A 57671-nucleotide genomic window follows, 5' to 3' on the forward strand; every position below is an offset into this window, starting at 1 on the left:
CACTTTTTGATTGGTGTATTCTGCTACTTAGGTCGGGAGTGGGAACTTTCTTACCGCTTAGGAATGCGTCCTTGGATTTGCCTAGCATTCTCCGCACCAGTAGCAGCAGCTACAGCAGTATTCTTGATTTACCCCATCGGACAAGGTTCATTCTCTGACGGTATGCCTTTAGGTATTTCCGGAACCTTCAACTTCATGATTGTCTTCCAAGCGGAACACAACATTTTGATGCACCCGTTCCACATGTTAGGTGTGGCTGGTGTATTCGGCGGAAGCTTGTTCTCTGCAATGCACGGTTCTTTGGTAACCTCTTCTTTAGTTCGTGAAACCAGCGAAAACGAATCTCAAAACTACGGTTACAAGTTCGGTCAAGAAGAAGAAACCTACAACATCGTTGCTGCACACGGTTACTTCGGCAGATTGATTTTCCAATATGCTAGCTTCAACAACAGCCGTTCATTGCACTTCTTCCTCGCTGCCTGGCCTGTGATTGGTATCTGGTTTACGGCATTGGGTGTAAGCACAATGGCGTTCAACTTGAACGGTTTCAACTTCAACCAATCAATCATTGATTCTCAAGGTCGCGTAGTCAACACCTGGGCTGATATCATCAACCGCGCTAACCTAGGTATGGAAGTAATGCACGAGCGCAATGCTCACAACTTCCCTCTGGACTTGGCTGCTGGTGAGGTCGCTCCTGTCGCAATCACTGCTCCTGCTATCAATGGTTAATCATCAAGCTTAGTTCAATTAAAAACGCTCTCTGCTAACAGGGGGCGTTTTTGTTTTTATGGATTTTGGTTATTCAAAAAGTTTCTTTTGGAAAAACTCTCGTTAAAATACATAAGCCTCACCTTTTTCCTGACTATTATGGGCAACACTTTTGGTCATTTATTTCGGATCGCTACTTTTGGCGAGTCTCACGGCGGTGGCGTGGGAGTTGTAATTGATGGTTGTCCTCCACAACTAGAAATTTCGGCACAAGAAATTCAAGTAGAACTAGATAGAAGGCGTCCAGGACAAAGTAAAATTACGACTCCCCGGAAAGAAGCAGATATCTGCGAGATTTTATCAGGAGTATTTGAGGGCAAAACTCTGGGAACACCTATATCAATTTTGGTGCGAAACAAAGACACTCGTCCCCAAGACTACGACGAGATGTCCGAAAAGTATCGTCCTTCCCACGCAGATGCAACTTATGATGCAAAATATGGCATTCGCAATTGGCAAGGTGGCGGTAGGTCGTCAGCGCGTGAGACAATTGGAAGAGTAGCAGCAGGTGCGATCGCTAAAAAAATTCTCCGCCAAGTTGCCAATGTAGAAATTATCGCTTATGTCAAGCGGATTAAGGATTTGGAAGGTATAGTCGATCCAAATATTGTTACCCTAGAAGAAGTAGAAAGCAACATTGTCCGCTGTCCTGATGCTGAATGCGCGGAACGAATGATTGAATTAATCGAGCAAATTGGTAGACAAGGTGATTCTATTGGCGGTGTAGTAGAATGTGTAGCACGAAATGTGCCTAAAGGTTTAGGCGAACCAGTATTTGATAAATTGGAAGCTGACATTGCTAAGGGTGTTATGTCTTTGCCTGCTAGCAAAGGTTTTGAAATTGGTTCCGGTTTTGGCGGAACGCTGTTAACAGGAATTGAACATAATGACGAATTTTTTATTGATGAAAATGGCGAAATTCGCACTTTAACCAACCGTTCTGGTGGTATTCAAGGGGGAATTTCCAACGGAGAAAATATTATTTTACGAGTTGCTTTTAAGCCAACAGCAACAATTAGGAAAGAGCAAAAAACAGTAACTCGTGAAGGGGAAGAAACAGTTTTAGCTGCAAAAGGAAGGCACGACCCTTGTGTATTACCGCGTGCAGTTCCGATGGTAGAAGCGATGGTGGCATTAGTGTTATGCGACCATTTATTACGGTATTACGGTCAGTGTAAGGTGCTGTAAAGTTACCCAGTATAACGCATAACTTTTAAGATAGTTGCTACAATTACAGCAGATTTCAATAAGCATGAAGTACACATCTTCGTTTAATAACTATGGTACAAAACTTATTATAATTCACCAATCCTGATGCCTCGGCAAAGCTTCCTTGCTTTGCTAGTGAATTTACTAATTCTGCTGTATTTTTCTTTTCCAAAGTAATAAGAGAGTATAAAAAACAGACAAATAAAGTTGTGGGGAATACGTTACATTCCCTTTAATATCTTAAAGATGCAACTTGAAGACAAATTTATTACTTATGATAGTTACTAAGACTTATTGGAATCAGTGAAAATGGATATAAGGTATAGGCAAGAAAAATAGATTTTAGTCATTGAGGTTCAAAGCATGGAGTCGACAGGTGAAGTTCTAATTGTGAACTCGTCCTGGTATCTTCCACTGCCGTTAAAAGAGTATGCAATGAGCCGAGTAACTGTCTACTTTTATAGCAACGGCTGGGTTCCAATTAAATATTGTTCTTTGCAAAAGGCAATTTTGTTATACCACAAAGCCAAATTAGAAGCTAAGGAAATTTTATTATTTCCTGTTGATTTAGATCCGAATAAATTCTCAACCTATTTTAACTAAAATGCATTTAGGTAAATCATTTTTTCAAAAAATTTGCAATTAATAGAATCTACTATAGAGGCGTACTTGTGTACGCCTTTACTTACTAAATTCTATTATAATATTGATTTGAAGTTTAAAGCCAAAAGTTTTCTTTTAGTTTAGCGATTTATTATACTTTTTAATTGGTAATATACGTTATACTACGTCCGGTTCAATTAATTATAATTTATAACTTTCCATATCTCTACGTGTCCCGTTTTTATATCAATGTTAATATTAAGCGTTTATTTAGATAATAGTAAATGTGCAAATTAAAAAACTTTTAGCGTAGCAATGGGTTTTTGTTCTGCTCAGTTCTCTTCAATCTTGCTTACGGATGTTTAAAACTCTCAATCAGAAAAAGGATATTCTTTTAACTAAAGACCAATACGTAAATCAATTATAACATCATCCAGGCTTATATACCCTTATATCTATATCTTGAGAGATAGAATACAGCAATTTTTATTTGTAAAAATTTTCCAACTTTGAGACAGTAAATTTCTGGAAATTCCATTATCTCACGTGTATAAAATTATTAGTTGATATTATAAACCTGAAAGGTAATTTATGATTAGTCGAACTTTAGACTTGATTTTTATCGATAGCTTTGCCTTTATGATTAACAAAACKCTAGGTTTAATACTTAGTACTAAAATTTGCAACTATTCCYGGGAAGGAAAAACCAAGGAGGTATCTCAAACACAACAGCTGGATGCTGATCATCCACCTCAACTTTCAATACCACAAGACGTTAAACACGGGCATTAAAACTAAATAAATCGATGAATATTCTCATAAATCACCCCATTGATTCTAGCCAATGGGGTGAAGATATCTCAATTACGATTTTGTTAGTTAACACATAGTTTTCAGTTATTTCTAAGTAGATAGCTATGATTAAATTTTAACATGTTATCACGAGCGTTCCGCAGCGTTTAGTAGAGAAGCAATCCTAGAAAGTTTGTGATTGCTTTGCTCGCAATGACAGAGCATATTATATTTATCTGTGTCCATCAACTTAAAACTGTTTTGTCATATAAATTCTACCAATTCAATTAATGATTGCAATATATCCTTGGTTCAAGACGCGATGAACCGGGTCTCTACAGATGATCTATTTGTCAGATTCTTTTTTTAAATTAGTATTATTTATTATTTGATTTGATAGCCATATTTCTTGTACAAAGCCTCTGCTTGTCCTTTATTGTTAGTCAACAAATGAACTGTTCAAGTGGTAATCTACGACGCATAAGTTTTAGTAATCAAACTAAACCTGAACGCAATGCAACTACCGCTGCTTGTACGCGATCATCTACTGCTAATTTATTCATAATGCCCCGGACGTGAGTTTTGACAGTATTGGGACTGAGATAGAGTTTTTGGGCAATTTGTGGGTTGCTTAATCCGTCTACCATCAGTTTCAACACTTCTAATTCACGTCCAGATAAGTTGGCGGTGTTATTGGTGGGTGAGGACGGTTTAAGATTATCAATTACTCGTCGGGCAATTTGCGGATCAAGATAAGCTGCGCCATCAACTGCGGCTGCGATCGCATTTAACAATCGTTCCACACTTGCGCCTTTGATACAATATGCATCCGCACCGCTAGACAGTGCGGCGATAATTTCTGTCTCTGTTTGATGTGATGTCAGCATTACCACATGAGTTCCTGGTAAAGATGCCTTAATTTGTTGTGTTGCTGCAATTCCATCTAATCGCGGTAACCCAATATCCATAACCACAACATCTGGTTTTAGTTGCAGTGCAGCTTGCACGCCCAAATAACCATCTTCGGCTTGTCCAACAATCTCCAAATCGGGATGAGCCATTAACGATTGCTCTAATCCGAGTTGCATCATTGGATCGTCTTCAACAATTAATACTTTTAACATAAGTTTATTATTTGTCATTTGTCATTTGTCCTCTGTGAGAAACTTGAAGCAGTTCGTTGGCAGGGTTTAGCTGCTTAAAGGAACCACTGCGTTGCACGCTTCTACAGACTCCTTCAGTGGCGTCTGATCTCAGGGAGGCTCGCTGAGTTTTTTACTTTGCTGTTTGTCATTAGTCATTTATTGTTTGTGCAAAATTAATGACTGATGACCAATGACTGATGACTAATGACTAATGAGAATTTTTCTACTCTTCTACCCGATAACCTAATTCAGCTAGACTCACCCGCGATTGTCGCCATTTTGGCTCGACTTTCACAAATAGTTCTAGGTAAACTTTGCCAGCAATTAATTTTTGGATTTGTTCGCGGGCTTCGCTACCAATTGCTTTGAGCATCGACCCGCCTTTACCAATCAGTATACCTTTTTGGGAATCGCGCTCGACGTTGATGGTAGCGAGTACACGAGTAATGTTAGCAGTTTCTTCTACTTGGTCTATGGCGATCGCTACTGAATGGGGTACTTCTTCACGAGTCAAAAGTATAATTTGTTCTCGGATCAACTCTCCCATAATAAAGCGTTCTGGCTGGTCGGTTACCAAATCGGGCGGATAATATAATGGTCCTATTTCTAAATGTTGTATTAATAATTCTTGCAGTTGTGGTAATCCTGCACTCGTCTTGGCTGAAAATTTGACGATTTCCCATTCATAGGACTTGGCCATCTCTGTGTAACTATCATCTAAAAACTGGGAATCATCGCGTTGTTGGTCGATTTTGTTCACACCTATAATTACTGGTGTTTTGCTGCGACTGAGCAAATCAGCAATGTAGCGATCGCCTGCTCCACAAGCTATTGCTCCGTCTACCACAAACAGCACTACATCTACCGATTCAATGGCTATTTTTGCATTTTGCACCAATACTTCGCCTAATTGATGGTGGGGCTTATGAATTCCTGGTGTATCTACAAAAATTAACTGCGCCTCTGATGTAGTTAAAATTCCTCGCAAACGATTACGTGTGGTTTGCGCTACTGGTGATGTAATGGCGATTTTTTGTCCTACCAATTGATTCATTAAAGTAGATTTACCGACATTAGGACGACCTATAATGCCAATAAAACCCGATTTAAACTCAGGAGGAGCCTCAGGGATTGTTACTTCTCCTGAAAATGAGAAGGTGTAATCATCAATACTAGTCACCTTTTGCTCCACCTTCATATTTTAGAATTGGAATAACTTGGTTTTTTCTTAATCTGAAAACAGACATAGAATCACCCTAACATTTTCGGGGATTACTTTTGTTGAGGTTTAATCTACTACTAGCTCCACACTCATATTTTACAGCTGGGGTAACTTAGTTGTCAGAATTTAAGAGTCAGAATTTAGGAGCCTCGGTGGAGACTTTGTAAGCAACGCGACAGAATRGTAGAAAAATCAACGGTGGTACGGGTGCTTGATTTTCTCCAAATTAAGAAGTTGAAGCTTCCAAATCTAATAAAAAATTTACCTGTTTTCAATTGTGAATACTCAATTCTAAGTTATGAATTCTTAAACTTAGTTTTTTAGATACAAAACCAACATAAAATTACCTTGGCATTTATAGGGAAAGCTTTTGCTTAGGTTTAATTTATTACTAACCCAAGCTGAAGTTTAATCGACTACTAAATATATTTGGATCAAAATGTCAAGAAAAGATACGGGAGAACCCAAACGCATTGGAATTCTCACAAGTGGAGGAGATTGTTCTGGCTTAAATGCTGCAATTAGGGCTGTAGTAAATTGTGCTGTGAATACTTACGGCTGGGAGGTTTTAGGAATTCACCAAGCGACTGTTGGATTAATGGCGCGTCCGCCACAGTTCACGAACTTGGAAATTGATCGAGTTGATTCGCTGTTAACTGCGGGTGGCACAATGTTGGGGACAACTAATAAAGGCGACCCTTTTGCTTTTCCAATAGCGGATGGAAGTGTATGCGATCGCTCCGAAGAAATCATCGCAGGTTACCATGAACTAGGTTTAGACGCTTTGATTGGTATTGGCGGCGATGGTAGTTTGGCAATTCTGCGCCGACTTGCACAACAAGGTGGTATTAACTTAGTAGGAATTCCCAAAACCATTGACAATGATATTGGTATTACTGAACATGCCATTGGTTTTGATACAGCAGTAAATATTGCCACGGAAGCACTAGATCGGTTACATTTTACTGCTGCAAGTCATAGCCGAGTTATGATTTTGGAAGTGATGGGGCGTGATGCAGGACACATAGCCATAGCTGCGGGAATTGCAGGCGGAGCAAATGTAATTTTAATTCCCGAAATTCCCTACACAGTCGAACACATTTGCCACAAAATCAAAGAACGCCAAGAGAAAGGCAAAAATTACTGTTTGATTATTGTTTCGGAAGCAGTTCGTACCCAAGATGGCGAAAACGTAACGATTACGAATCGCTTAGGTCAATCTCGATACGGTGGAATTGGTGAATATTTAGCGGATCAAATTATCCAGTGCATCGGTGTAGAAACGCGAGTCACCGTTTTAGGACACATTCAACGGGGTGGGACTGCTTCACCACTTGATAGATTAGTTGCAACAGCCTTCGGCGTAGCAGCGGTTAATCTGATTGCAGAGAGTAAATACGATCGCATGGTAACCTGGCAAAATCGCCAAGTATTAAGCGTACCAATTACAGAAGCGATCGCCCAATATAGCGCCGTCGATCCCAATGGTACTTTAGTTAAAACCGCCCGGGGTATGGGTATTTATTTGGGAGATTAGATGGAGTAGGGACTGGGAAAGGTGGGGACCCCTCTGGGGATAAGGGGTAATGGGGACTGAGAGATGGGGAGATAAGGGACAAGCAGAATAACTCTTCAGTTAACAGTCAACTGTCAACTGTCAACTGTTAACACTCTCAATTGCTAAAACCAGGGATTAGACGCTTTAAAGCACGGGTGGTAACATCGCTATAGCGTACTTCTCCGCACATAACCTTACTCATGACTTGGGGGGCAGAGGGGTGCTTGACACCAACTTTGTAGCCAATGTTGGGAAATCGATAGAATGCTCCAGCTAATTTTTGCGCCCAAGCCATCTCAGTACCCCACTGTTCGCTAATGGCTTGGCTGTATTTTTCTAAAGCGTTGGCATCGCCAGCTAGTGCTTCATTTATAGTTGCAGCTGCAAGCAAACCGCTAAAAATTGAAGGGCGAATACCTTCTGCTGTCATCGGATCGACTACACAAGCAGCTTCCCCAGCTAAAAGTGCATTTTGAGCGTGCAGCTTTTGATTACCATCCCAAATACAAAGGGGATGACCATATTGCTTGCTAGTTTTGAGGTCTAAATTTAATGATTTGGCGTACTCATCTAAAATCTTTTTAAAGTCCTGGGGTTGACGGCCAATAAATGCCCCCACACCTATTGAATAACCATCAGCTTTGGGGAAGTTCCAAAGATAGCCGTTTTTGACTAGACCAAACTCAAAATGAATTGTGGGTTGGTTTTCTGCAATACCAGGAACTTCTGCTTCCAAAGCTGCTGTTAACACCCGTTTACGTTCTTTGAAACCTAGCCATTTCGCCATCGAGCCTTTAGCACCATCAGCTGCGATTAAGTAGCGACCTGTAACTGGCTCATTAGCTGTGTTAACTTGCCAATAGTCGTTTTGAAATTCGATACCAGTTACTTCAGTATTATCTTGGAGTTTAGCTCCTTGTTTCTGGGCTTGCTGGACTAAGAAATGGTCAAAAACATCTCGGCGTACCATCCAGATTGGTTCTTTTGTGTTGATTTTCGCTTCCACCGGGTCGCCTAGTTTCCAGGTAAAGCGAAGCAAGTCTGCTTTTAAAGAAATCGCTGGGCTAAAATCAAAGTCAAACCATTGAGCGATCACTGGAGATACACCACCACCACAAGGTTTATATCTTGGCAAGGATTGTTTTTCTAAAACTAATACTGAGCGACCCTGCTTAGCTAAATGATATGCTGCTGTTCCACCGGCTGGCCCAGCACCGACAATGATGCAGTCGTACATATTGTTGAATTGTTGTTCCTTAATTAGTTTAAGGTAACGCGCCTACCAATATCTTATATACAGTAATGGATTCAGTATGTACCGTCTCAAACCGAGAGTTCAACCGTTACCATTTGTCGTTTTGGTTGATAAAATTATTTAGGGACTTTTACTGTAATTCATTCGCAAAAAATCGCACTTTTGATCTCCTGGAACTAATATTAGATTGCATATTTTGGTCTTTTAGTCAATCTTTCTTAAGTTAAATACTTATTTATTTGAAGAGAAATTACTTGGTAGATTTAATTTATATAGCTCTAAACCTTCGATGTAAGCGTCATTTGCTCAAATATAATGTTAGGTAAATTGATAATTATTTTGATTTTAATGGAATTTGAAAACTTGAAATTAACAAAATTGCATGACAAATTTATATCTATAGATAGAAAATCATCAAATATAGAAATTTCAGATTGCTTAAATGATACGATAAGTTTTAATTAATTTACTAATAAAGATTAAAATTATCCTTGTATATAAAACTGATATATAAATAGCCTATTATATGTGTTGATATCTAATCTTTCTCTAGTAATTAAAAGAGAAATAATCTAATGATTGAGTGCTAATTTATAAGTTGAATCTTGCTTGCAGCTCCTACTTAACTATTTAAATATACTTACTTTAACTCAATCAAGATTAGTTAGAGGCTATAAAAGTCAGTTGTTGGAAATGTGCTGTATGTATGTAAATCTCTGGCCGGGAAACGTATATCCTTTAGGTGCTACTTGGGATGGAAAAGGTACAAATTTTGCTTTATTTTCAGAGAATGCAACAGGTGTAGAGCTCTGTTTATTTGATGATGATAGTGATGAACTCCGCTTGTCTTTAAAAGAAAAAAATAATTTTGTTTGGCACGGTTATTTACCAGGAGTGGGGCCAGGACAACGGTATGGGTTTAGAGTACATGGGCCTTGGGCACCAGAGGTAGGTCATCGCTTTAACCCCAATAAACTACTGATTGACCCTTATGCCAAGGCAATTGATAGTGAAATTTGCAATGATGCGGCGATTTTTGGTTACTCATGGGACGCTGCTGAAAAAGACTTAGCTTTTTGCGAGCTAGATGATGCCAAAATAATGCCGAAGTGTGTTGTCATTGATGAATCATTTGATTGGGGAGATGATAAACTGCTGCGTACACCTTGGCACGAAACTATTATTTATGAAACTCACGTCAAGGGCTTTACCAAGCTGCATCCAGATGTTCCAGAAGAATTGCGTGGTACTTATGCTGGGCTAGCACATCCAGCAGCAATTCAACACTTGCTGCAATTAGGAATTACAGCAGTTGAGTTAATGCCTGTACATCACTTTTTGTCGCGTCCAGGACATTTAGAGTCAAAAGGGCTAACCAATTACTGGGGCTACGATTCGATCAATTATTTTGCACCTTACTCTGGCTACAGTGCTAGTGGAACTTTAGGACAACAGGCCATCGAATTCAAGCAAATGGTCAAGGCTTTGCACTTTGCGGGAATTGAGGTGATTTTAGATGTGGTTTATAACCACACTGGTGAAGGTAATCATTTAGGCCCAACCCTATCCCTACGAGGTGTTGATAATGCGGTGTACTACCGCTTGGTTGACGATAATCCCCGCTACTATATGGACTTTACTGGTTGCGGTAACTCTCTGAATGTGCGCCATGCTCAAGTCCTCAAGTTAATTATGGATAGCCTGCGCTATTGGGTAACACAAATGCACGTCGATGGCTTCCGCTTCGATTTAGCTTCGGCGTTGGCACGGGAATTATATGAGGTAGATAACCTATCAGCCTTCTTTGACATTATTCATCAAGATCCAATTTTGGCAGATGTCAAGCTAATTGCTGAACCTTGGGATTTAGGAGAAGGAGGCTATCAAGTAGGTAATTTTCCGCTGCGTTGGTCTGAGTGGAATGGCAGATATCGGGATACTGTAAGGGATTTTTGGCGCGGTGTAGATGATAGCCTTGGGCAATTTGCTTATTGTTTTACTGGTAGCCCTGACTTATATCAAGCAAATGGGCGCAATCCAAATGCAAGTATTAATTTCATAACTGCTCACGATGGCTTCACGTTGAATGATTTAGTCAGTTATAACCAAAAGCACAACGAGGCAAACGGGGAAGAGAATCGTGACGGAGAAAGCCATAACAGATCCTGGAATTGTGATGCAGAAGGAGAAACCGATAGCCCTGAAGTATTGCGCTTGCGCGAACGTCAAAGGCGAAACTTTCTAACAACCTTAATGCTGTCTCAAGGTATACCAATGCTGTTAGAGGGAGATGAAATTGGTTGTAGTCAGAAGGGCAACAATAATGCCTACTGTCAAGATAATGAAATTTCCTGGCGGAACTGGGACTTACAAAAAGCAAATATGGAGCTATTGGACTTTACACGCGAACTGATTAATTTCCGCCATCAGCATCCAGTATTTCGACGACGTAAGTGGTTTCAAGGTCGCCCGATTCGCGGTTTTGGGATTAGTGATATTGGTTGGTTTAACGCCGATGGCAGTGAAATGACTGAAAGGCAGTGGCTAATTAGTTATGCCAAGGTAATGGAAATTTTCTTGAATGGAGAAGGGATTGTTACTCCAGGAACTCAGGGGGAGCGGATTATTGATGAGAGTTTTCTGCTATTTTTTAACGCTCACTACGAGATGATTGAGTTTGCTCTACCCTACGGTTTAAACCAAAGAGGATGGGAAATAGTGATTGACACTAATGAACCTCGTTTCCTGCATCCAGGAAAGTGGGTTTCCGGCTCTCAAACTGTACCAGTTACAGAGCGATCGCTTGTAGTGTTACGTCTTATTACTTAGAGTAATTCACGATTTTTATCAAAATGCTATTTTGCTTACGAGCAACGCAAATATCACTGTTTAGTTGTTCGTTGGAAAGGTCAWAAAGTATATTTTGATGTATTGATTAACTTTGTGCTGTATTAATAGCAATGCTAAACGCCGACTTATGTGAAGGAACTCAACTACAGATAATACTGCGATCACTCAATTAGGGTATTACTTAAAAGCAGCTAATTAGAACTGGAGTTTAGACTTGTTCCTGGCGCAAAACTCACCAGACTATCACCAAACAGTACTAAACTCCACGCATTAAGGTTTGGTGTTGACTACTACATTTTTAGTGTTATCACCCAATGCCTAATGCCCAATCTCCAGTTTATTCTCGCCGTTGTTGATAATCTTCAGAAGACATCGGATCTAATTCCCAGCGAGCATCGTCACGTTCCTCTAAAATATCGTTGGTACGTAGAAACGTGCGATCATCCATTTCTAGTCCTACTGCTGCTTCTATTTCTTCAGTTACACTTTGGTCGGGAGTGGGAGCCGTACCACCAACAGCTTCATCCCCAACTGCATCTGCATCCTGCCAATAAGCATCAACATCGCCACCAGTGAGTTCCGGGCTAGTTTCTGTGTACTGCTGTCTTTCGTCTTGTAGCGATCGCCCACCAATATTATACCCTGGCAAGTCTTTCACACCAGTACCGTAAGATTCAGTTATTTCTTGCGGCAAATCATCGGTTTTTATTTCGTCATTAGGATTTTTTTCTGCCATATTATTAGCTCTTTTCTGCAATCTTACAATAACCTTTTATTGTTGCCAAGTTGTCTTACTAAAGATGTATGGCTTTAGTCATAAAATAATCTATCCCCTTAGTACGAAGCTAAATTAGCTATTGCTGCGTAACATTGTAAACATAAATTCATGGTCAAGCGACTTGTAKTTGAAGTTGTTAGTTATGAGTTAGGAGTTACTCAAACGAAATTATTCGCTCATCAACTTCTCACTCTTAACTATTTTTTATTAGCTAAAAACTAAAATTGTAATTGATTGATTTAATATTTTATTAATGTTGTTAACTGCCTGAATGCCAAAAAAGACATTCAATAATTTTCAACAGCGGAGGTAGAAAGTGGAATTCGATGAGTTGATTACACACGTACAAAGTCTTGCTCAATCAGATTCCCGTTAAGACGCAGAACGTGCTAGCCGTGCCACGCTAGAAACACTTAAAGAGATGACGAAGCACAAGAATTGATGAAAATATTAGCTAGCTAAATACTAGAAATAAACAGGTAATACCATACTATGGCTCACAGTAACAATCATCCTGATAATAAAAAAGTAGCTATCCTCATCGAGCAAGGAGTAGAAGATGTAGAATTTACAGTTCCTTATAATGGACTAAAACAAGCAGGAATTGAGGTAGTAGTCCTTGGTTCCCGGATGAATGAAAAATATAAAGGTAAACGCGGTAAATTAAGCATACAAGCTGATGGTACTACAACGGAAGCGATCGCAGCCGAATTCGATGCGGTAGTCATTCCCGGGGGAATGGCTCCTGACAAAATGCGACGCAATCCCAATACAGTACGCTTTGTAAAAGAAGCTATACAGCAAGGAAAATTGGTAGCTGCGGTTTGCCATGGTCCACAGATTTTAATTGATGGCGATTTGCTTAAAGGTAAACAAGTTACTGGCTTTAGTGCTATTAGCAAAGACATCACTAATGCAGGTGCAAATTATTTAGATGAACCCTTGGTAGTAGATGGTAATTTGATTACATCTCGTGAACCTGGAGACTTGCCAATTTTTACCACAGCTATTTTGAGTCGCTTGGGTTATGGTGGGAAAGATGCTGCATTGCCAGATGAAAAAGATACAACTGCCCAATGGTGGAAGCTAGCCGATGCTTGGGGCGGCTCAACAAAAAGTGAAATTGGCAGAGGTTTAAATACTGCCCTTGCTGGCGAACGTTATTCGCTCGAAGCTTTAGAAAAATACCTCGAAAAAGAATCAGATGGTGAAGTAAAATCTATTTTTCAAGAAATAATTGGCAATAAACAAGCCCATATTGAAAAACTAGAAACATATCTTCAAGTATTAGGTGAAAAACCTTCTCTAGGGGCAAATATCGCCAATCAATATGCCAAGGTAAAAAGTGTTTTAATAGGAAGTGACGACATATATCAACTACGTTCTGCCTTAGGAGATGTGCAAACAGGTATTGGCGATATTGGAAATTTGTGTGCAATGCATACTGACCCAGTAGCAACTGCTATTTTCAAAGAGATTTATCAAGATTTGTTGAAATACGAACAGCAATTACTAAATTTGTATCGGGCGCGGACAGCCGCTCAAATTCAGCCTCCTAAACCGACGACAGGCGCTGCTGTATCGATGTAAATAACGGTTTGTAGAGAAGCATAGCTGCGCTTCTCTACGAGAAATAGACTTTCTTAAAATCTCGTTTCTATGAATCATCTGGAAATGCAGATATAGTGGCTCTACCTCTTGACCAAAAGAAAGAAAAACAACTTGATTAAAGTTGTTCTTGAACATTGAATGGCAAATAATTATTCAATGTTGTGGATTGTACGCTCAACATAATGCAATTAAGGACTTTATGAATCGACTGAATTCTTGGCTAAAAAATATTCGTATCCGCCAGACAATTGTGGTTTTTCTGGTAGGATTTATGTTTTTACTCGGTCAAGCTTTTAGCTACGGTAATGTAGCACAAGCTGATGTCACAACTCCAGAAGGTACTTATTATAAAGCCACACCAGACTCCCAAGGTGAAATTAGAAACGACAACCAAATCGGAAATGTTCAAAATAAATTAAAGGGCACTATTGATAATGTCCGTGAAAAGCTCAACTTGGATGAAAAACCTCCTAGAGCTACAAGAGAGTTTTTTGATTCTACAAAAAGCAGAGATGTAGACAATAATAGCGGATTTTATGAAAGTCCAGAGGGTTATTACCAAAGTCCTGCTAACTCAGCAGATAGAAACTAATACCCTGACGCGGAACTCAAAAGTCAACAGTTCGACTTCGCTCACCGTTTACACTGAGCGAAGTCCAAGTGTCAAACTTGAAAAGCAAATCTTTGTAAGTACGCTTGCATCTTTTCCATTTATTATAAAATCCATAGTTTTCCATCAGGCAGTAAGAAACTTTTACATAATGTTTTCTACTGCCTGTTTTTCTATATATCAATTACCTTTAACATTCAGTGCGTATTGTTTAAACCTTTCCAAATCAGCTTGAATTGTTGATTTTACTATCCGCCCCAAGAATAAGTTATCCATTATTTTGCCAATAACACCGGGAATGGCATAGGAAATAGTCATTTTAACTATAGTACTACCGTGGCGATCGTAAAAGCGAATCGCTCCCTGGTTTGGCAAACCATCAATCGATTCCCATTGAATAATTTGGTTAGGAATAACTTTGAGAATTCGAGATTTCCAAGTAAATTCTAGACCGTTACTACTCAATTTCCAAAGAGATATATCCGGATTATCTGGCGGAACCTTTACTGAATCAATCCACTTCATCCATCGGGGCATTTGCTCTAAATCAGACCAGAGGCTCCATACTAAATCTATGGGAGCTTCTACTTCTATTTGCACAGTATGCTCTAACCAATCTGACATTATTTTTTCTTCCTTGGTGTCCCTTTGACAGAAGTTAGTGCGCGTCTATGTCAATTTTTTAAACTCTCTAAAATCGCTTTTGCTGCACGTTGTCCAGAAATGGTCGCTCCCTCCATACTGTCAATATAGTCTTGCTGAGTATAACTTCCTGCAAGGAAGAAATTATTCACTGGTGTCTTTTGGTTGGGACGATACACATCCATTCCTGGGGCTTCTCGATAGAGAGACTGAGCAAGTTTCACTACGCTATACCAAGTCATATTTAACTCCCGCGATGAAGGAAAGAGTTCGTGGACTTGCTTGAGGACGTGCTGAGCGATCGCTTCATTACTTTGTGCAATAAAGGGATCTCCAGGCGTCAGCACTAGCTGTAACAACGATCCCTGTCCTGGGCGATAATAATCAGCAGGGCTAGTCAACGCTAAATCAGCAAAACAAGAAAAGTCAGCATCAGCTGTATACAGCAAATTATCTATTCCAGCCGCTTGATTTAGCTGTTTACGCTGTTCTCCATCGTTGAGTTCTGTCACCCAACCATCAAAGCGTAATTGCACTGTTGCTACTGGGACTGCATTCAGTTTATAAATATTGTCAAATTCTGACCACTTACGCCACTCTTGGGGTAAAATTCGCTGGATACCTGGAACATCACAAGCAAAGACATAAGCATCAGCAGTAACAGTTTCTACTGTATCACCTTGGGCTACTATTATCCCAGTGACGTGGGTTTGTTCGTCTGATGTAAACTGAATTTCACGCACTTGGCGACGAGTATAAATTTTGGTGCCTCGGACTTCCAGATATTCCAGAATCGGCTTATGCAAATATTCATAGGGAGAACCTTGCAGCATTCGCAGCACTGAAGCTTCAGTTCTAGCTGCAAAGAACTGGAATATTGTTAACATACAACGGGCAGACATATTTTCGCAATCAATAAATCCCAATGCGTAGGCGATGGGGTTCCACATTCGTTTAATGCTACCATTGCTGCCACCATGACTGCGGAACCAATCAGCAAAGCTGATTTTATCTAAATTGCGGATGATTTTCATCGCTCCGTTAAAGTCTACTAACCCGCGAACTATCGGACTAGTACCCAAAGCGATCGCATTTTGCAATTTATCCTGCAATGATAATTGAGAAGTAGTAAAAAATGCTTTTAAGCCATTAAAAGGCGCACCTGTAATAAACCGAAAATCTAAAGCACCAGTCTGGCCTCCTTTATTAATAAAAGTGTGGGTATGTTCTTTGAGGCGTAAGTTTTCTAACACCCCCACTTTCTTCATCAAGTCAAATAATTGGTAGTAGCACCCAAAAAATACATGCAACCCCATTTCTAGATGGTTGCCATCTCCATCAACCCAACTGCCAACTTTACCACCCACAAACGGACGAGACTCAAAAATCTGCACTTCACAACCAGCATCAGCTAGATCTACTGCGGTTGCTAGCCCAGCCAATCCCGCACCTACAATTGCAACACGCATTCCGTCGTTCCTTTTCAGTTTCTTTACAGATTGTAACTGGATTGGTGTCGGAATTCGCTACTTAATATCAACTTCCCTGTATATTAGGGCTGGGCAATGTCAATACTAAAACGTCTTTGATTACTCCTTTTAGTCTCAGCAAATGACCAGACGCGAGAAAAAGGCGTCTGTATCAATTAAACAGACTCTTGTTTATTGTAGTGGACTCAAAAAAGTATCACAGCTATTTTTTAGTGGTAAAGCAGTTATCTGGTAAGTGATAAAAGTATCTTCTTACCTATTTACATCTTTGCCATCATCAGTCACAGGCAAACTTCTAATCAGTTCGCGAATAACATCGGTTGCAGGTCTACCTGTTTGTTGACAATATTTTTCTAGCTTTTCCGCTTCCTGTGTTGCGAGATTCACAGTTATACGTTTTACAGCCCATTTTTTATTTGTCATTATCATGCTATTTGCTATACATTTAGATCATCGAAAAAGTCTAACTAAAGAGGAAAACGATAAGATTATCAGAGTTGGTGTCAGGAAACAAGTAATACCATTAATATTAAGATTGTTGGTTTTGTCAAAGGATTCATCATCTTCTAAAAAAATCAAAAAACTATACTTTTTGTTACCATTGTGACAGATAAAAAGCAGATACTTGCTTGTGAAAATAATAACCTTAGTAGTAGCATGAGTAAACCCTGATAATTAAATTTTCAAGAGTGAATTTGAGACACCTACTGTTGACTCAATCAAGATTTCCAAAACTATTTTCTCAGGAAACCATGTGAGGTTGTCTGTTAGCCAAGTTTACCTAACGTTCTTGGAGAGAACATATGGTATAACACCTGAGGTTAAATCCTGACCCAATGACGGGTTGGAATGGTACACATAACTAGTAAACACTCACTTCAAAGTAGGTAAATAAGCATCGCTCTAGACTAAAGACTATGTACACACATTACTCTAATCAATCAGCTAAGAGTTATTTCAACGGTTCTAACTTTTAGGTTTTGTTAATTAAAGAGATTTATTTCCTGTATCAATCTTGCACTTAGAAAAACTGAAGTGTAAATATTTAAGATTCGTCAGTAAAATTTAACAGCATTATCTGTAATATTACACAGATGAATCTCATCAAAAAAGTGATGTTAATTGAGTGTTGCTTAGAACAATATTTTAGTTTTGTCTCATGCTTTTACAATAACTCCCCGTAAAGATACGATGATTTTTTAGATATTTTTTCTCTTCCCTCCAGCGATATACTTTATTGTTAAGACAATAAATTATTTTTTATTTATTTTCTTCATCTATCTGAAGGTGATAGAAATTATTTTTAGATAATTCTTGGGTTACATATTTAAGAGTAAAATTTTTGAATTGAGCTAAACTAGAATATAAATATTTACCAAAAGATATTTGATATTTAATCATTATTTATTAGTAAGCATACTGATAAATAATGATTGAATATTTAAAGATTTTTTGGTAATGTATTCATTATAACCACTAAATATGCACTTTAAATAATCTTTATTTAGACACAAATGATCAATTTTTTCACTCTTTATAAAAAATTTATGAAGCAGAAGATATACTTTTGAGCTTTTGCTTAATAATATTGACACATAATAAAATATTGAACGGAGAAAGTTATTAAACAAATATTGAAATATTTAGCAGCATAAGTTAGGTTTAATTAAAAGGTAATGTTTAAAATAAATGTAATAAATAATACTAAAAATTAAATAAATTAAAATACTGGAAAATTTGAGAATATAGGTACTTCATGAAATTTAGGTAAAGTAAACTTATAATCAATAGTAAAATTCGTTCTTGGCATTAACCACATAAAGAACAAGGGTGGAGTAAAACTTAGACATAAGAAGGAAAAACTCCTGTCCAAAATAGGACAACAAGAGAAGAAACTTGGGGAAGAGGGAAACCAATTGTCCTATTTTAGGACATCATAACAATATTAATCTGGTAAACCGTAACTTTCAGTTTGGGCGAGTAAGGAGCAGGAATAGAAACTTCTAAATTATGCAAATAACATGCAAATTTATCCAAGTAGAGATTACAAAGTGCCCTACCTTGATGGGTATGTTAATGAAGAATAGAAAAAAGTAAAGACTTAACTATTTTAGTTTTTTCCATTCTTCCTACCAAAATGCAATTGCGTCAATATGTGTAGTCTTATAGAGATATTAATTTTTCATGGGTGCAATTTGACATTGAGGATTACGGCGAGGAGTGCAACTATTCAAATTTGAGCTGTGGCATGAGTTGAAGAGTACCAATGCCTAAATCTTTAGGTGAAAACGATCGCGCTTCAAACAAGACCATCATATCTCGTAACTGGGGATTTCCTCGAGAAGCTCCGGTGAGTCCTTTGGCAATGATTAAACCACAGTAGCCTTTAGTATTTTTACACCGCTGATTCCATTTTTTCCGGGCTTCTAGATGGATGGGATCTTCATCTAAAAATTCACCAAATAGGAACAATTCGCCATTTTTACTTTGTAATAAACCGAGGTCATAGCGATCGCCATCAAAGGGGTCGGCACCTGGATTAAAGCAAATTGCTTTGAGTCCACCTGCTGCTTCAATTCTTTCAATTACAGTCTTAGCTTTAGGGCGGGAAGTTTGAATTAAAATCACTGGTAAACCGTCACCCACTGGTTTGATTTCACCAGCCTTATGGTAGTTGACACCTTTACGCAGATACTCCAACATTTCCCAGGACACTACACCTAAACTCAGGAAAGAATCTTCTGGTATCAAGTCATCTTGTAATGAGCGGAAAGTCTCAGAGCCAAGATTGTCAATCTCTCGATCCTCAATACCAAAGCCAGCCATTTCCTCTAATTCTGCTGCTAACTGCGGCATAGTAGAGACTGTCACAGACACAGATTTAGTTGATTCTTCAGACTGTGGAGGAGAAATACGATAGCGACGGCTGAGGGTGGGGAAGGTTTCAGAATGCAGCTGGCGACGGTGGTCGCGAAGAAAGCGGCTCAAGCTTTCGATCGCAACAAAGATTACCAGTGCTTCCTCATCATATAAAACAGAACGCAGTCCTTCTAAGGGGTGGATATTACCAAAAGTGGGGTCAATATCTGAAAGTGGCAGATCAGCCAAATCACTTGCATCATCTTCATCTTCGTCGGTTTCGTCAGCACTCTCAAAAGTGAGAAACAGACAATCTTGCTTAAGGAAGGCTTCTTCTAAACGCTCTTTTGATTCTTCATCTCTTAAAACTGCGGCACGAAACCGCTTGAGAGACTCTTCTGAACGATAAAACAAAATACCATACTCCATTCCCAGCATTCCCATAATGGAGGCATAGAGTGTACCAACATCCCACTTATTAATTTCTATTGATAAAATTTGGTGTTCTTCCAAAAATTCCCAAGGTGCCGCTTGCCAAATTGCAAATGCCTTCTCTCGCAAAATTTGTGCGTACTGTGGGGGTAAATCAGGGGTTTGACTATCGAGGATATCAGCGAATCCGCGAAACAATTCGTCAATTAAAGGTAGTTCTGGTGCGTAGTCAATGGCGATATCCAAATCTTGCAGCACCCCTCGCAGGTAAAATTGGATTTCGCGGTCTTTGACTACAATTCTTTGGGGTCTGGCAGGTTTTGCTGGACTGTGGGGATGTTCCATTGCTCGCATTAAGGTGCGAACTATTGCTTCCGGGCCGATATCTGAAGCTACCACGTCCATTCCTCGGACAATACCTTGAGAGAAATCTACCCAAAGAATGCATTCTCCTTTGGACTCTGAGTCTGAATGCTGGTTTGGTGATGACAACGGACGACGATCGCCCTCCCATACAGAAGGAATTTGAGTTAATTTCTTCAACCGACGACTGGTAGAGCGATTAAAACTTGTCATAAACTAACTTAATCAAAACAAGCAATTTAGGAAGTAAACTTTTGGGGATGGCTAGCCTCGGATTAAATTTTCATGGCTGCACCAGAAGGGTGGTTGCATCTGTGGGCTGCCAAAAAACTCGAACTCCAAAAAGACAAATCTATAAAATATAGTGAGTCTCTCAATTCTAGAATAAAAATCTTTGGGCGCTTTTGACGGAGTGTTTACAATTTGGTATTTAGCGACATCTATGCCGCTAGAATGGATACAAAAACACCAAGGCAACCTGAAGGCAACAACAAGCTTGCACAGGGTAACCTTAGACCAATTAAGGAGTTGAAAAAGCAAATGACACAGGCAACTGAGCTTCAACAACGCGGAATTCTGTTGAGCGAAACCGCATTGCGCCAGGTAAAATTCCTCCAAGACAGGCAAGGCAAAGACTTATGCTTACGAGTAGGAGTACGTCAGGGTGGCTGCTCTGGGATGTCTTACATGATGGACTTTGAAGACGCCAGCAAAATCGGTTCTCAGGATGAAGTTTTCGACTACGACGGCTTCCAAATTGTTTGCGATCGCAAGAGTCTATTATATCTTTACGGCTTAATGCTTGATTATAGCGATGCAATGATTGGCGGTGGCTTCCAGTTTACTAACCCCAACGCCAGCCAAACTTGCGGTTGCGGTAAGTCATTTGGGGTGTAAGATTGTGGTTTGTTAGTTGTCATTTATCAGTTGTCCTCTGGTGCAAAGTTGAGGCAGTCCGTTGGTGGGGTTCCCCCATCTAAAGGAACTGCCGTTGAGCCAATGCCCGACTAAAGTCTATTGGCAGTCAACCAACTGGTGTCAAATCGGCCTAAGCCGACGCCTGACTTTGCGCTTTGTCATTTGTCCAAAGCAAATGACCAATGACCAATGACTAATGACTAATGACTAAATAATTAATGACTAATGACCAAATAATTAATGACTATCGACTAATTTAGTATGACTCAAACAGTTGAATCCCTGTTTGATACAGGTTTAGAACGTTATAAAGCTGGAGAATCACTAGATTCTTTAATCCCTGTGTTTAAAGAAGTGTGCGATCGCGCTCCTAGAACTAGTTCAGCTTGGATTTGTTTGGCGTGGTTATATCTACTCAATAACAAACCTAACTTGGCTTACAAAGCTGCGAATAAAGCAGTCAAATTAAATCCACAAGACCCACAAGGGAGAATTAATCTTGCCCTAGCAATGCTGGAAACAGGTCAAAAAGGTTTGCGGGAACACATTGACTTTGCACAACAGTTAATTTTTGTCAACCAAGAATGGGCTGACGAAATAAAAAATAGTATTGAAGACGGCTTAACCAGGAAACCAGACTGGCAGAATTTGATAAAAGTTAAAAAATGGCTGTTTGAAGAGTAGGGACTGGAGAGTGGGGAGATGAGGGAGATGAGGAGATAGGGAAGTTTGGGGAGTGTGTGGGGAGAGGGGGGCAAGATTTCTTCCCACACCTCCCACACCTCCCACACCTCCCACACTCCCTGTTTGCCCCATGCCCCATACCCAGTCCCCATTACCCCTTATCCTCAGAGGCAACTCTACCTTCCCTAGTACCCAGTCCCCATCCCATCATGAAAGATAAGTTGTTAAATTGGCTAAACGTGGTTTTAGTCGCAGATGTATTTTTAGTTTTGTTTGGTTTTAGTTGGCTAGCGATTGCTGCGATTGGTGATGCTGCGGGAGTAAACCTGGGTTTGGATTTGTGGCATCAATTGTGGCAACCCTTATTCAACCCAGCAATCGGTATCCTCATGGGTGGTGCCATTCTTAGCGGTATTATTAGTTGGGTTTCTAAAAAATTTTTTTCTAATCAATAGTTAAGGAATTGGGGCATTGGAAGGGCTGAGTTGGGAGTTAAGAGTTATTTTCTCCCATCCTCCCAACTTCCCATTACCCCTTATCCCCACTTCCTTTAACTCTTTGTCAGAATTTCTGTTAGTGCCGATTGTAAATTAGAATATCGGTACTCAAAACCTGTTTCTAGGGTGCGCTTGGGCAAAACTTTTTGACCTTCTAAAACTACTATTGCCCCATCTCCTAATAGAGCTTCGATCGCAAAACCAGGGACGGGTAACCAGGAAGGACGATGCATCACTTGTCCTAAAGTTTGGCTTAAATCTGCCATCCGCACTGGGTTAGGCGCAGTTGCATTATATACACCTTCGATTTCTGGTTTAGTTAAAGCTTCCACAATCAGGTTAACTAAGTCGTCCACGTGAATCCAAGAAAACCACTGGCGACCATTACCAATGGGCCCACCAGCAAAGAGTTGAAATGGCGGAATCATTTTAGCTAAAGCACCACCACTACCTAAAATAATACCAAAACGCAAAATTACTAGCCGCACACCAGCGTCTTTTACTTTTGTAGCTTCTGCTTCCCAAGCTTGGCAAACTTGGGCGAGAAAATCGTTACCAGATAAACTGGTTTCATCAAAGGTAGCTGTTTGACTGGTGCCGTAGTAGCCAATAGCCGAAGCATTTACTAACACAGTTGGTTTAGGGTTAGCGTTGACTATTGCTTGAACAATTTTTTGTGTGCCTAGCTTGCGACTATTGAGGATTTCTTGCTTGCGTTCTGGTGTCCAGCGTCCCTCACTAATGGGTTCTCCTGCCAGATTAACTACACCATCACAAAGTGCGATCGCATTTTGCCAAGAACCAGATTGAGTCGTATAAGCAACAATTTCAAGATTAGGGAAAGCTTGAAACGGAAAAACTTTTTCAGCAAAAGCGGTGTTCCGAGTTAAGACCAGTATTCTATGGCCTTCCTGGTGGAGTCGTTGTACCAAAAGATTACCAACAAATCCTGTTGCTCCTGTAACTGCTACTTTCATTTTTTACCTCTGCCAAAGCCTTATTTTAAAGTTTTTGATCAAATTTTCAGTTTACGGTACTCTCCTTGTATATAAAACAGATGTGATTGTATATCTTGTAGTAATTAATCTGAAAACGAAAAAACTTTGCATTTTTAATGAGTTTCTGTTTAGATGCTTCGGTATTATAGGATGGACAGAGTGTTGCAAGGCGTGGGGCTATTATGGGTCGCTATACCTGTTCATTTCTTGTTTCTGTTCCTAGTGACCATCTTCAGCCGTTACTTGTAGAACTTCTACAGGACTATCAGTTGGATATTCAATACCAGACAAGCGATTACATTATCGCTCGTGAGTTTCCTGGTAATGTTTCTTTTTCTAAATTAGTCACAGTGGAAGTACTGATTGATAAATCAAAAAGTACTGAAACAGAAACCCGGATGAGTATTGTAATTAAAAATGAAGAGTTGCCACTGCAAGTGGATAATTACTGCCGACAAATGTTTGAATCGATTAAGCAGGCGATCGAAACTAGCCGTCATTGGCATTTGATTGAAAGTCTTGCAGGATAGTTTTGATGGTGATATTGCTGTTCCCACAGCATCGGATTCTAGGATTCCCAAACTTTTATTAGTAGGCTTTCCATTTTCCGGACTGACAAATTATTTATATATTTATAGGAGCGCAAGGCTTTGCGCCCCTAGAATGGGATATTTTTGAAACTGAAAGTTCCTTTAGTAGTTGTAATTCAGTCTACTAAATCCTCTAAATCCTCGGTCATACCGGGGTTTATTAATGTAATGTCATACTCACTCGAATCCGTTTGCCCCAAACGCTGACTATTTCTTAACAGATAATAAATGGCACGCACTTGAGGCCCAAAAACGATCTCGTCTTCATTTTTTAGATCGTGGGCTGGCATCTTGCGTCCATTAATCATCAAACCGTTGGAACTAGGCTTTCCTTTAGCATCGCCATCTACAATTCGATAATAGTAGCTATGAGTATTATGCTCTCGTGGCAATCTCACTAATGTAGCGTGGCGGCGGGAGACAAACTGCGACATCAAACGGATATTACATTCGCGGTCTCTACCAATAGAATAGACGGGCTGCTCCAAAGAAAATTCCTTGCGACCTTGATCGTCTTCAATAATCAGTAGATGGTTTTCATTGATTTCTGCTGCCATTGACAAATCGTTGCTAAAATCGGTGGAACATTGATTAATCAAGATTTGTTTAGTATCATATCTTGCCATTCTCACGCACCGTAGTTTGTGGTGATGATTTAAATCAGCTTTAAAACTGCATAATACCTTGAAAGAGTAAAACATGACCTTCTACTCATCCTTTGTTATTAGTGATTGGTCATTAATCATTTGTTTTTTGTCCTCTGTGCAAAGTCCGAATCTCAGGAACCTTGAGCTTTTGACTTTGCACTTAAACTAATTACTAATGAGTGATCACTAATGACTAATAACCTTTTACGGGTGATGAGCCAAGCGCCGCAATAAAATTGAGTTTGTGACGACGCTAACAGAGCTAAAAGCCATTAATGCGGCAGCACCCGATGGATTAAGCACAAAACCGAGACTAGGGAACAAAACACCTGCTGCTAAAGGAATACCAACTGTATTATATGCAAAAGCCCAGAAGAGATTTTGGCGGATTTTGTTGAAGGTAGCGCGACTAAGTTGAATAGATTCGACGACATCGTTTAAGCGATCGCGCATTAGGACAATTTCAGCAGTTTCCATTGCCACATCAGTCCCGGAGTATAAAGCAATTCCGACATCAGCTTGGGATAAAGCTGGAGCATCATTGATGCCATCACCAACCATTGCGACTACTGAGTGCCGGGTGCTGAGTGAGGAGTTTTCTTTGCCTCCTTGTCCCCGCGTCCCTTCTAACTGAATGACTTGTATTGCAGCCGCTTTCTTAGCCGGAGGGACACCTGCGATCACATCGGCGCTATCTAATCCTAATTCTTTGGCTATGGCGTTGGCTGCTTCTGAGCGATCGCCACTGAGCAGCATTACCCGTAAGCCCATCTGACGTAACTTGTCTACGGTGCTTTTGGCATCTGGTCTAAGAGGATCGCAAACAGCAATCACTCCAGCTAAGGTTCCTGCAACTGCTACAAAAACCACTGTTTTACCAGATGTTGCCCAATCCTGCGCTACTTGCTGTACAGTTGCGCTCGTGGCAATTCCATGCCAACTCAACCAGTCTGAATTACCCAACAGCACAACTTTGCCCTCTACTACAGCGGACACCCCCAGTCCTGGTTCTGTGTGAAAGTCTACAGCTTCGGGAATCGATAACTCCTGCCGGTGTGCTTCTTGCTGAATTGCTTTTGCTAGAGGATGATGAGTACCGCTTTCTACAGCTGCAGCTAGTTGTATTAGGGATTGGGAAGACGAACAAGGGTGGGATGCAGGGGGCAGAGGAGAAAACTCTTGTTTCTTGCTAAGAGATCCTTGTTCCCCTGCTTCTTGTGTAGTCAACAGTTCCTCAATTAACAAGCAATCCGTGACGATGGGATTACCTGTAGTCAATGTACCAGTTTTATCAAAAACTACGGTGTTTAGCTGGTGTATTTTTTCTAAAACGTCGCCGCCTTTGATTAATAGACCCCGTTCTGCGCCCATACCAGTGCCGACAAGAATGGCTGTTGGTGTGGCAAGTCCCAAAGCACAGGGACAGGCGACTACCATCACAGCGATCGCTAACTTTAAGCTAACTAGGAGTGGGGAGTGGGTAGAGACACCATTAATCGCGTCTGTATTGAGTAAGGAGTGGTGAGCCATTTCCATGCCACCAGACATGGTGACATCACTCCAGATGTGAGTGCCAAAAAAGTACCAAAAGATAAATGTGAATATAGATGCTGTTAGTACCCCGTAGGTAAAGTAACCTGCTACTGTATCTGCCAATTTTTGTACCGGGGCTTTGCGAGTTTGGGCAGCTTCTACTAGGGCAACAATTTGAGCTAAAGTTGTATCGCTGCCGACACGTGTTGCTCGAATAGCGATCGCCCCTGTCTGGTTTAGCGTCCCGCCTGTCACTAGATCTCCCGGCTGCTTACTCACTGGTACTGCTTCCCCAGTCAGCATTGATTCATCAATCGTTGTTTGACCAGCTACCACTTCGCCATCAACAGGGATTTTATCGCCTGGCAGCACCTGTAACCATTCTCCAACCCGCACCTGTTCGGCAGGAATCTCTACAATAGAAAATCCAACTCCTGTTTTCTCTGGGTTGGCAATTAATCGCGCTAAGAGTGGTTGGAGTGCCAACAATTGTCTAAATGCGGCAGCAGCGCGACCTCTAGCTTGTTGCTCTAGTGTCCTTCCTAATAAAATAAAGCCGAGCATCATTACTGGTTCGTCAAAAAAGCACTCCCAACCCATTTGGGGAAATAGTAGCGCTACTAAACTAGCAATGTAAGCTGTGAGAGTTCCCAATCCCACTAGCGTGTTCATGTTAGGTGCGTTTCGCCGCCACCCCAGCCAACCATCTACTAAAATCGGGCGACCGGGAATTAATATAGCGATCGTTGCTAGTCCACAGTGGAACCAAATGTTATTTAACACGGGCAGCACTGAGCTGCCGATATTACCAAAATGTCCACTTGCCGACAACACTAGCAACAAAGCAGCGATCGCTAATTGCTTGAGTGAGGAGCGCATTTGTTGGCGTTGTCGTTGTGCTGGGTCTGCTAAGTGAGATATCTCGCCTGCTACTGTAAGACTGGCTTTTCGGGGTTGAGTCGGGAATCCAACTTCTGTTAAATGCTTTGCCAGTACTTGTGCATCTACGACACCAGCTTGTGACTCTACAACTGCTACTTCTGTCGCCAGGTTGACGCTGGCACTTTTGACTCCTGGATGTTGGGTTAGCTGTCGCTCTACTGCGTTCACACACCCAGCACACTTCATACCTCCAACATCTAGAATAATTTTCTCTAGGATTGGAGCAGATTCTTGGTCTACCTTAGTTTTGGGAACAAGTTGCATGGCAAATGTTTAGATTCGCTACGAAAATTCAACGCTTGACTAAAAGCGTCTCTAATTCGAGCGTAGGCGAAATATGGAACTACGACTGTATGTCAACTATATTAAATTTATTAATTTATCGTACCGTGCTGAGCGTCACGACGGCTCCAGCGTAGATAAGTTACATACATAATAGCTGCAACCTGCAATGGCATAACGATAATTAGGCTTCTCAAAAAATAGTTGATTTCCAAATGAGACATCATACTGAAATACCCTATGCCTAACAAGAAAAACATAGTCCAGCTAAGCGGTTTAGGTTTAACAACAACCATATCAATCAGAATAAATATAAAAGCGCTGTATAACTGCTATAGAAAATCAGCTTAGTAAAGCAGGGTGTAAATTTAGCTACCTTTTCAAGCAAGGGGCTTAAGCCCCTTATTTAATCTAGGCATTCTGCCACAATGTACTAGAACCAACCCTGCTTATTCACAAAGTAGGTGTTTACAAATTCTTCAGGAGACTTATTCAAGTAAATCATGCCTTCAATTAAACCTACAAGTTGCATAATCAATAAGGCAACACCGTAGGTAAAAGAACCTCCAATTACAGAAATCACCAACATGATAAAGCCTTCTGAGGCATATCCGAGAATAAACTTATGAACGCCAAATCCTCCAAGAATAATGCCACAGTAACCAGCTAAAAGTTGTTTAGTAGGGTGACTGGGATTAAGATTTGCCATATAAATGCTACTCCTTAATAAATGGGATATAAAAATAAAGTCTTTATGGGAATAAAAGTGAGTAAATATACTTGAAAAACAAATTTATTTCTTTAGTATGAATAAGCACATAAACATATGACCAAAATCAGCCTGCTTTTAGTGTATGGGTAAGGCTGATAATATGAGACATAAAATGCCTTTCAACATCACCGAAAAATCTTTAGTTCATTAAGGGTTTTAATGGATTTGATCGCAATCCTGGTGCGGCAATTGTGCAGATTTTTAACCAAGATTTTTATCTTGAGAATAATCAATCTCACTCATCAGCAACAACTGCTATGCACACAACTTTTTACAACTCCATCAGTATTATTTCCGGAGTTTTTTCTGATCGCAGCAATCACCAGTATTGGTAGTCTGAGTAGTATAAATATACTATTGGGACTTATTTTCAGTTATCAATCACTATTTACACGAGTGCGAAAGGATTTGCAATCGAAATTAATTACAGACACAAATAACTTAGTAAAGCAATTAACATCTCGAAAATGGCTAAAGTCACTCCGATGAGAATAAATGCTTAGCTAAATAGTTTGTTGTCTATGTTCAAAGCATTATTTAATTTGCTTTTGCCATTGTTTATTTGGCTTTTAGCAAGTATTTAGATTTACAACCAATTATAACTAGTAAATTGTTGCTATCTATGGAGATAAAATCAGATATTTCCATTTTTAGCAACAGTATAAAAATAGTATTAATGGCTACCTAAAATAAATAGACTTAATAATGTACCGCTATTCCAAAGGCTGTGGAGGAGCATAGGAGCAAGGAGATTGCGCGATCGCGTGTACACAACCCCCAGTACAACGCCCAATGCAGTCAGTGGTAGAATTTCTGATAAGCTCAGGTGAGCGATCGCAAACAATAAACTACTGACCAGAATTGAGGCCCACACGGGTAAATAGCGGGTAAGAGAGGGAAGCAAAAAGCCGCGAAACAGAAGTTCTTCAAAAAATGGAGCTGCGATCGCTGCTGTAAAGAAAAATATGACAAGTGCTACACCATCTTGACTTTCGAGGGCTAGTTGCAATAGGGGATTGCTACCACCTTGTCCTTGCCAGAGTTGTTGATTAATTAAAGATACTACTACAACTATAGGTAAAGCAGTGCAATAGCCCCCCAGTCCCCAGAAAAACCAGTTATCTAGAAAGCGCAAGCGAAACCAGAATTCTGGGAGTGGAAAAAAGCGTTTAATAGAGAAATACAGCACCAATAACGCACCTGATGCTACCAGTATGTAACTAACTAAAACTGAAAAAGCCTGAAGTCGCACATCAGTCACGGGACGTTCTATAGGGAGCAACGATAGCAGTGCGGGGACAAAAAGTTGTCCCATGAAGAAAAAGCCGACGACAAAAACCTGTAAAACCGTTTCCCCATCCCAAGGCGTTGACCAACGTAAATCAGCATTTTGACTTAATAAAGAGGCTTTTCCTTTGAGCAAACGTTGAGCAAATAAGAAAATCAGCAGTATTAAACCAATTAATGCTGCCAAAGTGGGAATAGTACCGATAATTGCTAATTTTAAGACTGCACTCGTAGCAGCTTCTTGTTGTGCAGCTTTAACTGCTGATAAAGCTTGTTGTCGTTGCTGAAGTTGATATAGCCGAATCAAGGCAGTAGAGCCAAACCAACCTTCTAAATTCTTTTGAATCGGTTGTTGAGCTTCGGGGAGCAGGCGGGGAGGATTGCTCCACAGTCCACTCAATATAGCAGCAGTTTGCCCAAATTCTGGATTGATATCTGAGCGCTTTTGTAATTCATTCCAAGTTTTCAGGGCTACATCCGTCTGTCCTTGCTGTGCTTGTAAAATTCCCAACCGCAAGTCTAATTCAGCTAATAATTTTTCTAGTTTTTTAAGGGACTGCTGTAACTGTTGCTGCTGTGTTTGTTGAGAAGTTTTTGTAGTAGGAGAAACGTCCGGTAGAGGTTTAGGAGGTATAGCAGTTATTTCCGGTTGAGATCGTAACTGTGCAAGTTTGCTGTTAACTTTATCTAAATTAGTTTGAACAGATTGACGCGCCTCCTGATACTGCTTTGTAGCACTTTCTAGAGGTTGGTCGCCAAGTATCGCTTCTCGAATCGCCTGGAGATTATCATCGCTACTATCTTCTGATTGCCAAGCTTGGGCTTGTAAAGCGATATTGGTTTGGTACAGTTCTAAGCGACTTTGAAACTGAGGTTCTTGCCAACTACCGAATAAAGACAAAACTGCCAACAGAACTGCTATTGGCGTCATTATAAAAGTTAAAATCAACCGCTTGATTGTCATCTATCCCCCTTTTACTGTACCCAGTGGTGAGTGGAGAGTATGGAGTGGGAAGTTAGGAGTTACTATTGTGATCTTGCTTCCCCAGTTCCCTCATCCTCGCGTCCCTTCTGTTTGCGTCTACCTTGGGAATTATCGCAAGAAAAAGTCAGAGGTGGATAGATATTATCAATATTATGATGCTATCAGTCTGCGATGCCTGCGGTGCTTGCTAGCCTACGCACCCACAATGTAAAATCACAACTCATTGCACTGCTTATCTTCCGCTCTCTGATTTGCCAGATTCTGACGCTCGATTTGTGGATAATCAACTGAAGGTTTAAATTACCATCATAATTGTGTTTGTCTAAACATGGAACGGCACACAACGAGGAGGATAATAACGTGAAAATCTTGCCAGTTGTGAATGAACGGTTTTCGCAGATTCCGATCATTGATATTAGCGCCTTGGTTTCTAAAACTGGTGAACGCCACACAGTCGCTTCTGAAATATACCAAGCATGTTGTGAGTGTGGGTTTTTCTATATCGTTGGACATGGCATAGATGAGGATTTACAGCAACGCTTAGAACTACTGAGCCGACAATTTTTCGCCCAGGATTTAGAAACTAAATTGAAAATCCGCATGGCTTTGGGTGGGAAAGCATGGCGGGGGTATTTCCCCGTCGGTAGCGAATTGACTTCGGGTAAACCAGACCAAAAAGAAGGTATTTACTTTGGTGCAGAACTGGGAAAGGAACATCCATTAGTCCAAGATGATACTCCTATGCATGGTTCTAACCTCTTCCCGTCTAATATTCCACTGTTTTGTGAGACAGTACTTGAATATATGGAGGCAATGACTCAGCTCGGGCACACGCTGATGGCTGGTATTGCTCTGAGTTTGGAACTGGAAGAATCTTATTTTGCTGACCGTTACACAGCAGACCCACTAATATTATTCCGTATTTTTAATTACCCCGCCTATTCATCATCGTCAGATTCTGAAGATAAGTGGGGAGTTGGCGAACATACTGACTACGGTATCCTAACGATTCTCAAGCAGGATGATTCGGGCGGATTGCAGGTGAAATCAAAATCAGGTTGGGTTGCTGCATCTCCTATTCCTAATTCCTTTGTATGTAATATTGGCGATATGCTAGACAGAATGACAGGAGGTTTGTATCGTTCTACACCTCATAGAGTTCAGAATTTGTCAGGACGCGTAGACGCAAAGCGGCTTGTCACTAGACATCGCCTTTCGTTCCCCTTTTTCTTCGATCCAAATTTTAATGCTGAGGTAAAGCTGATTGAATTGGACGGGGTATTGATAAATGACGACAAAAAGGAACGTTGGGATCGGACTAGCGTTCACGATTTTCACGGAACCTATGGTGATTATCTGTTGAGTAAGGTATCTAAGGTTTTTCCAGAGTTGCGACGGACAGTTTTATAGAATTTTGAAGATATTTTTCTCATCCCAACTTTTTTTAAGGCGATTGCGCTACTTGAAAAAATTATTTAGCTTTTAGCATGACGAATTGCTTTAACTAATTCGTCTTTGTTCATTTTGCTCCGACCTTGGATATTCAGCGCTTTGGCTTGGTCGTACAACTCGCGTTTTGATGGCTCAGACTTTTCTTCAACTTCATGCATGGCTCGCTTGATAGTGGGTGTCCACTCGACATGCTGCTTACCTTCCTTAGAAGCTTCTTCCTTTGTTTGCTCGGCTTGTTGTTTTTCCTCGTCGCTTAGCTTATCCCATACTGATGCAGGCAGGTAGCGCTTAGTGACTTCGCCTTCACGGGCGCGATTTTCATCCTCTTGAGTCTGCCAATCTTGCTCAGACCATTCTTCCAATGATTTAGCTGCTTCGTCTTTTTGACTTTGTTTGTAGCCACCACCCTGTTTTTTATATTCTCGAACTAACAGTTGGCTCTTTCGGCCAGACCACTGACCAGGCTTACCACCTTTATCGGATTTGAGAATTTCTTCCTTAAGTTGGTTACGTAGTTCGGGATGAGTGTATTTCTGTTCGTAATTTTCATTAGCCATATTATCTTATTGCTGAAAATTTTTAATGTGATTATTACAAAGTTATTTTATTGCTCTGACTGTTTTTAAAACGTTTGAAGTAATGAACATTTTGATAATATGCAATTTTGTTAAAATTTTCGTCTGTCAAATGGTGAGTTAAAAAACTAAAAATTATCAGACTTTTTATGTAAGGTAACTCGATAAAATTTCTAGCAGTTCTCGTTGAGATAAAATACGCTTCAACTCCACCCTTTTCCCCTAAAAGCAAGCTTTTAGGGGAGTGTTTGCTCAAAAGCAAATCCTCTTTGGAGTTGCGACTGTATTTGTAACAAACTGAAAACCGCTATATCCGTCAGGAGAGTGTAAATATAGCAGTTTTGAGTAAAAAAAATTCCCGTTGCCATCACAACTGGCAACGGGAGTTTATTAGATTTTATATTAATTATCGATAAGCAACTTGTGGCCCTGCCCAAATTTCTCTAACCTGTTTACCAAAAGTTATGGGCTGATCGTCGTCTGTTGTAGTGACAGTCTTGCCATCGTTAGCAACTTTCACCAAAGGCCAGTTTTCCTCGCCTAGTTCGCCTGCACGAAACAACACATGATCGGGTTGACTTTTACTCCAACCTAACAAGACCGCAATCTTCTCATCCTGATTTTCTTGATTAGCAGGAGCAACAACGTTAGCATGATTGTTTTGCCGATCCCAAATCACTGCGCTATCTGTGGAATCACCTGTGTTAAATATGCCTTCAAACTTGCGTGCCAAAAAGCGATCGCCTTTTTCCGACCAACTAACAGGAACTAACACCCCAATCTGACCATTTGTGTCAGTTTCTTCTGCTGACACTGCCTTGATAGCTTTGGTTTTTAATAGGGGATCGCTAACAGGAGTAGTTGAAGCCATCACCCACAATTTCTTAGTTTGCATATCTTGGACAAACAGAACGCTGGTAACGCGGCTGTTGTACATTTCTGGTTTGACCTCTAGTTGCACCCGACTATAAACAGCATATCTACCATCAGGAGAAACCACCGGTACGCTGCGGTAATGGCGCACTCCAGAACCACCCTTAGAACCAATAGCCTCTTGAGTAGCTGTAATCCATTTCCAAGGAATTGGATGAGGACTGCCGATGGGATCTGTTTGTTCTGCTTGGGATTCATCAACTGGTTCACTAACAGGTATTTCTGTCGTCGTTGCAGTTGGTTGTGATTCTCTAAGAGTTGGTGCTACTTGGACTGCTACTAATGATTTGGTAAAAGGTTTCTGTGTAGAGAAAGAATTTTTTTCTTCTCTCAAAGATTTCACCTTAGCTGCTTTTAGTTTTTGTACTAATTTAAGTTGACTCACAGGAACATCTGTTGATGGCGCGAGTTGAACTGCTGCCAAGGAATCAGGAACCTTTAAATCGCTGCTTGAGAGAGAACTATCTACTTGAGCTAAAGAATCAATTTTATCCTCTGGTAATACTTGCGGTTCCTGAATAGCACTGCTTTGTGTTGATAGATCAAATTCTTCTGTTGATGAGTTGACTCGATCTACTTTTAATGTGTCAGCTATTTCAGGTTTCTCAACTAAGGCTATTTCGTTTGATACAGGTTCAGATTCTTCGGTAACTGAAGTGTGTTTAACTACTTCGGATTTTACTGAAGCCGAGTTACCAGATGCCCCTAACAAGGGTGCGATCAATATTACAACAACAACATAATTCAGAAATGGTTGTGCGCGGAACCATCCCGACAGCAAAAGGGGTTTAAGCATTTGTAGACTCTCTAGAGGGGCGGTTGCTTATGTGAGGAGCAATACCTATGCAGCAATGGAGGAAGCGATAATTATATGTATAACAAGAAACTAAAAACTTTTACTAAATAATTTCTTCATTTCTGGAGGATGAGAAAAATAAGCATTATTAATTACACCTTTTTTGTTTGGAGTACTGGATGTTTTTTTGACAAATATATGCGAGTATAGTAACTATGCTGATAACTAAGTAATTACTACACATATAATCCAATTTTGGTGTAGGCATGAACCACACCAAAAGCACGTTTATATTCAAGGGGTATTAAGCTGATAGTTCAGGCTAGTGAGAGTGCAAACTAAGGCCCTCTCAAACTKCATTATGACAATCACGTTAGGATCGCTAACATGCAGCAAGCTAGTTCACACACTATAAAAGTGGAAACCCCGATAATAGTAAACGTGAGGCGTTACCTGAAAAGCTGGGAAAGCGGACACATAATACATAATACTCAGAAAACATTGTTGCCAGCAACCCTAAGTTAGAAATTGCAATCTAAATTATATAAACACTTATTACGCAATGCTCTTTTACAAAGAGCAACTGCGCTGAATGCTAATATTGAGAAAATCATCAAAAAAGCAGCAATATTTTCTGGGTAGATGCTCTAGCGACTCAAAAGCACAGACAGTCCGTTTGGGGTAACTAGAGAAAGATGCAGTTGATACTAACTTTTTTACTTGCTAACTTATACAGTCAACTTAATCAAGCAGCCTATAGTTTCAGCAATACGAAAATATTGTACCACCAAACAAGCAAACTATAAAATATCTAAATTAAAAGTTGTCACTTACTAGGAGTGCATTTAGGATTAACTAATTACTAACGACTAACAACTAATTATTAATGAAAATCGTATTTTTTGGTACTCCTGAATTTGCTGTCCCAACTTTAGAAAAGTTATTAAATGATTCAAAATTTGAGGTGTTGGCAGTTGTTACCCAACCAGATAAACGCCGGGAACGTGGAAATAAACTTACTCCTTCACCCGTAAAAGCGATCGCTACTGCTCACAATTTACCAGTATGGCAACCAGAACGGGTGAAAAAAGACACCCAAACTTTGACCAAACTCCAACAATTAGACGCAGATGTGTTTGTTGTTGTCGCCTATGGACAAATTTTATCCTCAAAAATTCTTAATCTGCCCAAGTCGGGTTGTATTAATGTGCATGGCTCGATCTTACCCAAATATCGTGGTGCAGCGCCGATTCAGTGGTGTTTATATAACGGTGAAACCCAAACGGGGATCGCGACTATGTTAATGGATGTGGGGATGGATACCGGCGCAACATTGCAAATAGCCACTACACCCATTGGATTGCTGGATAATGCTCAAGATGTAGCCCAAAGATTGGCTGTAATTGGTGGAGATTTATTGGTGGAAACCTTAATGAAGTTGGAAAGTAAAGAAATTCAACCAATACCACAAGATAATTTAGAAGCGACTTATGCACCTTTGATTCAAAAACAAGATTATGGTTTGGATTGGTCAAAAAGCGCTATCCAATTACATAATCAAATTAGAGGCTTTTACCCTAATTGTACAGCTAACTTTCGTAACAACCTGCTAAAAATCACTGCTTCTGCTCCCCTTGTTACGGTAGGCGATCGCGATCTCCCACCACAATTACAAAAATTAATACATAAATTGCCTGATTTGTCAAACGTATCAAACAGGCCTGGAGAGGTAACGAGCATTGCCAAAGGAATTGGGGCGATTGTCCAAACTGGGGAAGGTTTGTTGCTGTTGCGAGAAGTTCAGCTAGCTGGTAAACGTCCCCAGTCCGGATGGGATTTTGTTAATGGTACGCGGTTAACTGTGGGGGAAGTATTTGGTGCGGGGAGTTGAGGGGGATGATGGAGAATCACTTTTAACTCCTAACTCCTCATTCCTAACTTTTAACTTATAACTTCTAACTTTTCATAAAAGCGGCAAGATTCGCAAGGACCATCTGGGTTGACTGCACAGCGAATGAGTTCTGAATGAGCGTTGTAGCAGCAGGTAGCATCACCAATTACCCAACGTCCTTGTACTAAACTTTTCTCAGATGGTCGTTTGGCAGACTGGACGTAAATGGCAATATTATTCAAACGGTAGCGTCCTGCTTTAAGTTGGTATCGATGACGGCGTTCTAAAACAGCGTAGGTTTTACCTTGAAAATCGAGATAGTTTCCCGGTTGGGGTGTCCAATCAAGTTGCACTCTACCGAGGGACTCACGTGGATGAGTGAGAATCACCTCGGTTTGTAAAGAGTCTGGCTCCATAAGCTTATGTGATTTGATTTACATTATAAGGATGTTATCGCAATAACTTTCTTTAGCTTACCGAATTTAGATTACAATTAATAATTCACTATGATTTGCCAAAATTAGAAATGCACAGCTAGTGCATCCCTACAGATTACGGCAACCAAAATTCAGGCAGGATAGATTTACCGAAGTCACGCAGAGTTTGGTTGAGCGATCGCGCCACTTTTATATGCGCTTCATCCTCTTCTACAGGTAAAATCTCAGATGGTTGACCTTCTTTTAAATAAGACACCACCAAATTCGCCGCCTCTAAGCCAGTAACATAAGCCTTTTCTTGAGACCAGGAACCATGACGGTTCACAATCCAATCTCCACTCATAAACACATTCTCAAAACTTGTCTTAGCGGGTAACATATAACGATAGCTACCAGGTGCAAAGTGAGTCACCGCGTGAGGTAGCCGAATTACACTGCTATCAATAATCTTTGCCTCCCGAAACGTTGGTACACAAGTTGCTAAATAACGCTGAACTATTGGTAAAATCTCCTCATCACTTAAGTTAACAAACTGATTTGCGTGATAAAAATCAGCTTCAACCACTGTTCCTGGCTCGTAGCGATATTCATCATGTAGAGCATTCAAATCAAAAAATGTCCAACCGGTAGTTGCGTCGAATCCAAAGCAGGCATTAGAAGGACGAGGAATATTAACTTTGCGATCGAACCATAAGCGAGTTGCTAAAACATCAATTGCTCCTAAATTGCTCAAATTCCGGAATTCTTCACAACTTTGCAAACTCGGACTAGTTGAAACAATTTTCTTCATACCTGTGATGCCTACAGCAAAAATCACGGCATCGGCATCAAAAACTTCATCACCGCAAACCACACTCTTGACTCGATAATTACTATCAACAACTAAGTCGGTTACCCGCCGCTTGGGTAATACTCGCGCCCCAGCTTTTTCAATACGTTCCACCCAAGGACGAAATATTTTTTCTCCCACAGTTCCCCGACACCAAACCACATCAAAATCTGATTGATGAGCCAAAATAAAAAAGTAAAGCATCCCTAAAGTTGCTGCGGCTGAACATTGTTCGCCTGGGGCAAATAAGCCCACTAATAACATTGGTTCAAAAGCTTCGCGGTAAAGTCGTGCAGAAACATTAAAATTTTTAAACAATTCACGGGCAGTGACAAAATCATAGCGCCGCCAAGCTGCATCAGAATTATCAAAATCAATAACAGAATAAAGTAAAGGTAGGGCGCTCAGACGGTCAATTAGTGGCAATCGTTTAAACTGAGTATAGAGAAAAGTTCCCAAAGGAGTAGGGAGTCTTGGTAAGTCTTGAAAAATTGGTGATTCAACTTCTAAACCCGCAGGCGAATATTGGGAAGAACGAGTCCAACTAGTAAAAGGACTAATTTCTAATTCATTGATCAGAGAAAAAATATTTCTATAAGGATACCAGAAGCCATGAATGCCAGCTTCTTGTGATTTTCCGGTTGTTGTTTGCCAACCTGCCACCAGTCCACCAGGATAAGAACCTGCCTCTAAAAGTGTTACATCATAGCCTTGTTTTGCCAAATGGTAGGTTGCTCCCAAACCTGCCCAACCTGCACCTACGACCACCACCCGTTTTTGTTGTGACCCTTTTACCATCTTAGCCTCCGATTCTTCCAGTCCAACAACTAATGTATAGCGTAGATTCTCGGTAGGAATACAGAATCTAGAATCTAAAATCTAAAATTTTATTAGAGGAAGTGGTTGAATACAATTCCTTGCGGTTAATGCTGGCTTAAGAGTATAACAGAAGACAGATTTAGTTATTTATGAGGAATAATCCTAATGACTCAATTAGCAAATGTAAAATTCAGCTTGGATGACTATGAATTACGAGATGGTATTTATTTTCCTAGTGACTACAAACAGTTGAACAGTACTCAACACAAAAAAACCTGGGATAAAATTGGTAAAACATACTATGGCTCCCAGAAAATAGAAAAAGTTGCTGATAAATCGCCCATTAAACAAGATTACACTCTGCTAACTGGTACACCTGGAGGTACTTGGAATAAATTTCCGTTGAACAAATCTGTGGATTCTATTCTGGAGATTGGTTGTGGTTATGGTCGCGCACCTTTGCATCTCTCTAAAGCCAAGAATTTAAAATGTGAAAAATATTATGGCATTGATATTTCTGAACCTTTGTTGCGGCGGTTAATCAAGGTTAAACAAGAATATGATTTTTTTCCAGAAGCTGAGTTTAACTTGATTTGTAATTCTGCTGAAATATTACCTTTAGCAGATAATTCTATAGATTTGGTAATTTCTAATTGTGTTTTTATGCATATACCAGATGCACAATTAAGAAACTTATTAGCTGAGATATCTCGCCTACTCAAACCTGGTGGAATTTTTGTTTTTAATCATTCATTTCATAACAAGTCTTGTCCTTCTCATATTATCCATAATTTTGTGAGAAAGTTGAACCCCTTTGTGAGAAATCCAGTTTATTTGAAACAATATTCATCTGCTGAAATAGAAGAAATGTTAGCAACTGCTGGAATGAAAACAAAATGTCCAGAGTATATTGTAGAACCAACAGCAGAATATGCAATTTTACCGGAAACTATTAAAGGAATTCCGGTACCGTTTGCTAAAGCCATTAATAAAAGTCTCAACCCGTCAGGTAGTTTAAAAGAAACTTTGGCTTATGGTTTTAGCGCTTACAGCACTCAATTGGATTAATTTAGAAACTATTAGGTTAGGTAAAAGTTTGTAGTTAGTGACTAGATCCTCGACTTATTATCAAAAGTCGGGGATCAAACTTTTGATGAATGATTTAGGACTGCGATCGCTAGCTTGCAAAGTTTTCCTCGAAGTGCGATCGCTAGCTCTGCGACAATCTCAACACTCAAAAATAGTTGCTGCAAAGTATGAATTTGGTATGGGGCTAAGCCTTTGCCGTAAGCTTCGCCCCACCGATTTACAACGTCGCCACAAGTTCCTTTAAGCGATGGCCTCCATCCCGGAAGACTGGCCAACCATCCCCCACTAACACTGCTTCTACCTGAGCCAGTTTAGCCAACCTCTGCACAGAAGCAACAGCCTGCTCTCGATTCAGCAGCTTGTCATCGGGTAAAATTGTCAAACTGCCTGCTTTGCGTGCCCGTACTAAATCTCCTGTAATTAAAGTCGTTTCCTCCAGTAGTAGAGCCAGTTCACCGGGGGTTTTAGAACCTTGGAGTTCAATCACCTTTAGTCCAGGTACAAATTCTTCACCATCAGACAGCCAGCGATCGCAATGTATGGGAAAACTATCTTTTTCCGCTACAGGACCAGCTATCTTAGCATAAGTTTGATCGGCAATTTCTTTACTTGCCCTGATATGTTCAGAATTCGTCAACACTATCCAAACCACACCACCGAGGGATTGCAGATGATTCCAATCATGGTTTGATAGGGCTACTGGGTCAATCAAGATGTTGCCATCTGGGCGAATCCAGGCAATCCCATTGAAATCAATATTTCTTGCCGGATTGAAATTAGACCAGCTATAGAGATCGGGACGGTGCAATGATTTCATGATGATTCTGGATTAGTACCTTCAATAATTGACTATTAATCTCAATAATTCAGTATATAGATAATGAGGTGACTGGAGATTAGTTATTGGTCATTAGTCATTAGTCATTAGTCATTGGGAGTGTCCAATGCCCAGGCGCAGAGTTAGGAGTTAAGAGTTTGGAATTCTCCCCTGTGCCCCTCTGCTCCGTATCTCCCCATCCTTCCCCTCTGAATCTGAAATTTGAGTATACTACGATAAATCTATCGATATTATGTATTTATTCGGGTTTAAAGAAATTCCCGCATAACCGCAATGGAGATCGACAAAGGTCTGGGGGTAAATTCAGATGCAACGCCAAAAAATATCAGCCAAGGCAAACCAGTTTACAGAGTCGGTGATTCGAGAAATGACAAGGGTGGCACTGCAACATAGTGCAGTGAATTTAGCCCAAGGATTCCCTGATTTTCCTTGTCCTCAGGAGTTAAAACAGGCAGCCTACGAAGCAATAAAAGCAGATATTAACCAATATGCTATCACTTGGGGCGATCGCCCATTTCGGGAAGCGATCGCTAACAAAGTCCAGTGGTATCTCGGCTTAGACATCAATCCCGAAACCCAAATTACTGTCACATGCGGTTCTACAGAAGCGATGGCAGCAGTGATGTTAGCCACAGTCGATCCTGGAGATGAAGTAATTGTATTTGAGCCGTATTACGAAAACTACGGCCCCGATGCAATTTTAGCGGGTGCCACACCCCGCTATGTGACATTACATCCTCCCCAGTGGACATTTGATGAAACACAGTTGCGTCAAGCTTTCAACGCTAATACCAAAGCTATTATTATTAACACACCCCACAATCCCACCGGTAAAGTCTTCACCCGTGAAGAACTCATCCTAATTGCTGAACTTTGTCAAAAGTGGGATGTACTAGCCTTCACTGACGAAATCTACGAACACATTCTTTATGATGGCACTCAACATATCGCTTTAGCGACCCTTCCGGGAATGGAAGAACGCACAGTTACCATTAACGGTCTATCCAAAACTTACAGCGTTACTGGATGGCGAGTCGGCTATATTTTGGCAAATCCTACATTGACGGCAGCCATTCGCAAAGTCCATGATTTCTTAACAGTAGGTGCCCCCGCACCATTGCAACGAGCTGGAGTTGTCGCCATGCAACTACCCCCATCTTATTATCAAGAATTAGCCAAACTTTATCAGCAGAAGCGAGACAATATTTTACAGATTCTAGATCGAGTTGGTATTCCCTACTTCCTTCCCAAAGGAGCCTATTATATTCTTGCAGATATTTCTCAATTTGGCTATCAAACCGATGTAGAATTCACTTACCACTTAATTAAAAATATTGGTGTTGCTGTAGTTCCTGGTTCCAGCTTTTTCAGCCAACCACAAAAAGGACATTCATTAATTAGATTCTGCTTCAGTAAAAGACCTGAGACATTGCAAATAGCAAGTGACAGATTACTAAAATTACAAGCCACTCTACAATTAAAGCAACTATAGCAATACTATTTGAGTTGTCAAGAATTACTTTTTTAAACAACTGCGTTCAGCAAAGCTGTTGCCGTAGGCTAGGGTACAAAATACGCAAAGGTAAGAAATAAACAATTTTAAAAATTATCTAGAGTTGCTATATGACTAATTACGACAATATTTTAGAAGCAATCGGTAGAACTCCATTAGTCAGACTTAATAAAATTGCTGAAGATATTCACTCAACGATTTACGTCAAAGTAGAATATCTCAATCCTGGTGGCAGTACCAAAGATAGAATTGCCCTGACTATGATTGAAGCCGCAGAAAAAACAGGTCAACTCCAACCAGGCGGCACTATTATTGAAGCTACCGCAGGCAATACTGGTGTAGGACTAGCATTAATTGCAGCAGTAAAAAAATATCGCTGCATATTCGTCATGCCTGATAAAATGAGCCAGGATAAAATTAATTTACTCAAAGCTTATGGTGCAGAAGTAGTTGTTACTCCCACATCTGTACCGCCTGACTCACCAGAAAGTTATAACGGTGTAGCAGAAAGACTTGCTAAAGAAATACCCAAAGCTTACAGACCAAATCAATTTGAAAACCCGAATAATCCTTTAGCACATTACCTGACTACAGGCCCAGAAATTTGGTCAGATAGTCATGGTAAAGTAGATGTATTTGTTGCTGGTATGGGCACGGGCGGTACAATTTCCGGAGTTGCCAAATATCTGAAAGAGCGAAATCAAAATATAGTAATTGTTGGTGCAGATCCCGAAGGTTCAATTCTTTCGGGTGACACACCTAAATCTTATAAAGTTGAAGGAATTGGGGAAGACTTTATTCCTAAAACTTTTAATCGCCAATTAGTGGATGAAATGGTTCGAGTTAGCGATAAAGAATCATTTAATATGGCTCGTCGTTTAGCAAGAGAAGAAGGTTTATTGGTAGGAGGTTCATGTGGTACAGCAGTAGCCGCAGCCTTGAAGTATGCAGCTAGATTAACAGATCCAAAGTATATTGTAGTTTTATTACCAGATACGGGAAGAAATTACATTAATAAAATTTACTCCGATGCCTGGATGCAGGAAAATGGTTTTTGGGAAGGTACAACAGTCAGAAGCACGAAAATTGGAGAAATTCTGGCTCAAAAAATAGATTTTCCTTCGTTAGTTGCTGTTAGTCCCCGTGATACCTTGAGTAAAGCCACAAATTACCTGCAAAAGTTAAATATCTCCCAGTTACCAGTGATTGATAACAATCATGTAGTAGGAAGTGTCAACGAAGCCTCTTTAATGAAATTCCTTCATGATGGAATTAACTTTTCTAACCAAGAAGTTTCGGCAGTTATGGGTAAACCATTGCCAATTCTCGATGAAGACGTGGATATTTCCGAAGCTTATCGACTGCTGTTATCAGGAACTACAGGAATTATTATTAAGCGATGTGATGTTCCGGTTGGATTAATTACCAGAGCCGATTTAATTAGATATTGGATTAGTCAAACCCAGGAATCATAAATTATCAGTTGTAATCTGGAATTTACTAAAGACAATTGGATGTAATTTCCGGCTACCTCCTAATTCTTTTGGATTAAATATATATATTTCGTGAAACATTAAATTGAACCAGTCATAGATAATTTTTTTTGAATACTGAATTCTTTCTTTATAAAGGTAAAACAATGGAATTTGAAACTAGAGCAATTCATGAAGGTCAGCAATCAGACCCTCAAACAGGTGCGGTAATTGTCCCCATTTACTTGACTTCCACCTATGAACAAGAAGCTATAGGTCAGCACAAAGGATATGAATATTCTCGCACGGGTAACCCTACCCGCACTGCTTTGGAAGAGGCTTTAGCTTCTCTGGAAAATGGTAAATTTGGTTTAGCATTTGCCTCTGGCTTGGCTGCAACCACCACAGTATTAAGTCTGCTCAAAAGTGGTGACCATATTGTTGCTGGCGATGACTTATATGGCGGTACTTATCGTTTGCTAGAAAAGGTTGTAAAAAATTGGGGCGTGACAACTACCTATGTAGATATTGATAATATTGCTGATTTTGAAACTGCGATTACACCAAATACGAAGTTGATTTGGATTGAAACTCCTACCAATCCTTTGTTAAAAATTATTGATATTGCAACATTAGCAAGTATTGCCCGTAAACACAATCTCATCTTAGTAGTTGATAACACCTTTGCGAGTCCTTATTTTCAAAGACCCTTAGATTTAGGCGCTGATATTGTGGTTCACAGTACTACCAAATATCTTGGGGGACACAGCGATATTATTGGTGGCGGAGTTATTACATCTAATGAGCAAGTATACACTGAACTGAAGTTTTATCAAAATGCGATCGGGGCAATTCCTAGTCCTTTTGATAGTTGGTTAGTACTGCGAGGTATTAAAACTCTAGCTGTAAGAATGCGCGAACATGAAAAAAACGCTTTATTTTTGGCTAAATTTTTAGAAAAACATCCTAAAGTTGAGCGAATTTATTATCCAGGATTACCTAGTCACGAACAATATCAACTAGCAAAAGAGCAAATGTCTGGCTTTGGGGGGATGATTAGTTTGGAATTAAAAGGTGGTTTTGCTGAGGTTGAAAGATTTGCTGCCCGACTCAAGTTGTTTTTGCTGGCTGAAAGTTTAGGAGGAGTAGAATCACTGCTTTGTTATCCCAGCAAAATGACTCACGGTTCTCTACCGGAAGCGGAACGGCACAAGCGGGGAATAAAAGATAATTTAGTCCGTCTTTCGGTAGGAATTGAGCATCAACAAGATTTACAAGCTGATTTAGAAAATGCTCTGACTTGAAAAATAGCGACTTTAATTCAATCCTCCACCATACCACAAAACTTTTTTGCAAGAGGTCTATTGATTCACCAATTGTGAATTGCCAAAGATGCCTTCTTCAAATAATCAGTTCAGACAAACTTTGCAATCCGCACAATACATCAATTAGGCAACAAAGTCTAAAGAGGCAAACACGTTCGTAGTATCTTGCACAACAGCAATTAGGTCACCATATCTGTAGATCAAGGTATCTAAGGCTGCACTACCGCTGAAATTCGAGGTTTTTTGGAGAGTGTAATCACTAATACTACCGCCAACTCTAATCTTGTCACCTTCCGACCATTTAAAGTCTGTAATGATGGCATATCCACTGCCCAAATAGTCGATGTTAGTAAAAGACCCGTTGTAACCAAGGCTAAATGTATCTGCCCCAGCACCGCCAGTATACCTGTCGATTTCGCCACTACTACCACCGTAGCCACTGAAGAAATCATTGCCTGCACCACCAATCATTGTGTCATTTCCATGTCCCCCGTACAGCAGATCGTTACCATCTTCACCACTTAGGTAGTCATTTGCAGGGGTGCTGCTACCATTGGTAATTTCGTCACCGAAGAGTATATCACCACCTGTCCCACCATAAAGTGAGTCATTACCAGCCCCACCGATGAGATTATCAACGCCATCACCACCATAGATATAATCGTTTCCGCCCTTACCTTGGAGGTAATCATTTCCTCCCAAACCACTCAGATAGTTTGAGTAATCATTTCCTGTAATCTCATTGTTGAGGGTGTTGCCGAAGCCATAGTAAGCAGTATCTGCATATAGTAATGTCAAATTTTCTAGGTTAGCCCCGAGAATATAGCTAGTATAAGATAAAACCGTGTCAGTACCTTGGTTACTAAATTCAGTAATAGTATCTGCTGTATCTCCTGTCAATGCAGAAATGAGGTAGGTATCATTGCCTGTTCCTCCCAATAAAGTATCAGTGCCTCCTCCACCCCAGATAAAGTCATCACCAGCTTCACCAAAAATAACATCATTGCCGTTGTCTCCGAAAAGGTAATCTTTGCCTGCGCGGCCGAGGATGGTATCGCCGCCCTCACCACCATAAACATAGTCATCTCCCTCTCCAGCATCGATAATGTCACCTCCGCCTCGGCCATAAATAATATCGTTGCCTGCATAGCCAAAAATGGAGATATCAGCGGATTCAGTACCGTTTAAGTTGTCATTACCAGAAGTGCCATAAATAGCCATAATATTGATGTCCTCTTACAATTTTTTTAAGACTGGCGCCAAGTGTCATATTTTTTTAGTCGGGAGTGGAGCTAAAAACTCCGCTCTAGACCGCATAACACAAGATATATGTAATATTCCCGACATATATCCCAATAAGGATATTCTGTTTTTCGGATTTCCTTAATTTCCTTCATTGTTTGTGATGTAATTTACCAAGTCGTACCAACTTTTTGAAATTAAAGTTGGTAAATTAGGGATTAGTTGAGCTAATTTCTCCTGACGCAACTATGCCATTGGATTTATCGCCCCTTTGGATATCACTTAAAACTTCATTACTTGCTACATTTATTACTTTCTTCTTAGGCATTGCTGCTGCCTACTGGATGCTAAGATACCGTGGCAAAGGGAAATCGTTGATTGAGGGTATCTTTATTGCTCCTCTAATTTTACCGCCGACAGTTGTAGGTTTCTTATTGCTGCTATTTTTTGGTAAAAATGGCCCTGTAGGGAAATTCATGCAGACTTTTGACTTCTCTATTGTCTTTACTTGGTACGGTGCAGCGATCGCCGCCACAGTCGTTTCTTTTCCTTTAATGTATAAAACAGCACTAGGAGCATTTGAACAAATAGATAGAAATCTGCTGCGAGTAGCCAGAACCCTTGGTGCAAGAGAAGCTACAATCTTTTGGCGTATTAGTTTACCCCTAGCACTACCTGGTATTTTAGCTGCCACAACTCTGGCCTTTGCCCGTGCTTTGGGAGAATTCGGGGCGACATTGATGCTGGCTGGTAATATTCCTGGACAAACGCAGACAATCCCAATGGCGATTTACTTTGCTGTGGAAGCGGGAGCAATGGATGAAGCGTGGTTTTGGGCGCTCGCAATTATGGTGATTTCTCTATCTGGAATTATTGGAGTTAACTTCTGGCAAGAAGTGAGGGAGAAGAGGAGAGCAGGGAGCATACAGCAGGGGGCAGGGGGCAGGGAGCAGGGGGCAGAGGGAGAAATTTTTTATCGGCCGGACTCTAATTTTGAGTTGCGTGGATTGTTTGTAGACATTGAAAAAATACTTCCTAGCTTTGATTTGAAAGTTAGTTTTACTACTAATGACCAGCCTTTGGGGTTATTGGGTAGTTCGGGGGCGGGTAAGAGCATGATTTTGCGCTGCATTGCGGGGATAGAAACGCCGACAAGAGGGCGCATAGTTTTAAATGGCAGAGTGTTGTTTGACTCGGAAAAAGGAATTAATCTACCCAGTCGCGATCGCCGCATCGGTTTTTTAGTGCAGAATTACGCTCTGTTTCCCCACATGAGTGTGGCGCAAAACATCGCTTTTGGTTTGCCCAAAGGATTATCACCAGGGAGTATTAAGGTACAGATAGAAGGACTATTATTAAATATGCAGTTGCAGGGATTAGGCGATCGCTATCCGCACCAGCTTTCTGGAGGCCAACAACAACGGGTAGCTTTGGCAAGAGCATTAGCCAGTCAACCGGAAGCATTGCTTTTGGATGAACCTTTTTCTGCACTCGATACCCATCTGCGTAGTCAATTAGAGCAGCAAATGATAGAAACTCTAATAGATTACCAAGGTGTGACTTTATTTGTCACTCATAATATGGAAGAGGCTTATCGACTTTGCCCGAATTTATTGGTACTGGAGCATGGTAGAGTCGTTCATCATGGTAGCAAATACGATATTTTTGAGCGTCCTACCACTGTGGGTGTTGCCCAAATCACTGGGTGCAAAAACTTTTCTCAGATTATTCTTCAGTCACCGCAACAAGTGGAAGCAATTGATTGGGGTTGTACTCTCCGAGTCGTGGAAGCAATGAACAGCGAATTGTCTCATATTGGTATTCGTGCCCATCAAATTCTTTTTACCAATGACTCATCCCCTGAAAACACCTTTCCCTGTTGGATAGCACAGACGAGTGAAACGCCCCATCGAATGACACTATTTGTCAAACTACATTCTGCTGCCAATAATTCTCAAGATTACCATTTGCAAGCTGAAGTTTTTAAAGAAAAATGGGCGAGTATCAAAGACCAACCTTTTCCTTGGTATGTGCGTTTAGATCCCTTGCGCTTGATTTTGATGGAATAGAACGCACAGATGTAAGTAGGTCGGTGTAAATTAATTATTGTTGGGATAAGGCAGTTTTTGCTGGGGCAGGGAGCAGGGGAAAAGGAGACGACTGGTATCACAGATGCTATCACAACGTGAGCAAGTCTCCCCTGACTGTTGCTGTTCTTGAGTTGACTCTACAATGTCTCTATTTGTAGCAAAGCCGTTGAGGATTAATCCCCGAATAATTGATACCTCTTTGTCTAAGTTTCGCGCATAATTTTCATATTTTGTAGTTGCCTCCTTCAAATTGTAACGTTTCAAACTTGAGTTCTGAGATGATCGTCGGCGATGCCGAGCGCTTACAGCAAGTCCTATATAATCTTTTATCGAATGCGATCAAATTTACGCCCGAAGGTGGACGAGTCGAAGTTAGGCTCATGTCTGACAGAACTCACGCTCAAATTCAAGTCAGTGATACAGGACAAGGAATTTCGGCAGACTTGTTGCCGTATATTTTTGAGCGATTTCGTCAAGGAGATTCCAGCACCACGAAAGCGAAGCCAGGGCTGGGACTGGGGCTATCGATCGCGCAGTATCTGGTTGAACTGCATGGTGGCACAGTTCAGGCAGAGAGTCCGGGTTCAGGACAAGGAGCAACGTTCACCGTCAGGCTGCCAAAAAGGGATCTACAAGGGGAGTTTACACTGTCGAGCGATTTAAAGCCTACTGCGTTAGAAGTCGCCCCAGATCCTTCGAGCGATGCTGTCCCCTCATTGTCGGGTTTACAGATTTTAGTGGTTGACGATCAAGCCGATGCCCGTGACATAGTTAAATTTGTGCTGGAAGACTACGGGGCCCAAGTGCTGAGTGTGGCATCTGCAAGAGTTGTGCTAGCGGTTCTAAGTAAAAACCCCAGTTGGTTTAATGTGCTAATTTGCGATCTGGGAATGCCGGAGGAAGATGGCTACTGGTTGATTCGGCAAGTGCGATCGCTGAGTGCAGAAGCCGGAGGGCAAATTCCAGCCATTGTGCTGACTGCCTATGCAAGTGAGTCACAACAACTGAGCATTGAGGCTGGGTTTCAAATGCACGTTGCTAAACCTGTCGAGCCAGATCAATTAGCGTTGTTCGTTGCAAACCTAGCAGGACGAGCTTAGAAAATTAGCGTTTATCTTAATAGCACTGGTTTAAATCTACACATTCATCAAATCATCCAAGATTTATCGTTTTACTTCTCCATTGATAAATCAAAGGGCTTATACCTTTCTTTGAATTACGAATTAGTAATTATTTGCTCACTGACTTTAAAATATCGTAAACGGTTTTTACTTCAAGCGCCCAGACCCAAAGAGCCTCGGCGCTTGAATATTAGGTTGCAGACAAACTTCTGCGAAGTGGGAGAATTATGCAGGCATCATGTGCATAGATCTGCAAGTTTCTGCACATTTGCGGCAAGCAGCAGCACATTCCATCATTTTGGCATCGTCGCTCATCATTTCACAAGCCATAGCACAGCGATCGCACATTTCTGCACACAGCATACAAGTACGTCCCATGAACTCAGAACCGCCCATCATCATGTTCATACACATCATGCACATTTCTGCACAATCGCGCATCATCGTCATCATGCTCATCATGCTATTGTCCATCTGCTTACCACCTTTGCTCATGCAGTAAGTCATAGTTTCCATGCACATTTTGTGACACTCCATACAAGCTTCCATACAAGCTTGCATTTCGGAAGTCATGGTTTCAGCCATCATCATCATCATTGGAAATACCTCTTGATTTATTGATGCATTAATGCTGTCCTTTTCAGGACTACTTCTAACAGTAGTTCTATATTTTTAAGGAGTCAATGGGATATTTTATCGACAATTTATAAGCCTCCTATTCCGATATAATTACCGGGAATTTAGATTAATTCTACAAATATTTAGTGTTGTTTTTCTGAAAATTCATATATATTAAGGCTTAAATACTCCCGTTTTTCAATGGGGTTTTATTAAGCAAATCAACTTTAGGTTGGAGATTACAAGTTATAGTTAGATTGAAAAAGAAAATAATTTCATTTTTTTTAACAAATACCTAAAAATATTTATTAACTTCTATTAACTTGAAGATAGATAAGCTTGAAAATTACGCAACCAGAACAAGAAAATCTTTTGATCAATACAGCATGTAAGGGTTTAGCAATAATTCATTAAACGTGCGTTGTTGCACTCCAACCGTTTGAACTGCCGATTCGATAACTTTTTTGTTTGCTCGTATCGCATAAGTAGATTGATTCAAGCGACAAAACCCAATATCACACCATAAAATATTTTTGCAAGAGGTCGAATACAAAGTTAAGAAAATAGGAAGTTGGGTTTATCATGTGAAAACCCAACAAAGCTGTCAAATTATAGCTATTGAACTCGCGTTAAAGTGCCTTAGACCAATAATATCTAGCGCACTTTACTACAAAATAGACATGAGCAGGCGCACCGTGGCAACACTAATGATTTAGCTTGGCAGTGTGATCGCATCTCAATTATGCAGGTACAAACTTCAGCGAAACACCATTCATGCAGTAACGTTCGCCAGTTGGTGCGGGGCCGTCGTCAAAGACGTGACCCAGATGACTACCACAGCGACTACAATGCACTTCAGTTCTGGTCATAAAATGCGATTTATCTACAGTAGTGGCGATCGCACCTTCAATAGGTTTAAAGAAGCTAGGCCAGCCAGTACCGCTATTAAATTTGCTATTAGATGTAAACAGTGGCTGTTCGCACGCAGCACAATAATAAGTGCCTTCATCATATTGCTTATCGAGTGGACTGGTGTGAGCGGGTTCAGTTCCATGTTTACGCAATACACGAAACTGTTCTGGCGTTAAAACACTGCGCCATTCTTCCTCAGGTTTGCTAATTTCAAATCTACTGTTAGAAGTTGTCATTTCTTCTGACCCCCAATTAATATACCTTGATAACAAGACTGTGCCGACTATTACTACACTAGCCTCTAAAAAATAGCGTTTGTCCATATATCTATTATTTTCTATTTTTGCTCTACACAAAAAACAAGATATTATTTCTTGGAGATGCCTAAATAAAAACAAAGCGCCCCCTTTCCAGGAGGCGCTTTTTATTCAGCTATTACTGAAGTATTAGCCGTTGATTGCAGGAGCGGTCATTGCTACAGGGGCGACATCACCAGCAGCCAAGTCTAAGGGGAAGTTGTGAGCGTTACGCTCGTGCATTACTTCCATACCCAGGTTAGCGCGGTTGATTACGTCTGCCCAAGTGCTGATAACGCGACCTTGAGAGTCAATGATGGATTGGTTGAAGTTGAAACCGTTCAGGTTGAAAGCCATTGTGCTGACACCCAAAGCGGTGAACCAGATACCAACAACAGGCCATGCAGCTAGGAAGAAGTGCAAGGAACGGCTGTTGTTGAATGAAGCGTATTGGAAGATCAAGCGACCGAAGTAGCCGTGGGCTGCAACGATGTTGTAGGTTTCTTCTTCTTGACCGAACTTGTAACCGTAGTTTTGAGATTCGGTTTCGGTGGTTTCACGAACCAAGGAAGAGGTTACCAAAGAACCGTGCATTGCAGAGAACAAGGAACCGCCGAATACACCAGCCACACCTAACATGTGAAAGGGGTGCATCAGAATGTTATGTTCCGCTTGGAACACAATCATGAAGTTGAAGGTTCCAGAGATACCCAAAGGCATACCATCAGAGAAAGAACCTTGACCGATTGGGTAGATCAAGAATACTGCGGTAGCAGAAGCTAGAGGTGCGCTGTAAGCTACGCAAATCCAAGGACGCATTCCTAATCGGTAAGAAAGTTCCCACTGACGGCCCATGTAGCAGGCGCAACCGAGCAAGAAGTGGAAAATTACCAACTGGTAAGGACCACCGTTGTACAACCACTCATCTAAGGAAGCAGCTTCCCAGATGGGGTAGAAGTGCAAACCGATAGCGTTAGAAGAAGGAACAACTGCACCAGAGATGATGTTGTTTCCGTAAATCAAAGAACCTGCTACTGGTTCACGGATACCATCGATGTCCACAGGAGGAGCAGCGATGAAAGCAATTGTGAAGCAGACGGTAGCGGCTAGCAGAGTAGGAACCATCAGTACACCGAACCAACCTACATAAATGCGGTTATCAGTGCTGGTGATCCACTCGCAAAACCGATCCCATACGTTGGCGTTAGAACGCCGTTGTAAGGTAGTTGTCATTGTTTTATGAGTGCTATGTTTTGTTAAATATGAAACAGGCTAACTTTTTCACCTGTTGAAAATAAGTCTACATGAATTTACTTGAACCTGACATTTTGCTTAACATTCTGTAATATTTACGTTGTAAAAGCTCATCTAACTGTAAAGTTTTTCGTCGGATTTTTACCAGTGATAAAAACCACCAAAAGCCTTGATTTGCTTGATGTTAGGAAGTTGGGAGACCAAATCAATTTCAACTAATTGATCCCTTATTTACTTAGCTTTATATTTCTTAATAAATAAACTTAAAACTCTTTAATAAAAAATATCTTGTAAGGATTGAGAATCTAAAACTCACAATTTTTGGAGACATGAATTTGAGAATTTGAGTAAAATTAACCAGTCATACCACATTATGATTTACTAGCGATTCTTACCAGAGGCGGAGTATCTTTGCTTGATCCTGATTTTTAGGTACTGCCTAGTTTATGCTTGAGTAACACTTTCACCACAGTTGCTTGTTTAGAAAAAACTTAGATTAAAAATCAAAATATATATACGGTAAGCTACCTTCAGGAGCTAATAACCAAACTGCATAGAAGCATAAGGGTACGAAAACAAGCTTTACAGGCCAGTTAAACTCTAACTTCAACATCCGATTGAAGGCATAAACGATAGCCATCAGAGTAGCTAAAGTTGTTAGTATCCAAGCAAGTTGGTATTGGCTAATATTTAAAGCTTCTACATAAACCTTCTCAGCAAACTGTGCGTCCGCAGGATAGCCCCAAAGGTGTCGAGTTACCGTAAAAGAGTCTTGGAGGTTAGGCAGGCGGAACCAAATCCAAGAAGTAAAAACCATTAGTTGAGTCAACAGCCAAGCTACAAATATACCCAGAGGATTTTGCCAGAAATGCTCTAGCTTTTCAAAGCGATCGCTAATTACATCCGTAAGTCGATGAACCACCAATCCTAATCCGTGAAGTATGCCCCATACTACGTAGCCTAAAGCAGCTCCGTGCCAGATACCAGCAATTAGCATCACAATAAATAAATTCCCACAAGTGCGAGTCAAACCCTGACGTGAACCACCTAAAGGAAAGTAAATATAGTTACGTAGCCAATCGCCCAAAGTCATGTGCCAGCGCCGCCAAAATTCTGCAATACTAGTAGTGAAGTAAGGAAAATCAAAATTCTCAGGTAGAACTAAACCGAAAAGTAAAGCACTACCACGGGCAATGTCTACATAACCGTTGAAATCTAGATATAACTGCAAGCCATAGGCAAATGTAGCTAACCACAGATCGGTACTACCCGCTCGCTGTATATTGCCAAAACATAAATCGACAAAAATTCCTAGGTGGTCTGCCAAAATACCTTTCTTGACTGCACCTCTAGCAATTAACCACAATCCTTCTACGACCCTATTGGTAGTAGGTAAGTGTAAAGTATTAAATTGATTTACTAAGTTGTGGTAGCGCGTAATTGGCCCAGAAATTAGTTTTGCAAAAAATAATTTGTACGAGGCAAATTTTAGAAAACTATCTGTAGCCGGGGCACCTCGATATACATCTATTAAATAGGCAATACACTCAAAGGTAAAAAACGAAATTCCTAAGGGTGCAATCAATTTAAAAGAATTCTCTGATGGGTTTGTTTGGATGTGAAAAACAAACTTATATAAAGGAGTAAGATACTTAAAAACTAATAAAAGTAAAACATTGAGAATTATACCTAGCCACAAAAGCTTAAGACGACGTAAATTCCAATCACTTTCTACAAATTCCCAGTCTTCATTAGAAATTCGCCAGTCAGAAGAATGTTTTCCTAATGATGTATTTTTGCCAATTTCTACTCCTAAGCGAAAATTAATAAAAGTTAATGCTAATAGCAATGGTATGTATTGGAGATGCAAAGACGCATAGAAAACCAAACTGGCAATTAGCAGTGTCAACAATCGTAATTTTTGTTGTGCTAAAGACCAGTAAATTCCGAGTACACTTAACAAGAATAGCCCATAGAAAATTGAGATAAAGTTCATTTTTTAGTCATTTGTCATTGGTCATTAGTCATTGGTCATTGGTCATTGGAGTTAAGCAGTTTGGAATTCTTCCCTGTGCCCCTCTGTTCTCCATTGCCCCTAATCTCCACTTCATGGGGGCCCCGAGTTCCCCATCTCCTCATCTCCTACTTAGCTGGCCAAGGAATCATCGGGTCATTAGCCAACTTTTTCGAGACTTCGTAGGCACCAAAGCGATTGAGGTGGCTAGGGTCAGAAAAGTAATCATTTACTTTGAGCCACTGTTGGCTCAAATCGCGATAAATAAAGTTGGGATTAGTTGCTAAACGCAACATATATTGCTGAAATTCTTGCTCATAGTTTTGACGCACTGGATCTAAATAATCCTCTGTTAGAGGCATGTTGATAAACACTAAAGAAATTTTGTGAGCCTGTGTAAAATTAAGCACTTCTTGTAAGGCGACCTCTTGCTCTCCTCCTAGTTGGAAAGATTTATAGTCGTTATCATAATTTCCTGGAACTCGAGAATGTTTTTGATAATATCTAGCGGGATGAAAGCGAATAGATAAAGCTAGAAATCCATCAAAGTCAACTGCTTGCTTAGAAGTATCTTCTTCTGAATTACTATCTGTTTGCTGTTTTTGAGATGTGACTATCTGATTGTGACCAAATATGAGCAGTTGTTTTTGGAGTAAACTTTTAATTTGGTCACGGTTTTGATAGCTAGTAAAAACAGATGCTAAAGTCTGATTTAACCAATCATCAACAGCTTGATAACCATTAATTTCTTGCTTTTCTTCTTTGGTCTTTTCTTGCTTGGAATTTTCAGGCAAATTACCGCTACTTGAACTTGTAGAGATTTTTTGCAAGGCTTGCTTATAGCCAGATGATGTAGTAACGGATTTAAAAGTAATATCCTCACGTCCGCTATTGAAAGCACGGGCGCCATCTGCCCAGAGAATTAATTTTGGCAATTCTGACGGTTCTAAAACCTGGCGAATCACAAAGTCTACAACTTGCGCGGTAGCACCATTAATTCCAAAGTTGAACACGTCAATATTTGGATAACCCTGAGTTGCCAAAGCTTTAGAAAGTGCTGCTGGGTCAACTCCTCTCAGGGCGCGCGAGGAACCAATGATTAATACATCTGGCGGACTACCAGTTCTAGCCAGACGTTGTTTGTAGAGGGCTAATTGCTCGTCTAACTGTCTAACATTGAAACTTGGTATTTGCGATCGCGCTGCTAAAAGAATAGCAGTCGCCGTTGCTTTTTCTTTGAGTGGTGCGGCTGCTAAATTTCCGCTTTGTGTATCATCGGTTTGGGTAAATTGAGAAGCATTAAATACAGTACTTTGGTTTGGAGAAGATTTAGTTTTGGCAGTGCTAGGAAAAAATTTTGCTTGCTGGTTCGGATTTTTTTCAGAGGTCAATGATGCTTTTTGCTCAGAAGATGATGAAGGTGAGACATTAGTCATTGGAGAACTCGGCGTAGCGTGGGCAATAATTTGACTTAACACCCAATCACTTTGAAGGGTGAGCAATAATCCGAGTGTTCCCCAAACCAAAGCAATCTTAACTCCTTGAGCATCAGGGTTTAGCTGTGCTGACTGATGGCTTTCGGTAAATAGCTGAGTTGCTAAGAGGAATTTTTTTACTGCTGCATTTGCTGTTGCTAACCAATTGAGCGCTATTTCTGTAACAAAACTTTGAACTTCTTGTGTAGTTAAGTCTGGGCGCAAAATTGGCTCGCTAGTTTCAGCAGTTACCAAATCGTTAACATATTTAGAAGCAACAGCAAATTCTGGGGTTGCTTCTGGTACTAAACGTTGGCGATGTTCTAAATCGATACCATGATTCCAAAAAGGTTCCTTATTCCCAGCCCGCCGTCCGTAGACGCGGACTCCTTTAATACCAGGAATTTTTAACTGGCGGACAAACTGTGTAACTTTATTGGCTACTTGCGTTCGTCCAGGACAAACAGGTGCATCACACATAATGTGCAATAAATCACCTTTAATTAGCAGCAGAACGCGAATTCCACCCGTCAAAAGACGCCAATCGAGGTCAGGATTGAGTAAGCGTTCTAATAAAAAAACGATCGCTGGTTGGTCGCCTGTATTGGCTAAATCCAGTGGCGATGTCGCAAATACGGGATGTTCTTTAGCAGGTAAATCCACCCAATCAATCCAGCTAGGTTCCTTGTCACCTGCTTTTTCTCCGTAGATGGTGGCGGCGAGAATGCCTTGGGGAGCGATCGCTTCTAGCTGGGGTAAAATTGCCTCTAAGCACGCTACTTTATCTGGTATTGGAGCGGTTCCCAGGGGGTCATAAGCTGGGGTACAAAAAATATGCAGGGTTGATTCCTTGAGAGAAGCATGAACAGCAACTTTTAACTCTGACAATACCTCAGTTAGTAATCTGGCGATCGCTTGCACATCCCCCCAACGCGCCCACTCTTTGAGCATCACCTCTGGAGGCGTTAGATCTACTCGCACCAGCCAATCAGCCGCAGTTTCACCAGTTACTTGAGAAACAATGACTGCATCTGGGTAGCCCGAAAGCTTCAGATAACGTAATTTCTGGGCTATTGGTTCAGCCAGCAATGATGGGTCGGGACTATAGCTTGACTGGCAAAATATCCAGAGGCGATTTTCTTCAACTTGAGAATTCTTGGACTTATGTAGCTTAATCTTTGCCTGTACTGACACACCCAACGTACTCAGAGTTTCACTCAAATAGCGAGCAATGGCATCTGGGTTACCTTGGCGTGCCAAACTTTCATTAGAGACAATCAGCGCTCCCCCGACTTGTTTCGATTTTTCCGAATCTGCTAGTAAAGCTTGCTGTACCTGCTCTACATGCTTTTCAATTTGATTCAAATAAACTCGATGACACCATTTGGGGCGCTGTTCCCCTTTTCTTCGACCATAGACAAATACTTGGTATATTGAGGGTTGTTCGTTGTTTGTCAGAGTATCCAAATCTGTTTGCTGTAGTGCTTGCAGCAAATCAGATAAAGTACGCCAACGCTGCGGACATTCTGTCCCCTCACAAAGAATATGAAGGTCATTTCCCCGTAATCGGACTTTCACCCCGAAAGTGTTAATCCCTGTTGCTTGGCTGATCCATTGCACTAAGGATTGCTGGCGGTCTGGTAATACTGTTTTCATGGGAAATTAACTTTAACAGTCAGCGATTGTTAGGGGATAGTGCCTGCACTTGTAAACTAGAACCATAGGTGTATCACACTTTGACGGTTTTTTTTAACAATTTTGTTACCTTTGTAGCTTGCAAAATCAGCAAAGATAGTCTTGTACGGTTGCAAGTCAGACTAATGTTGAGTTTTGCGTTTATTTTACTCGCAGGGAGTCAAAATTTAGAAGTTAGAAGTCAGGAGTCAGAATTAGTAAATTGACAAGTCAGAATAATTTTATGTGACTAACTGAGAAATTGTCTTTTCTAGTCACAATCGCCTCTGACTAAGCTAATACTCCTTGCGGGCTAAACAAACAACCAATCGGATCCAATTTAAACTCCTTGTGTTGATATGTGAAGTCATCCTGACTCGTAACTCCTAAATTCTGAATTTTGACTTGTTTTGACTCATTTTTCCCTAACCAAGAATTAACAATGACAGCAGCTAACCAACAACCCTCAGCTAATCCTCCATCCAGTCTGGATTTTTTTAGCATTCCCCAATCGTTCCTCTTACAAATAGGTACAGCGTCTATGGTACTGCTGCTGATTACCGGAAAAACTACAGTCAGGGCACTAGAAGCTATAGGGGAAGCCAGTGAAGAATTATTTCGAGGCGATCGCTTACCCATCCTTGACTTTCCAGATGATAACGAAACTGAACAAACTTAGAA

Annotated in this window: 45 protein-coding genes; 21 read left to right on the top strand and 24 right to left on the bottom strand. The window is 40.6% G+C overall.

All coding sequences use genetic code 11. The features are described from left to right. From FCR06_RS15930 to FCR06_RS15940, 3 genes are all read left to right on the top strand, one after another. Positions 1–732, top strand: a 732-nt coding sequence (locus tag FCR06_RS15930; protein ID WP_138501321.1) for a photosystem II q(b) protein, incomplete at its 5' end; no start/stop codon positions are given. Between the two features lie 138 nt (positions 733–870). Continuing rightward, a complete protein-coding gene (gene aroC / locus FCR06_RS15935; protein WP_138501323.1) occupies positions 871–1959 on the top strand; it encodes a chorismate synthase in 1089 nt (362 codons plus the stop codon). 384 nt (positions 1960–2343) lie between these two features. Then, entirely contained in the window at positions 2344–2583 is a 240-nt protein-coding gene (locus tag FCR06_RS15940) for a hypothetical protein (protein WP_223280160.1), read from the top strand. Positions 2584–3869: 1286 nt separating this feature from the next. Here the strand turns inward: FCR06_RS15940 and FCR06_RS15945 are convergent. Together FCR06_RS15945 and era are read right to left on the bottom strand one after the other, a co-directional pair. Further along, positions 3870–4517, bottom strand: a complete 648-nt coding sequence (locus FCR06_RS15945) for a response regulator (protein ID WP_138501325.1) — start codon at positions 4515–4517, stop codon at positions 3870–3872. Between the two features lie 226 nt (positions 4518–4743). After that, on the bottom strand, positions 4744–5718 hold the full coding sequence (era, locus tag FCR06_RS15950) for a GTPase Era (RefSeq protein ID WP_138501327.1): 975 nt from the start codon (positions 5716–5718) through the stop codon (positions 4744–4746). 463 nt (positions 5719–6181) lie between these two features. Between era and FCR06_RS15955 the strand changes: the two genes are divergently transcribed. After that, on the top strand, positions 6182–7279 hold the full coding sequence (locus tag FCR06_RS15955; RefSeq protein ID WP_138501329.1) for an ATP-dependent 6-phosphofructokinase: 1098 nt from the start codon (positions 6182–6184) through the stop codon (positions 7277–7279). A 136-nt stretch (positions 7280–7415) separates the two neighbouring features. Here FCR06_RS15955 and FCR06_RS15960 read toward each other — a convergent pair whose 3' ends face one another. Further along, positions 7416–8537: a geranylgeranyl reductase family protein gene (locus FCR06_RS15960; protein WP_138501331.1), complete on the bottom strand. Its 1122-nt coding sequence runs from the start codon at positions 8535–8537 to the stop codon at positions 7416–7418. 720 nt (positions 8538–9257) lie between these two features. Between FCR06_RS15960 and glgX the strand changes: the two genes are divergently transcribed. Then, positions 9258–11384, top strand: coding sequence for a glycogen debranching protein GlgX (gene glgX, locus FCR06_RS15965; RefSeq protein ID WP_138501333.1), 2127 nt, complete (start codon positions 9258–9260; stop codon positions 11382–11384). Positions 11385–11742: 358 nt separating this feature from the next. Here the strand turns inward: glgX and FCR06_RS15970 are convergent, their stop codons facing one another. Further along, positions 11743–12141, bottom strand: coding sequence for a DUF6335 family protein (locus FCR06_RS15970; RefSeq protein WP_138501335.1), 399 nt, complete (start codon positions 12139–12141; stop codon positions 11743–11745). 534 nt (positions 12142–12675) lie between these two features. Here FCR06_RS15970 and FCR06_RS15975 point away from each other — a divergent pair. Further along, entirely contained in the window at positions 12676–13773 is a 1098-nt protein-coding gene (locus FCR06_RS15975; RefSeq protein WP_138501337.1) for a DJ-1/PfpI/YhbO family deglycase/protease, read from the top strand. Positions 13774–13993: 220 nt separating this feature from the next. Then, positions 13994–14386, top strand: a complete 393-nt coding sequence (locus FCR06_RS15980) for a hypothetical protein (RefSeq protein WP_138501339.1) — start codon at positions 13994–13996, stop codon at positions 14384–14386. Positions 14387–14584: 198 nt separating this feature from the next. Here FCR06_RS15980 and FCR06_RS15985 read toward each other — a convergent pair whose 3' ends face one another. The 4 genes from FCR06_RS15985 to FCR06_RS16000 form a co-directional block, all read right to left on the bottom strand. Next, positions 14585–15028: an SRPBCC family protein gene (locus FCR06_RS15985; protein ID WP_138501341.1), complete on the bottom strand. Its 444-nt coding sequence runs from the start codon at positions 15026–15028 to the stop codon at positions 14585–14587. 50 nt (positions 15029–15078) lie between these two features. After that, complete coding sequence (zds, locus tag FCR06_RS15990; protein WP_138501343.1) at positions 15079–16515, bottom strand: 9,9'-di-cis-zeta-carotene desaturase; 1437 nt, start codon at positions 16513–16515, stop codon at positions 15079–15081. A 273-nt stretch (positions 16516–16788) separates the two neighbouring features. Next, positions 16789–16965: a CopG family transcriptional regulator gene (locus FCR06_RS15995; RefSeq protein WP_189523449.1), complete on the bottom strand. Its 177-nt coding sequence runs from the start codon at positions 16963–16965 to the stop codon at positions 16789–16791. 1797 nt (positions 16966–18762) lie between these two features. After that, positions 18763–20403 (bottom strand): DUF6930 domain-containing protein, encoded by a 1641-nt coding sequence (locus FCR06_RS16000; RefSeq protein ID WP_138501347.1) that lies wholly within the window; start codon positions 20401–20403, stop codon positions 18763–18765. Positions 20404–20730: 327 nt separating this feature from the next. On the opposite strand from FCR06_RS16000, the gene FCR06_RS16005 reads away from it, so the two are divergent. The 3 genes from FCR06_RS16005 (at position 20731) to FCR06_RS16015 (ending at position 22247) form a co-directional block, all read left to right on the top strand. Beyond that, a complete protein-coding gene (locus FCR06_RS16005; protein ID WP_138501587.1) occupies positions 20731–21087 on the top strand; it encodes an iron-sulfur cluster assembly accessory protein in 357 nt (118 codons plus the stop codon). A gap of 282 nt (positions 21088–21369) precedes the next feature. Next, positions 21370–21792 carry a tetratricopeptide repeat protein gene (locus FCR06_RS16010; protein ID WP_138501349.1) on the top strand — a complete coding sequence of 141 codons (423 nt, stop codon included), beginning with the start codon at positions 21370–21372 and terminating at the stop codon, positions 21790–21792. A gap of 209 nt (positions 21793–22001) precedes the next feature. Then, positions 22002–22247 (top strand): hypothetical protein, encoded by a 246-nt coding sequence (locus FCR06_RS16015; protein WP_138501351.1) that lies wholly within the window; start codon positions 22002–22004, stop codon positions 22245–22247. A 95-nt stretch (positions 22248–22342) separates the two neighbouring features. On the opposite strand, the gene FCR06_RS16020 is transcribed toward FCR06_RS16015, so the two are convergent. Further along, positions 22343–23266 (bottom strand): TIGR01777 family oxidoreductase, encoded by a 924-nt coding sequence (locus tag FCR06_RS16020; RefSeq protein ID WP_138501353.1) that lies wholly within the window; start codon positions 23264–23266, stop codon positions 22343–22345. 203 nt (positions 23267–23469) lie between these two features. On the opposite strand from FCR06_RS16020, the gene FCR06_RS16025 reads away from it, so the two are divergent. Beyond that, the gene (locus FCR06_RS16025) at positions 23470–23817 is read left to right on the top strand and encodes a hypothetical protein (RefSeq protein WP_138501354.1); all 348 of its coding nucleotides are present in this window, start codon (positions 23470–23472) and stop codon (positions 23815–23817) included. A 176-nt stretch (positions 23818–23993) separates the two neighbouring features. Here the strand turns inward: FCR06_RS16025 and FCR06_RS16030 are convergent, their stop codons facing one another. From FCR06_RS16030 to FCR06_RS16050, 4 genes are all read right to left on the bottom strand, one after another. Continuing rightward, a complete protein-coding gene (locus FCR06_RS16030) occupies positions 23994–24503 on the bottom strand; it encodes an FHA domain-containing protein (protein WP_138501356.1) in 510 nt (169 codons plus the stop codon). 225 nt (positions 24504–24728) lie between these two features. After that, positions 24729–27263, bottom strand: coding sequence for a heavy metal translocating P-type ATPase (locus FCR06_RS16035; RefSeq protein ID WP_138501358.1), 2535 nt, complete (start codon positions 27261–27263; stop codon positions 24729–24731). 451 nt (positions 27264–27714) lie between these two features. Then, positions 27715–27990, bottom strand: a complete 276-nt coding sequence (locus FCR06_RS16045; RefSeq protein WP_138501362.1) for a TM2 domain-containing protein — start codon at positions 27988–27990, stop codon at positions 27715–27717. 736 nt (positions 27991–28726) lie between these two features. Beyond that, positions 28727–30304, bottom strand: a complete 1578-nt coding sequence (locus FCR06_RS16050; RefSeq protein ID WP_138501364.1) for a CPBP family intramembrane glutamic endopeptidase — start codon at positions 30302–30304, stop codon at positions 28727–28729. Positions 30305–30685: 381 nt separating this feature from the next. On the opposite strand from FCR06_RS16050, the gene FCR06_RS16055 reads away from it, so the two are divergent. Beyond that, entirely contained in the window at positions 30686–31735 is a 1050-nt protein-coding gene (locus FCR06_RS16055) for an isopenicillin N synthase family dioxygenase (RefSeq protein WP_223280161.1), read from the top strand. Positions 31736–31800: 65 nt separating this feature from the next. Here the strand turns inward: FCR06_RS16055 and FCR06_RS16060 are convergent, their stop codons facing one another. Further along, positions 31801–32334 carry a Rho termination factor N-terminal domain-containing protein gene (locus tag FCR06_RS16060; RefSeq protein ID WP_138501366.1) on the bottom strand — a complete coding sequence of 178 codons (534 nt, stop codon included), beginning with the start codon at positions 32332–32334 and terminating at the stop codon, positions 31801–31803. A gap of 424 nt (positions 32335–32758) precedes the next feature. Beyond that, positions 32759–34081: a hypothetical protein gene (locus FCR06_RS16065; RefSeq protein WP_138501369.1), complete on the bottom strand. Its 1323-nt coding sequence runs from the start codon at positions 34079–34081 to the stop codon at positions 32759–32761. A gap of 886 nt (positions 34082–34967) precedes the next feature. Here FCR06_RS16065 and fmt point away from each other — a divergent pair. Further along, complete coding sequence (gene fmt, locus FCR06_RS16070) at positions 34968–35972, top strand: methionyl-tRNA formyltransferase (RefSeq protein ID WP_138501371.1); 1005 nt, start codon at positions 34968–34970, stop codon at positions 35970–35972. Positions 35973–36022: 50 nt separating this feature from the next. Here the strand turns inward: fmt and FCR06_RS16075 are convergent, their stop codons facing one another. After that, positions 36023–36388: a DUF6464 family protein gene (locus tag FCR06_RS16075; protein ID WP_138501373.1), complete on the bottom strand. Its 366-nt coding sequence runs from the start codon at positions 36386–36388 to the stop codon at positions 36023–36025. A gap of 136 nt (positions 36389–36524) precedes the next feature. Next, positions 36525–38036 carry an FAD-dependent oxidoreductase gene (locus FCR06_RS16080; protein WP_138501375.1) on the bottom strand — a complete coding sequence of 504 codons (1512 nt, stop codon included), beginning with the start codon at positions 38034–38036 and terminating at the stop codon, positions 36525–36527. Positions 38037–38222: 186 nt separating this feature from the next. On the opposite strand from FCR06_RS16080, the gene FCR06_RS16085 reads away from it, so the two are divergent. Further along, the gene (locus FCR06_RS16085) at positions 38223–39125 is read left to right on the top strand and encodes a class I SAM-dependent methyltransferase (protein ID WP_138501377.1); all 903 of its coding nucleotides are present in this window, start codon (positions 38223–38225) and stop codon (positions 39123–39125) included. An 82-nt stretch (positions 39126–39207) separates the two neighbouring features. Beyond that, positions 39208–39390 carry a hypothetical protein gene (locus FCR06_RS16090; RefSeq protein WP_138501379.1) on the top strand — a complete coding sequence of 61 codons (183 nt, stop codon included), beginning with the start codon at positions 39208–39210 and terminating at the stop codon, positions 39388–39390. Here the strand turns inward: FCR06_RS16090 and FCR06_RS16095 are convergent. Then, complete coding sequence (locus tag FCR06_RS16095) at positions 39364–39963, bottom strand: MBL fold metallo-hydrolase (RefSeq protein ID WP_138501381.1); 600 nt, start codon at positions 39961–39963, stop codon at positions 39364–39366. The genes FCR06_RS16090 and FCR06_RS16095 overlap by 27 nt on opposite strands. Positions 39964–40291: 328 nt before the next feature. On the opposite strand from FCR06_RS16095, the gene FCR06_RS16100 reads away from it, so the two are divergent. The 3 genes from FCR06_RS16100 (at position 40292) to FCR06_RS16110 (ending at position 44273) form a co-directional block, all read left to right on the top strand. Next, positions 40292–41476 (top strand): pyridoxal phosphate-dependent aminotransferase, encoded by a 1185-nt coding sequence (locus tag FCR06_RS16100; protein ID WP_138501383.1) that lies wholly within the window; start codon positions 40292–40294, stop codon positions 41474–41476. 131 nt (positions 41477–41607) lie between these two features. Continuing rightward, a complete protein-coding gene (locus tag FCR06_RS16105) occupies positions 41608–42972 on the top strand; it encodes a cystathionine beta-synthase (RefSeq protein WP_138501385.1) in 1365 nt (454 codons plus the stop codon). A gap of 164 nt (positions 42973–43136) precedes the next feature. Next, the gene (locus tag FCR06_RS16110) at positions 43137–44273 is read left to right on the top strand and encodes a cystathionine gamma-synthase (RefSeq protein ID WP_138501387.1); all 1137 of its coding nucleotides are present in this window, start codon (positions 43137–43139) and stop codon (positions 44271–44273) included. Positions 44274–44417: 144 nt separating this feature from the next. Here the strand turns inward: FCR06_RS16110 and FCR06_RS16115 are convergent, their stop codons facing one another. After that, positions 44418–45515 (bottom strand): calcium-binding protein, encoded by a 1098-nt coding sequence (locus FCR06_RS16115; RefSeq protein ID WP_138501389.1) that lies wholly within the window; start codon positions 45513–45515, stop codon positions 44418–44420. A gap of 269 nt (positions 45516–45784) precedes the next feature. On the opposite strand from FCR06_RS16115, the gene modB reads away from it, so the two are divergent. Both modB and FCR06_RS16125 read left to right on the top strand, forming a co-directional pair. Further along, entirely contained in the window at positions 45785–47605 is a 1821-nt protein-coding gene (gene modB, locus FCR06_RS16120) for a molybdate ABC transporter permease subunit (protein WP_138501391.1), read from the top strand. A 287-nt stretch (positions 47606–47892) separates the two neighbouring features. Then, the gene (locus FCR06_RS16125; RefSeq protein ID WP_223280162.1) at positions 47893–48726 is read left to right on the top strand and encodes an ATP-binding protein; all 834 of its coding nucleotides are present in this window, start codon (positions 47893–47895) and stop codon (positions 48724–48726) included. 246 nt (positions 48727–48972) lie between these two features. Here FCR06_RS16125 and FCR06_RS16130 read toward each other — a convergent pair whose 3' ends face one another. From FCR06_RS16130 to FCR06_RS16150, 5 genes are all read right to left on the bottom strand, one after another. Further along, the gene (locus tag FCR06_RS16130; protein WP_138501393.1) at positions 48973–49344 is read right to left on the bottom strand and encodes a four-helix bundle copper-binding protein; all 372 of its coding nucleotides are present in this window, start codon (positions 49342–49344) and stop codon (positions 48973–48975) included. 761 nt (positions 49345–50105) lie between these two features. Further along, positions 50106–50600: a peptide-methionine (R)-S-oxide reductase MsrB gene (gene msrB / locus FCR06_RS16135; RefSeq protein WP_138501395.1), complete on the bottom strand. Its 495-nt coding sequence runs from the start codon at positions 50598–50600 to the stop codon at positions 50106–50108. A 123-nt stretch (positions 50601–50723) separates the two neighbouring features. Continuing rightward, the gene (gene psbA, locus FCR06_RS16140; protein ID WP_138501397.1) at positions 50724–51806 is read right to left on the bottom strand and encodes a photosystem II q(b) protein; all 1083 of its coding nucleotides are present in this window, start codon (positions 51804–51806) and stop codon (positions 50724–50726) included. A gap of 517 nt (positions 51807–52323) precedes the next feature. Next, the gene (locus FCR06_RS16145) at positions 52324–53823 is read right to left on the bottom strand and encodes an MBOAT family O-acyltransferase (RefSeq protein ID WP_138501399.1); all 1500 of its coding nucleotides are present in this window, start codon (positions 53821–53823) and stop codon (positions 52324–52326) included. Positions 53824–53969: 146 nt separating this feature from the next. Continuing rightward, positions 53970–56972 carry a DUF1574 family protein gene (locus FCR06_RS16150; protein WP_138501401.1) on the bottom strand — a complete coding sequence of 1001 codons (3003 nt, stop codon included), beginning with the start codon at positions 56970–56972 and terminating at the stop codon, positions 53970–53972. Positions 56973–57432: 460 nt separating this feature from the next. On the opposite strand from FCR06_RS16150, the gene FCR06_RS16155 reads away from it, so the two are divergent. Continuing rightward, positions 57433–57669 carry a hypothetical protein gene (locus tag FCR06_RS16155; protein WP_138501403.1) on the top strand — a complete coding sequence of 79 codons (237 nt, stop codon included), beginning with the start codon at positions 57433–57435 and terminating at the stop codon, positions 57667–57669. Positions 57670–57671 lie beyond the last annotated feature (2 nt).

Source organism: Nostoc sp. PA-18-2419 (assembly GCF_005869855.1).
Taxonomy (GTDB): domain Bacteria; phylum Cyanobacteriota; class Cyanobacteriia; order Cyanobacteriales; family Nostocaceae; genus Nostoc.

Coding starts and splice junctions, on each gene's coding strand:
- aroC (WP_138501323.1), top strand. CDS start 871: ATGGGCAACACTTTTGGTCATTTATTTCGGATCGCTACTTTTGGCGAG.
- FCR06_RS15940 (WP_223280160.1), top strand. CDS start 2,344: ATGGAGTCGACAGGTGAAGTTCTAATTGTGAACTCGTCCTGGTATCTT.
- FCR06_RS15945 (WP_138501325.1), bottom strand. CDS start 4,517: ATGACAAATAATAAACTTATGTTAAAAGTATTAATTGTTGAAGACGAT.
- era (WP_138501327.1), bottom strand. CDS start 5,718: ATGAAGGTGGAGCAAAAGGTGACTAGTATTGATGATTACACCTTCTCA.
- FCR06_RS15955 (WP_138501329.1), top strand. CDS start 6,182: ATGTCAAGAAAAGATACGGGAGAACCCAAACGCATTGGAATTCTCACA.
- FCR06_RS15960 (WP_138501331.1), bottom strand. CDS start 8,537: ATGTACGACTGCATCATTGTCGGTGCTGGGCCAGCCGGTGGAACAGCA.
- glgX (WP_138501333.1), top strand. CDS start 9,258: ATGTATGTAAATCTCTGGCCGGGAAACGTATATCCTTTAGGTGCTACT.
- FCR06_RS15970 (WP_138501335.1), bottom strand. CDS start 12,141: ATGGCAGAAAAAAATCCTAATGACGAAATAAAAACCGATGATTTGCCG.
- FCR06_RS15975 (WP_138501337.1), top strand. CDS start 12,676: ATGGCTCACAGTAACAATCATCCTGATAATAAAAAAGTAGCTATCCTC.
- FCR06_RS15980 (WP_138501339.1), top strand. CDS start 13,994: ATGAATCGACTGAATTCTTGGCTAAAAAATATTCGTATCCGCCAGACA.
- FCR06_RS15985 (WP_138501341.1), bottom strand. CDS start 15,028: ATGTCAGATTGGTTAGAGCATACTGTGCAAATAGAAGTAGAAGCTCCC.
- zds (WP_138501343.1), bottom strand. CDS start 16,515: ATGCGTGTTGCAATTGTAGGTGCGGGATTGGCTGGGCTAGCAACCGCA.
- FCR06_RS15995 (WP_189523449.1), bottom strand. CDS start 16,965: ATGATAATGACAAATAAAAAATGGGCTGTAAAACGTATAACTGTGAAT.
- FCR06_RS16000 (WP_138501347.1), bottom strand. CDS start 20,403: ATGACAAGTTTTAATCGCTCTACCAGTCGTCGGTTGAAGAAATTAACT.
- FCR06_RS16005 (WP_138501587.1), top strand. CDS start 20,731: ATGACACAGGCAACTGAGCTTCAACAACGCGGAATTCTGTTGAGCGAA.
- FCR06_RS16010 (WP_138501349.1), top strand. CDS start 21,370: ATGACTCAAACAGTTGAATCCCTGTTTGATACAGGTTTAGAACGTTAT.
- FCR06_RS16015 (WP_138501351.1), top strand. CDS start 22,002: ATGAAAGATAAGTTGTTAAATTGGCTAAACGTGGTTTTAGTCGCAGAT.
- FCR06_RS16020 (WP_138501353.1), bottom strand. CDS start 23,266: ATGAAAGTAGCAGTTACAGGAGCAACAGGATTTGTTGGTAATCTTTTG.
- FCR06_RS16025 (WP_138501354.1), top strand. CDS start 23,470: ATGGGTCGCTATACCTGTTCATTTCTTGTTTCTGTTCCTAGTGACCAT.
- FCR06_RS16030 (WP_138501356.1), bottom strand. CDS start 24,503: ATGGCAAGATATGATACTAAACAAATCTTGATTAATCAATGTTCCACC.
- FCR06_RS16035 (WP_138501358.1), bottom strand. CDS start 27,263: ATGCAACTTGTTCCCAAAACTAAGGTAGACCAAGAATCTGCTCCAATC.
- FCR06_RS16045 (WP_138501362.1), bottom strand. CDS start 27,990: ATGGCAAATCTTAATCCCAGTCACCCTACTAAACAACTTTTAGCTGGT.
- FCR06_RS16050 (WP_138501364.1), bottom strand. CDS start 30,304: ATGACAATCAAGCGGTTGATTTTAACTTTTATAATGACGCCAATAGCA.
- FCR06_RS16060 (WP_138501366.1), bottom strand. CDS start 32,334: ATGGCTAATGAAAATTACGAACAGAAATACACTCATCCCGAACTACGT.
- FCR06_RS16065 (WP_138501369.1), bottom strand. CDS start 34,081: ATGCTTAAACCCCTTTTGCTGTCGGGATGGTTCCGCGCACAACCATTT.
- fmt (WP_138501371.1), top strand. CDS start 34,968: ATGAAAATCGTATTTTTTGGTACTCCTGAATTTGCTGTCCCAACTTTA.
- FCR06_RS16075 (WP_138501373.1), bottom strand. CDS start 36,388: ATGGAGCCAGACTCTTTACAAACCGAGGTGATTCTCACTCATCCACGT.
- FCR06_RS16080 (WP_138501375.1), bottom strand. CDS start 38,036: ATGGTAAAAGGGTCACAACAAAAACGGGTGGTGGTCGTAGGTGCAGGT.
- FCR06_RS16085 (WP_138501377.1), top strand. CDS start 38,223: ATGACTCAATTAGCAAATGTAAAATTCAGCTTGGATGACTATGAATTA.
- FCR06_RS16095 (WP_138501381.1), bottom strand. CDS start 39,963: ATGAAATCATTGCACCGTCCCGATCTCTATAGCTGGTCTAATTTCAAT.
- FCR06_RS16100 (WP_138501383.1), top strand. CDS start 40,292: ATGCAACGCCAAAAAATATCAGCCAAGGCAAACCAGTTTACAGAGTCG.
- FCR06_RS16105 (WP_138501385.1), top strand. CDS start 41,608: ATGACTAATTACGACAATATTTTAGAAGCAATCGGTAGAACTCCATTA.
- FCR06_RS16110 (WP_138501387.1), top strand. CDS start 43,137: ATGGAATTTGAAACTAGAGCAATTCATGAAGGTCAGCAATCAGACCCT.
- FCR06_RS16115 (WP_138501389.1), bottom strand. CDS start 45,515: ATGGCTATTTATGGCACTTCTGGTAATGACAACTTAAACGGTACTGAA.
- modB (WP_138501391.1), top strand. CDS start 45,785: ATGCCATTGGATTTATCGCCCCTTTGGATATCACTTAAAACTTCATTA.
- FCR06_RS16130 (WP_138501393.1), bottom strand. CDS start 49,344: ATGATGATGATGATGGCTGAAACCATGACTTCCGAAATGCAAGCTTGT.
- msrB (WP_138501395.1), bottom strand. CDS start 50,600: ATGGACAAACGCTATTTTTTAGAGGCTAGTGTAGTAATAGTCGGCACA.
- psbA (WP_138501397.1), bottom strand. CDS start 51,806: ATGACAACTACCTTACAACGGCGTTCTAACGCCAACGTATGGGATCGG.
- FCR06_RS16145 (WP_138501399.1), bottom strand. CDS start 53,823: ATGAACTTTATCTCAATTTTCTATGGGCTATTCTTGTTAAGTGTACTC.
- FCR06_RS16150 (WP_138501401.1), bottom strand. CDS start 56,972: ATGAAAACAGTATTACCAGACCGCCAGCAATCCTTAGTGCAATGGATC.
- FCR06_RS16155 (WP_138501403.1), top strand. CDS start 57,433: ATGACAGCAGCTAACCAACAACCCTCAGCTAATCCTCCATCCAGTCTG.